The organism is Nocardiopsis alborubida (assembly GCF_012396365.1).
GTDB lineage: Bacteria > Actinomycetota > Actinomycetes > Streptosporangiales > Streptosporangiaceae > Nocardiopsis > Nocardiopsis alborubida.
Genome location: NZ_JAAXPG010000003.1, coordinates 172219 through 228616, shown reverse-complemented (window position 1 = coordinate 228616; position 56398 = coordinate 172219). Strand labels below are relative to the sequence as shown.

Below are 56398 nucleotides of genomic sequence, written 5' to 3'. Positions count from 1 at the left end.
GTGAACCCTGGCGGCCACGGCGCCGGGCGGGGCCGGTCCCCGCCCGGCACCCCCGCCGCACGGGGCGTGCGGGGTCCACGCACGTCCCACGGTCGCCCCGCACGACCCCGGGCGCCGGGTCGCGTTGGGCGGCGGGGCACGGAGCGACGTAGCGTGACCCCATGGACATCGATCTGCGTACACGCACGGCCCTGGTGACCGGCTCGACCCAGGGCATCGGCCTGGCCATCGCCACGGCGCTGGCGCGCGCCGGGGCGACGGTGGCGGTCAACGGGCGCGGCGAGGAGAAGGTCGCCCGCGCGGTGGAGGCGGTCACCGAGCGGGTGCCCGGGGCCGCGCTGGTGGCCGCGACCGCCGACGTGACCACCGAGGAGGGCGTCGACCGGCTCCGCGAGCTGCTCCCCCGGCTCGACGTGCTCGTCAACAACCTCGGGATCTTCGGGGCTCAGGACGCGCTCGACATCTCCGACGAGGAGTGGCGGCGCTACTTCGAGGTCAACGTGCTCTCCGCCGTGCGCCTGACCAGGGAGTTCCTGCCCGGGATGACGGAACGCGGGTGGGGCCGGGTGCTCAACATCGCCAGCGACTCGGCGGTGGTGATCCCGGCCGAGATGATCCACTACGGCATGTCCAAGACGGCGCTGCTCGCGGTCTCGCGGGGGTTCGCCAAGGAGGCCGCGGGCACGGGGGTGACCGTCAACTCGGTGATCGCCGGTCCCACCCACACCGGAGGCGTGGAGGACTTCGTCTACCAGCTCGTCGACCGGAACCTGCCGTGGGAGGAGGCGCAGCGGGAGTTCATGCGCCTGCACCGGCCGCAGTCGCTGCTGCAGCGGCTGATCGAACCCGAGGAGATCGCCAACATGGTCGCCTACCTGAGTTCGCCGCTGGCCTCGGCCACCACGGGGGCCGCCGTGCGGGTGGACGGCGGATACGTCGACTCCATCGTCCCCTGAGAACGCGCCCGGACGCCGGACGCCGGGCGCCCGACGTCCGGTGTCCGGCTCCGCTCTCAGCCGGTGGTGTCCACGGACCGGTGGAGCCGGTCGGCGAGCGCCGCGGTGCGGCGGGCGAACTCCGGCGAACCCTCGACCGTGAAGGGCAGGCCGGTGAGCGCGAGGACGACCGCGAGCCACTCGTGGGAGTCCACGCGGGCGGTGTAGCGCGCCCGGTCGGGGCCGACCGCCTCCAGGTCGCCGTCGATCCGGGAGATCCGCGCCGCCACCTCCCCGGCCGACGCGTCGAACAGGACCGACACCGTGTGCCGGGCCCGCCCCGCCCCGAAGCCCCGCTCCAGGTGCTCGGCCAGCGGTTCCCCGGGCAGTTCCCGGCGGGTGAAGGGCGCCCTCGTGGGGGTGACCCCGGTGATCCGGTCGAGTCGGAAGGTCCGCCAGTCGTCGCGCTCGCGGTCCCAGGCGAACAGGTACCAGCGCCGTCCGGACAGGACCAGCCGGTACGGGTCCACCTTGCGGCGCAGCTCGCGGCCGTCGCCGCCGCGGTGGAGCATCCGGACCCAGTGCCCGTCCGCGACGGCCTCGCCCAGGTCGGTGAGGACCCGTGTCCGCACGCCCGGCCACACCCGCTGCTCCGGTTCGACCGCCGAGGCCATGGCTTTCGCCCTGCGGGCCAGGCGCGAGGGCAGTACCCGGCCGAGCCGGGCCAGGGCCCGCTCCGCGCTCTCCTCCACCCCCTCCACCCCGCCGAGCCCGGCGGCGACGATCCGCAGGCCCAGGGCGGCGGCCACGACCTCGTCGTCCTCCAGGAGCAGGGGCGGCACCGCGCGGCCAGCGGCCAGCCGGTAGTGGCCTCCGGGGCCGCGGAGGCTCTCCACCGCGTAGCCCAGTCCGCGCAGCCGGTCGATGTCGCGGCGCAGCGACCGCGGGCTGACCTCCAGGGCAGCGGCCAGGTCCGCGCCGGGCCAGGACCTGCCGGTCTGGAGCAGGGAGAGCAGGCGCAGCATCCGCGCACTCGTGTCGGCCATACGGCCCATTCTCCGGCGGGTTGTGGCCGGATTCCGACCGCAATCCCCCGGTGCGGCGCGGTCGCCGATCTGGCCGGGCGTTCCGGCAGCCCGGAACACGGATTTGCGCACGGTCACGGGGGTGACAGAAAGGCACCGGTGGTGTGATCGTGGACACCGTCGGCGTTTTCGTGGGATCGCTCCCCGTCGCCTGGGGTGGAGACCTCGTGCGCTGACCAGCGGCTCCCGGGAAAGGGAGCAGCGCGGAAGTCGCGTTGCGCCCCTGTGCGATCACTCTGCGCGTCCATCTCTTACTGAGAGTTTACCCGGGCCGGGTAGACATAGACGGAATAGGCCCCCACGGACCTGAGATAAGGATGTGCGCGACGTGATGGACTGGTTGAGCAACATCTTCGGCGGAGCAGCCGAGGAAGCAGCCCAGGGAGTGTCCGACGCCGTGGGCGGAGTCGGCGAGGCCGTGGGCGGGGTCGGTGAGACCCTGGGCGGCGCCGGAGAGGCCGCGCAGGCCTACGGCGAGGAAGCCGTCGGCGGGTTCGCCGAAGGCGCCCAGGCCTACGGCGAGGAGGCCGTGGGCGGTTTCCAGGACAGCGCCACCGAGGCGGTCGGCGGCTTCCAGGACCAGGTGGACACCGTGAGCGGTATCGCGGAGGACCCGGGCGGTGCCGCCGCCGACCACTTCTTCGGCAACAACTGACCTACCACCCTCCCGGCCCCGGCCGGGAGGGCACGGCCCGCCCGGAGCACCCGTGCCCCGGGCGGGCCGTTCGTGCGCCGCTCCCGTCAGCCGGGGAACAGCCGGTCCAGGTGGTCGTCCAGTACGGCCAGCGCCCGTTCCCGCGTACCGTGCCCGAGCAGGACCTGCGCCCTGAGCCCGTCCACGAGCGCGAGGACCGCGGTCGCCGCCGTCTCGGGGTCGGTGCCCTCCACCGCCTCGCCGCTGGCGACTCCCCGGCGGACGACGTCCTCCAGGAGCGCCTGGACGCCCGCGTAACCCCGCAGCAGCGACTCGGCCAACCGCGGCTCGACCAGCGCCCGCGCCTGGAAGGCGACACTCACCCGCTGCGCCTCCAACTGCTCCGGGGCACCGCCGAGCAGCCCGGCCAGGACCGTGCGGACGACGGCGCGGGGCTCCGGGTGGCCGGGCAGCCCGGCGAGGGCCTCCCGTGCCCCGGCCGCGTCGCGCCCTCCCACGTACTCCAGCGCGAACAGCAGCATCTCGTCCTTGGTCCGGAAGTAGTGCTGCACGCGTCCCATCGAGATCCCGGCCTCGGCGGCGACGTCCCGCAGGCTGACCGCCTCAAGCCCCCGCGCGGAGACGAGTGAGCACACGGCCTCGGCGATCTCCCTGCGCCGCTGCCCGTGGTCGACCTGCCTGGGCATCGCTCTTCCCCGCCTCCCGTGACCACCGGATCCGACGCATCGCATTGCACCACACCCTCCGCGGTCAAGTTACAATACACTTGCATTGCAATGCGGACGCATTGCAAAAGGAGGGAGGCAGCACGGTGCGGCACCTGAGGTTTGTGTTCGGTGAGGGATGGATCTACGGGCTCGTCCTGACACTCGGCGCCCTGATGGTCGTGCAGGGCTACGGGACGGGACTGAGCGAGGTCTTCTGGGGTGTCTCCTGGGGACCGCTGGCCTGGGCCGGGGAGCGTGTCGCGCTGCCGGACGGGGCACCCTTCCTCCTCGGGGCGCTGGGCTTCGTCCTCGTGCTCGCGACCTGCTTCTCCCTCGCGCACGATCAGGTCCGGGACCGCGCTCGGGCGCGGCGCGGCCGGGCCGCCGAGAGCACGGCGAGCGCGGCCAGGGCGGCGACGCACGTCCAGGCGAAGGCGTCCCCGATCCGGGAGTAGACCGTGGTCACCCCCTCCCGGGGCACCATCGCGACCATGGTCTGCTGCCCGGTGGTGAAGTAGTCGGTCGTCGCCAGCACCCGCCCCTGGTGGTCGGTGGCGTTGGCACGGCCCCGGCTCGCCTGCCGGAACAGGGCCGAGCCGTTCTCCACCGCGCGGAACACCGCGTTGCGCGCGTGCATCTCCTTGATCCCCTCCCAGGTGTTGGCGCCGACCAGCAGGATGTCCGTGCCCCGCGCGCCCGCCTGGCGGACCAGTCCCGGGAAGTCGGCGTCGTAGCAGATGGCCACGGCCAGCCTCCCCGCCGGCGTGTCCGCGACGGGTACCGTGCCGGACCCCGGCTCGTAGGGCTCCAGAACGGGTACCGGCCTGCTCTTGTCGTAGGTCCACACGACCTCGCCGTCCGGAGCGACCATGAGCATCTGGTTGCGGATGTGGGGAGCCCGCCCGGTGTAGACCGACATGCCGGCGTTGACGTACACCCCGTGGCCCCGGGCCACCTCCCGGATGTCGGCCACCAGCAGGTCGCGGTCCTCCTCCAGGGTGAAGGCCGCCGACTCGGGCCACACCACGACCTCGGCACCCGCGGCCGCCTCCCTCGCGGTGCTGGCGAGGAGTTCGTCGTTGACGACGCCGAAGCGCTCACGCAGCACGGCCGGATCGGCGGCCCGCAGCGCCTCCAGCGAGTCATACTCCCGGAAGGTCGGCACCAGCTCCTCCCACGCGTCCTGCGAGGTGGTGACCCCCGCGACGCGCACGGTGTCGCCCGAGGGCGCCATGAAGACCAGGCGCGCGCCACCCGCGACCGCGACCAGCGCGACCGTCCCGGCGCAGGCCGCCGCCACCGCGCGGGCCGTGCCGTCGGTCAGGCCGCGCGCCCACAGCAGCGCCGCCGCCGAGCACGCCCAGGCCACCAGGAAGCTCACTCCGTACACACCGGTCACCGAGGCCACCTGGATCAACGGGAGGTTGTCGGCCTGGGTGGCACCGAGAACCCCGTGGATGGTCCCGAAAGGGGTCACCGAGGCCATCGTGAACTCCACGGCCACAGTGGTGAGCGGAAAGACCAGGCTGACCGGCCACGGACCGCGCTCCCCCAGTCGGCGGTGCAGGAGGCGGTCGGCGGCATAGGGGGCCGCGTCTGCCAGGGCCAGGGCCAGCGCGAGCAGGACCAGCGGCGGGGAGAGCAGGTCGGCCAGCCACAGCCAGACCAGCACGGCCGCCGTACTGGCGGCGAGGACACCCAGGAGGGCGGGCAGCGGTCGGCTGGCGCGTGCGAAGCGCAGCAGCAGGACCGGATAGACCCACGCGAGGAGCGCGATGTCCCAAGCGGCCTGCATCGCGAAGAGGGACAGGGCGGTACCGGCGAGGAGCCAGGCGTAGCGCGGGAGGGTCGGGGGTGCGGTCATGATTCAGCCTTCGTCTCGGGGAACGGGGGTCTGGGCCGGCCGGCACGACCACAACGCTAGGGAGCCGCGGCCCCGGCGCCCATGGGGAGTCCCGCCCGGTTCGGGACGCGGCTCCCCACCCAGGAATGCGGTGTTCCGCAGTACCCGCGCGCCCGGGGGGTGGCTAGTGTCGACGCGTACGCCGACCGCGGCCTCCCCCCGTTTTCCGAGAACACGGATTCCGAGGGCACGGGCCCGCGCGCGGACAGCCGGAGACGGGTGCCTCGCACGCATCAGCGGACGCGGGCACCAGGCACGGGACGAGCAGCCGGGCCTGGGAGCCCAGCGCGGGATACCGGAGGCGGCGGCGATCGGACAGGCAGAGAGGACGGATGTGACGACGCACGGGGACGCGCATCCGGCGGCGGCGGTGGCGCGCGCATGGGGACGGGCCGTGACGGGCGCCGCCGCCGGAGCGGTGACCGCGCTGGCCGAGGCCCTCTTCCTTGCAGCGGTCCTCGCGGCCGCCGTTCCCGCGCTGCCGCTCCTGCTCCGCCCCGCCTCGCGCGCGTCCCTGCGCCGGGCGCTGGACGGGGCCGCCCGGCCGCTGGTCTCCCTGGAGCGCGGTCGCCTGTCCGCCCTGTTCGGCGTCGACATCACCGTGCGCCCCGAAACGGCCCGACCGCTGGCCTACCTCGCGGTGCGCTGCCCGGTGGGGCTCTTCGGCGGGCTGGTGCTGGCCTTCTTCGCCGCCGGGCTCTACCTGGCGCTCTCACCGCTGGAGGTGCTCGACGGCAACGACCCGGCGATCGTGCCGATCGGCCTGGCCCTGATGTACCTGAGCGCTCAAGGAACCGTGGGCCTGGTGGGAACGGAACGCTGGCTCGCCCGGCGGTTCCTCGGCCCCAGCCGCCAGGACCTCATGGAGGAGCGGATCGGGGTGCTGGTCGCGACCCGTGCGGGAGTGGTCGCCGCCGTGGACGAGGAGCGCCGCCGGATCGAACGCGACCTGCACGACGGCGTCCAGCAGCGCCTGGTGCTGCTGGGGATGGCGCTGGGCAGGGCCCGCCGCGACCCGGGTTCGGAACGGGGTCGCGCACTGGTCGAGCAGGCCTACGAGGAGTCCCGCGACGCCCTGCGCGACCTGAAGGAGGTCGCCTGGCGGGTCTACCCGGCCGCGCTCGCCGGGTCGGGGCTGCGGGCCGCGCTGCACGACCTGGTCGGCCGGTCGAGTCTGCCGATCGACCTGGAGTACGGCCTGGAGGGCGCATGCCCGCCGACCGTGGAGACGGCGGCCTACTTCGTGGTCGCCGAGTCGGTGACCAACGCGGTCAAGCACGCGCGCGCCGAACGGGTCAGCGTGCTGGTCGGCGCGCGGGGCGAGGAGGGAGAGAGGTCCGTGGTGGTGCGGGTACGCGACGACGGGGTGGGAGGGGCCGACCCCTCGGGAACGGGGCTGGCCGGTCTGGCCAGCCGGGTCGAGGCGCTCGACGGCCGGCTGTCGGTGGACAGCCCCGCGGGCGGGCCGACGACGGTCAGGGCGGAGCTGCCGTGCGGGTGATGTTGGCCGAGGACTCGGCTCTGCTACGCGAGGGGCTGGTGAGGCTCCTGGAGGACGAGGGACACCAGGTGCTCGCCTCGGTCGGAGACGCCGACGGCCTGTTGGCGGCCGTCCGCGAGGAGGCGCCCGACGTGGCCGTGGTGGACGTGCGCATGCCGCCCACGCACACCGACGAGGGGTTGCGCGCCGCGCTGCGGATCCGCCGGGAGCAGCCCGGGGTCGGTGTGCTGGTGCTGTCCCAGTACGTGGAGAAGCGGTACGCCACCCGGTTGTTCGGCGAGAACACCACCGGTGTGGGCTACCTGCTCAAGGACCGGGTGGTGGAGGTCGACGAGTTCCTGGAAGCCCTGGTCAGGGTGGGGAGGGGAGGCGCGGCCTTCGACCCGGAGGTGGTGCGCCAGCTGCTCGCGGGCAGCAGCCGCAGGGATCCGCTGGGGCGCCTGACCGAGCGCGAGCGCGACGTCATGGCCCTGATGGCGCAGGGGCACATCAACTCGGCGATCGCGGCGCGGCTGTTCGTGTCGCAGAGCGCGGTGGAGAAGCACGCCAACGCCATCTTCGACAAGCTGGAGCTGGGCGATACCAAGGGGTACAGCCGTCGCGTGCTGGCGGTGCTGCGCTACATGCAGGCCTGAGCGCGGGCGGGGCCGGGCACGGGGGCGCCGCGCGGCGGTGAGCGGTGTCCGCCGCGCGGCCGTCGGCCGCGGGTCCGCCGGGGGTGGAGGTCCCGGCGGACCCTGTCCGGAGGAGGGGTCCGGACGGCCGGTCGGTTGGTCGTGGGGATCAGGTGAAGTTCACGTCACTGCACAGGTAGTAGACCTGGTCCATGTGGGAGGCCTGCCAGATCGTGAACACGATGTGGTGGCCGGACCTGCCCGAGGTGCTGACGTCGATGTAGCTGTCCAGCGCGGGCGCGTAGGGACCGGTCTCCTCGACCAGTTCGAGGTCGTCCCAGCCCAGGGCCTGGGTGGTCGGGTCGAAGCCCTGCTCGGTGACGTAGACGCGGAAGTAGTCCGCGCCGTGCTGGGCCTGGTCGTACAGGTGGAGGGTGAAGTCGTCTCCGACGTCGGTGGTCTTCCACTCGCCGACCGCGTCCATCGAGTCGTAGCGGCCGCCCTCGGTGTTGCCGCCGCTGCACAGGGTCCCGTCGGGGATCTGGCCCTGGTGGTCGCCGCCCACGTTGTCGCGGTACAGGCCGTTCCAGTTCCACATGGCGTTGGGGTTGTCCTGCCACGCCTGCCAGCACATGGGGTCTTCCTGCGCCATGTCCGGGTTGAGGTGGTCGCTGCCCCAGCGCTCCCAGCAGCCGTAGTTGCGGCTGGCGGGGTCCACGATCGAGCCGTGCGCGGAGGCGGGGGCGGCCATCGTGGTCAGGGCGACCAGGGGCACGGAGGCCAGGACGAGCGCGCGTGCGGCCCAGGTCCGGCGGGTGGTTCCGGTGGTCTCGGTGGTTTCAGCGGTTCGGGGGGTCATGCTTTCCATTGCGTTCTCCATCGTTCTCGGCTTGGTCAGCCGATCGACGGGAGCGCTCCCACAGCGCATGTTACCCCTCGGAGCCGAGTCGAAACAGAGCGCGGGGAAAATCCCTGGCGCGCCCTTCACGGCGGCGGCCACCGCCCCCGGCGCCCCCGGTCGCCCTTCAGGAGGAACACCCACGCGCACCACCGTCGCCCGCCGACCGGCCGCCCCGCTCCGGCACGGGAACCGCACCCCAGGTGACGCGGTTCCGGGGAGAGCGCGGACAGCGCCGAAAGCGGTGACGGCACCGGGCGCCGCCTCCCCGGCGCCACCGGGTCCACGACCCACTCCCGCCGAGGCGGGACGGACGGCCTCCGGCCCTCTCGTCCCCGCGCCGATCGGCGCTTTCGCCATGCCCTCCCGGGAGTCCTGCCGTGTCCCTGTTCCGTCGCGCCCGTGGCGCACGTCCTTCCCGCGCACCCCTCGGCCCCGACTTCGCCCGCCTGTGGGGCGCCTCGGCCCTGACCAACCTCGGCGACGGGGCCCTGGTCGCCGCGGGCCCGCTCCTGGTCGCCTCCCTCTCCCCCTCTCCGCTGGCGGTCTCCACCGCGGCGGCGCTCCAGATGCTGCCCCACCTGCTGTTCTCCCTGACCTCGGGCGCGCTCGTCGACCGCCTGCCGCGGCGCGCCGTGCTCGCCGCGGCCAACCTGGCCCGCGGCACGGTCCTGGCGCTGCTCACTGGCGTGGTCCTGTCCGACGGCACCGCCCTGTGGCCGGTCCACGCTGCGGTGTTCGTGCTGGGCGCGGGCGAGACGCTGGCCGACACCGCGTACGGCTCACTGCTGCCGTCGGTGGTCCACCGCGACGCGCTGGGCCGGGCCAACGCCCGGCTGGCGCTGACCTTCTCGCTCAACAACCAGCTGGCGGGCCCTCCCCTGGGCGCGCTGATGTTCGCGGCGCTGGCGGCGCTGCCGTTCGGGTTCGACGCGCTGGCCTACCTGGTGTCGGTGCTGCTCGTGCTGCGGATCCGGTCGGTGCGGCCGGACCCGCCCGAGCGGCCCGGACCGGCGGAGCCGCGGACGACGCTGCGCGCCGATGTCGCCCGGGGGCTGGCCTTCGTGTGGGGCGCGCCGGGCCTGCGCACACCGTGCGGCTGCATCCTGGTGATGAACCTGGCCGGGGTGGGCGCGTTCGCGGTCTGGGTGCTCTACGCCCGCGAGCACCTGGGGCTGTCCGAGACCGGATTCGGTCTGTTCGTCGCCGCGGGCGCGGTGGGCGGCGTCCTGGGGTCACAGGCGTACGGGTGGCTGGAGGCCCGTCTGGGGCGGGCGTTCCTGCTGCGGTGGGGCCTGGTGGTGGAGGCGGCGACCTACCTGCTCCTGACGCTGACCTCGAACGGCCTGGTGGCGGGCGCGGTCATGGTGCTCTTCGGGGTGCACACGGTGGTGTGGGGCACGGCCGCCACGACGGTGCGCCAGCGGCTCACCCCCGACCGGCTGCTGGGCCGGGTGGGAGGCGTGTACCGGCTGGCCGACCTGGGCGGAGCCGCCCTCGGCGCGGTGGTGGGCGGCCTCCTCGCCGAGTACGCGGGGCTGCTGGTCCCGTTCTGGGTCGCGGCCGCCGCGGTGGGTCTGCTCGCCGTGACCGCCTGGCGACCGCTGGTTATTACTGACCGGTTGTGAAGCAGGTCACTACCTGCGTATTTCCCTTCCGTGAACCGCGTACCAGAAATACTCCGGTCATATGGTGTTTACATATCACCATTGTCGGGCTACCGTTCAGGAAAGCGTTCCGGATCCGTAACCCTCAGCCACGGAAACCGGTGACGCCTTCGCACACACTGTTCACATCCATCCCCCTACACCCCCGCTCACCCCGACTGGGAGCGCTCCCACCCTTCCGGTCCCTTTTCGCTCAGCTTTACCCCGGATCTAAGGCACGCGAATGCCACGCTCACCTCCATAAACGCAGGGAATTCCCGCATCCCCCGTCTGCCGGGCACGAACTCCCCGACCCGGCACTCCCGAAGGCTCCTTCTGGCAACTCGCTTCCATAAGGAAAGAAGAGATGAGCACACCCCCCCGTGCCACGAACCTACGTTCGTGGACACGACGCGGCCTGGCCGCGACCTCCGCCCTGGTGCTCGGCAGCACCCTGGCGGTCGCCTCCTCCGTACCCGCCAGCGCCGCGGCCGGTTGCGAGGTCGACTACCAACTCAACGACTGGGGCTCCGGCTTCACCGCGAGCGTGGAGATCACCAACCTCGGCGACGCGGTCAACGGCTGGACCCTTGAATGGGACTTCGCCGGAAACCAGCAGATCACCAACTCCTGGAACGGCACCGTCTCCCAGAGCGGACAGAGCGTCTCGGTCACCAACGCCGCGCACAACGCCTCACTCTCCACCGACGGCACCGCCACCTTCGGCTTCCAGGGAAGCTACACCGGAAGCAACGCGGCACCCACGGCCTTCGAACTCAACGGTGTGGCCTGCGAGGGCCTGGTCGACCCCGGACCCGACCCGGACCCCGACCCGGACCCCGATCCCGATCCGGACCCGGAGCCCGGCACGGGCGAGCGGGTGGACAACCCCTACGTGGGCGCCGACGTCTACGTGAACCCGATCTGGTCGGCCAACGCCGCCGCCGAGCCCGGCGGTGACGCGGTCGCCGACGAGCCCACCGGGGTGTGGCTGGACCGCATCAGCGCCATCGAGGGCAACGACAGCCCCACCACCGGCAGCATGGGCCTGCGCGACCACCTGGACGAGGCCCTGGAGCAGGCCGCGGGTGAACCCCTGGTGTTCCAGGTGGTCATCTACAACCTGCCCGGCCGCGACTGCGCCGCGCTGGCCTCCAACGGCGAACTCGGCCCCGACGAGATCGACCGGTACAAGAACGAGTACATCGACCCCATCGCCGACATCCTCGCCGACTACGAGGACACCGAGCTGCGGATCGTGACCACGGTCGAGATCGACTCGCTGCCCAACCTGGTCACCAACGTCTCCCCCCGCGAGACCGCGACCGAGAACTGCGACGAGATGCTGGCCAACGGCAACTACGTCGAGGGTGTGGGCTACGCCCTGGCCACCCTGGGCGATGTCGACAACGTCTACAACTACGTGGACGCCGGACACCACGGCTGGATCGGCTGGGAGGACAACTTCACCGCCTCGGCGGCGCTGTTCTACGAGGCGGCCAACGCCGCCGGCGCCACCCCGGCCGACGTGCACGGGTTCATCGCCAACACCGCGAACTACTCGGCGCTGGTGGAGGACAACTTCGCCATCGGCGAGACCATCGCCGGTACGCCGGTGCGCCAGTCGGACTGGGTGGACTGGAACCAGTTCACCGACGAGCTGTCCTACGCCCAGGCGCTGCGTGAGGAGCTGGTGGGCCAGGGCTTCGACTCCGGCATCGGCATGCTCATCGACACCTCCCGTAACGGGTGGGGTGGCCCGGACCGCCCGGACGGGCCGGGGCCGTCCACGGACGTGAACGCCTACGTGGACGGGGGCCGCTACGACCGCCGCCTCCAGTCCGGGAACTGGTGCAACCAGTCCGGTGCGGGGCTGGGTGAGCGTCCCCAGACCGAGCCGGAGCCGGGTATCGACGCCTACGTGTGGATGAAGCCGCCGGGTGAGTCCGACGGGTCGAGCCGGTTCATCGACAACCCCGAGGGCAAGGGCTTCGACCGGATGTGCGACCCGACCTATGAGGGCAACCCGCGCAACAACTACAACATGAGCGGCGCGCTGCCCGACGCGCCGATCTCGGGGCACTGGTTCTCCGCGCAGTTCCAGGAGCTGCTGGCCAACGCCTACCCGCCCATCCAGTAACAACCACACCTCCCAGATCTCGGCTCCCTTCCGAGACGGGGCGCCCGTCCACCCCTGGGGGTGGGCGGGCGCCCGCCATGTGCGGGCCCTGGGATCATGGCCTGGGGCTCCGGAGAGCAGGGTCCCGGACACGATCATGGGGGGAAGCGCGTGGCGGCACCGCTGGAGACCGACACCGCCGTGGTCGGACTGGGTGCCATGGGGGCGCAGGCCCTGTGGCGCCTGGCCCGGCGCGGTGTGGACGCGATCGGGATCGAGCAGTTCACACCCGGACACGACCGGGGCTCCAGCCACGGCGAGTCCCGCATCATCCGCACCGCCTACATGGAGGGCGCCGCCTACGTGCCGTTCGTGCGGTCGGCCTGGCGCGCGTGGTCGGAACTGGAGGAGGCCTCCGGGACCCGGCTCGTGGTGCGCACCGGCGCCCTGATGCTCGGCGCGCCGGACAGCCCCGCCGTGACCGGGTCGATCGCCGCCGCCGAACACCACGGCCTCCCCCATCAGGTGCTCTCCCGCGACCAGGTCGCCGAGCGCTTCCCCCAGCACGTGCTGCGCCCGGGCGAGGTGGGCGTCTTCGAGGAGGACGCCGGCGTGGTCCTGCCCGAGGCCGCGATCACGGCGGCCGTGCGGCTCGCGCGGGAGGCGGGCGCGCGGGTGCTCACCGGCGCCCGGGCGACCCGCGTCGTCCCCGACCCGGACCGCCCCGGAGTGGTGGTCGGGGACACCGTGGTCCGGGCCCGCCGGGTGGTCGTCACCGCCGGGTCCTGGCTGCCGCGGCTGGTGCCCGAGGTGGCGGAGCTGGGCGGCGGCCTGCGGGTCGAGCGGCGGGTACTGGGCTGGTTCCGCACCACGCGTGACCCGTCCCCGCACGCGCACGGGCCGGTGTTCGCCCGGGACGGGGACGACTGCACGTGGTACGGGTTCCCCAGCATGGACGGCGGCCGGACCGTCAAGATCGGCGTGCACGCCGAGGCCCCGGGGAACAGGGGCGAGGGCGCCCAGTGGGGCGAGCCGGTCGACCCCGACGCGGGACCGCGGGAGCCCGACTCCGCCGACGCGCGGCGGCTCGGACGGCTGGCCGCGGGGCTGCGCGGGGTGGCCCCGCTCCCCGAGCGCATGGCGTCGTGCATGTACACGATGACCCCGGACGAGCACTTCGTCATCGGGCGGCGCCGCGAGCTGCCCGGTCTGGTGCTGGCGGGGGGATTCTCGGGACACGGCTACAAGTTCGCCTCCGCGGTCGGGGAGGCCCTGGCCGACCTCGCCCAGCACGGGCGCACGGACCTGGCCGTGGACCTGTTCGACCCGCACCGCTGGGACTGAACGGAGCGGTTCGCGGGCGGCCGCGGGCTTTCCGGGGCGAGGTGCGTCCGGCGCGCGAGGGCGTGCGATCATCGCTTCCACGCGCGGCGCGAGCGCGTCCTCCCCGCCCCCTCAGCCTCCCTCCGGAAGGACCGCCATGAACAGTCCCACCGTCCCGCGGACCGCGCTCGTCACGGGCGCGTCGTCGGGGATCGGCGCCGCCGTGGCCGCCGAGCTCGTCCGCCGCGGCTACCGCGTGTACGGGACCAGCCGCGACCCCGGTGCGGTGGCCGAGCCGGTGCCGGGCGTGGAGTACCTGGCACTGGACCTGGCCGACGCGGCGTCGGTCGAGGCGTGCGCGGCCGCGGCGGGTGATGTGGACGTACTGGTCAACAACGCCGGGGAGAGCCAGAGCGGGCCCTTCGAGGAGCTGCCGCCGGAGGTGGTGGAGCGGCTGTTCCGGATCAACGTGTTCGGCGCGGTGCGGCTCACCCAGCTGCTGCTGCCGGGGATGCGCGCCCGCGGGTACGGGCGCGTGGTGATGGTGGGCTCGATGCTGGCGAGCTTCCCCCTGGCCTACCGGTCCTCCTACGTGGCGTCCAAGGCCGCGCTCAAGGGGTTCGCGAACGCGCTGCGCCGCGAGGTGTCCCCGTACGGGGTGGGGGTGGCCACGGTCGAGCCGGGGTCGATCAACACAGGCATCAGCGAGCGGCGGACCCAGTACCTGCGGGAGGGGTCGCCGTTCGCGGCCGAGTACCGCACCATGCTCAGGGCCCTCAACGCCAACGAGGCGTCGGGGATCACGGCGGGGGCGGTGGCCCGGACGATCGTGCGCGCCGTCGAGGCAAACCCGCCCCGGCCGTTCTACGCGGTGGGCAGCAACGCACCGGTGGTCTTCGCGCTGCGGCGGCTGTTCCCGCGCTCGCTCATCCTGCGCATGGTCGCCCGCAGGCACGGGCTGTAGCCTCGGGCGCGCTCTGTGCCCCACGGCTCGGGCACACGCGGACCCGCCGCGCCGGAGAGGTTCCGGGGGCGCGTCCTCGGTCCCGGGTAGGTTGTCCCGACCGCAGAACACCGGTCGCCCCGGGCCCTTTCCGGGGCGGGCACAGCGACGGAGCCGCCGTGAGACAGCAGGTTCACTTCATCACTCTCGCCACAGCCGACCTGGACGCCGCCCGCGCGTTCTACCGGGACGGGCTCGGTTGGGAGCCGCTCGCGGACGTTCCCGGGGAGATCGTCTTCTTCCAGGTCGCGCCGGGACAGGTCCTGGGCCTGTTCGACGCCGGGAAGTTCGACCGCGACCTGGGGCGGCCGCCCGGCACGACCGGGGTGTCGGGGCTGACGCTGTCGCACAACGTCGACGGCCCCGAGGAGGTCGAGTGGACCGTGGAGACCATGGCACGGGCGGGCGCGAGGGTGCTCAAGGCCCCGCAGCGGGGTGAGTTCGGCGGGGTCTTCCACGCCCACGTGGAGGACCCCAACGGCGTGGTGTGGGAGATCGCGCACAACCCGGGCTGGCGCGTGGACGAGACCGGCCGGGTCGTGTTCGGCTGAGGCCCGGAGGTCCGTCGGGGACCGCAGCGCCCACCGGAGAGACGACGGGTCCCTCAGCGGCGTCGGGCGGCTGCGGCCCGGAGTTCCGGCCGGATCACGGTTCCAGGGGGCGCAGGCGGAGGTCGTGGCCCTCGGCGTCGGCCGCCGCGAAGCGCAGCAGCCGTGCGCCCTCCTCGGTGACCGCCTCCTCCTGGGCCGGGGTGAGCGGTGCGAACAGCCGCACGTCCAGTACGGCGGGGCCGCCGCGCCGGGACCGCTCGATCCGCCACAGCCCGTGCACGAAGCCGTCCACGGTCAGCGGCGGCTCGACCACGAGGTGGGGGCGCCGGTGGTCGTCGACGACGCGGGAGCGGTCGTCGTGGGACACGAGCACGTTGTCGAGCAGCGCGAGGAAGCGGACCGGCGCGGGCGTCTCGGGGTCCGGCCGGGGCGCGTCGGGCAGGTCGAACAGTTCGCGGCCGTCCTCGTCGCGCAGGACCCGCAGCCGCGGCCGCAGGCCCTCCACGACCGCGCGCATGCGGGTCATCCCGCTCCAGGCCTGGACGTCCTTGGCGGTGGCCGGGCCGAACGCGGCGAGGTAGCGCAGCACGAGGGTGTCCGGGGAGGGCTCGGCGGCCAGTGGCGCGCCCAGCCACTCCTCGGCGAGGGTGAAGGGTGTGGCGCCGCGCCGCCCCCACGTGCCGTCGGGCGGCGGGTGCAGCACGGGCAGGAGTCCCTGGACGGAACGGGCCAGGGCGACGGGGGCGCGTCCGGGCCAGCGCTCGGCCAGGGCCCGGCCCAGATCGGGGCGGGCGAGTCCGCCGCCGACGAGGAGCGCGCGTGCGGCGGAGGCCAGCTCGGCGGGGTCGACACCGGGCAGGTCCCGGCCGAAGGCGCCCTTCTGCCAGCGGGTCAGCATGGGGTGCAGGACCGGGCGCAGCCACAGGTAGTCGTCGGCGGTGACCAGGTGCTGGGTGCCCCGGAGGAGGGTGGCGCGCACGACGTCGCGGCTGTGCAGGAGCCCGGTCAGGTCGTCGATCCGAAAGCCCCGGACACGGGACCACAGTCCGACGTAGGGCGGTTCGGGGTCCTGCGCCTGGAGGCCGACGAGGCGGTGGACGACCTCGGCGGCGGTGTGGTCGCTGGTCCGGCCGAGGAGCAGCTGGCGGGACAGGGTCGCCCGGTTGAGGGCGCGGCGGTCGAGCGCGGTCATGGACACGACCCTAGGAGGGGTGGAGGTCGTCCGCCGTCCTCCACTCGTCCGCCGGGGACGGCCGCTTCCCGCGGTCCTGCCAACGGCCGGGGCGCGGACGCGCGGCTCGCCGGGGAGAGGGGCGCGTGCGGCGCAAGGGGCGGGGCGGCGCGGGTGGCGGCGGAGGTTGTCCTAGGTTGGGCGGAAGGACCGCAGACAACCGAGAGAGGTGCCGTGTGAGCAGCGTCGTCAAGTTCAACGTCCTGACCGTCCCCGAGGGCGCGGGGGCGACCCTGGAGGAGCGTTTCGCCAAGCGCGCCGGGCTCGTGGAGGACCAGCCCGGGTTCGAGGAGTTCCAGCTGCTGCGCCCGGTCGAGGGCACCGACAAGTACCTGGTGTACACCCGGTGGCGGTCCGAGGAGGACTTCCAGAACTGGGTGAGCGGCCAGGCCTTCCGCCGGGGGCACGCCCAGGCCGCCGCGGACGCCCAGAAGGAGGGCGCGCCGGCCGGGCACGGTCACGGGCACGGCGGCCCGGCCGCGACCGACAGCGAGATCTGGGGCTTCGAGGTCGTCCAGCGGGTCTCGGCCCAGTCCTGACCACCGGGGGGTGCCCGCGCCCCGCGGCCCGGAGGGGTCAGCGGGGTTTGCGGGCCTCGATGAGGAAGCGGGTCGTGGTGGCCGTGAACGACCCCTCGCGCTCGATGTGCTCGTGCATGTCCCGGAGCCGGTCCCGGTAGGCCTCCACGGTGAAGCCGGGCACCATCCAGATCACCTTGCGCAGGAAGTACACGACCGCGCCGACGTCGAAGAACTCCGTGCGCAGCCGCTCCATGCGCAGATCGACCACCTCCAGCCCGGCCGCCCTCGCCCCCTCGCGCGCCCGGTCCGGGTGGCGGGAGGCACGCGCCTCCTCGGGCCGCGGTCCCAGGAAGAACTCCACCACCTCGAAGACGCTCTCCGGGCCCACCTGCTGGGACAGGTAGGTTCCGCCCGGCGCCAGGACCCGGGCGATCTCCTCCCACCACACGGTCACCGGGTGGCGGGAGACCACCAGGTCGAAGGCCCCGTCCGCGAAGGGCAGCGGCGGCTCGTCCCCGTCGGCGACCACCGCCACCCCCAGGGGGTGGAGCAGCCGGGTGGCCTTGGCGATGTTGGGCGGCCAGGACTCCGTCGCCACGGTCAGGCGCGGGCGTTCGGGGATCCCCGCCAGCACCTCGCCGCCGCCGGTCTGGATGTCGAGCGCGGCGCTCGCGCGGGCCATGTGCCCGGCCATGGTGCGCTGGTAGCCCCAGGAGGGGCGCTGTTCCGTGGCCCGGCCCTCCAACCAGGAGAAGTCCCAGCCCTGCGTCGGCTCCGCGTCGGCCTCGGCGACGAGCTCGTCGAAATCGCGTCCCATGGCGGCATCCTCCCCCGGGCTCCGCGGCCGGGTCCAGCGGTTTTCCCTCCCCCGGGCGACGGCGCGGGTCCGGCGGCACGCGAGGATGGTGGACCATGAGAACCCTTGTCCGTCGTGTCGGCCTCGTGGCCCCCGCGCCCGCCGTGGCGGCCGGTCTGGTCGCCGTGCTGGTCGGGGTGACCAGTTCGGCGGCGATCGTGTTCACCGCCGCCGAGGCCGCGGGCGCCTCCTCCGGACAGATCGCCTCGTGGATGCTGGCCCTGGGTGTGGGCATGGCCGTGACCTGTGTGGGGCTGTCCCTGCGCCACCGGGCCCCGGTGGTGACCGCCTGGTCCACGCCCGGCGCCGCGCTGCTGGCGGTGGGGCTGGACGGGGTGACGATGGCCCAGGCGGTGGGGGCGTTCCTGTTCTCGGCCGCGCTGATCACCCTGAGCGGCGTCACCGGGTGGTTCGAGAGGGTCATGGACCGCGTGCCGGTGCCGCTCGCGGCGGGGCTGCTGGCCGGGGTGCTGCTCCAGTTCGGCATGGGGCTGTTCACGAGCATGGAGGACGACTTCGCGGTCGTGTTCGCCATGTTCGCGGCGTACCTGCTGTGCCGCCGGTGGCTGCCGCGCTACGCGGTCATCCTGTCCCTGGTCGCGGGCGGGGTCGCCGCTGCGCTGCGCGGGACCCTGGACCTGGGCGGAGTGTCCCCCTCGTTGGCCCGGCCGGTGTTCGTGGCGCCCGAGTTCTCCTGGCAGGTACTGGTGAGCGTGGGGCTGCCGCTGTTCGTGGTGACCATGGCCTCGCAGAACCTGCCGGGTGTGGCGGTGCTGCGGGGCGACGGCTACCGGGTGCCGATCTCGCCGGTGATCGGGTGGACCGGGGCGACCAACCTGGTGCTGGCGCCGTTCGGGTGCTTCGGGATGAACCTGGCCGCGATCACCGCGGCCATCTGTACGGGACCGCAGGCGCACCCCGACCGCGAGCGCCGCTACCTGGCCGGGGTGTGGGCGGGGGTCTTCTACCTGTGCGTGGGGGTCTTCGGGGCGACGGTGGCTTCGCTGCTGGCCGCGCTGCCGCCGCCGCTGATCCTGGGGATCGCCGGGCTGGGCCTGCTCGGGACGATCGGGGGCTCGCTGGCGTCCGCGCTGGGGGACGAGCGCTCCCGGGAGGCCGCGGTGGTGACCTTCCTGGCGACGGCGTCGGGGTTCACCCTGTTCGGTGTGGGCTCGGCCTTCTGGGGCCTGTTGGCGGGGGCGCTGACGCTGGCGGTGACCCGTTCCTGGCGCCGGTCCCGGCGGGCGGGTTCGGGCGGCGGCGCCGAGGAGGGCGCCGGAGACGCGCGGGAGACCGACGAGGCCGTGGAGGCTGCGGAGACCACCCGGGAGAACACCGGCGGGGCTCAGCAGGCGGCCGGAACACGGATGGCCGGCGGGGCGCACGAGACAGGCGAAGCTGTGGAGACCAAGGAGCACGGAAGGGTCACCGAGACGCGGGGGCCCGGCGATCCCGGCCCGGACAGCCGGGCGGCTCGCGGTTAAAAGGGGTTGCCCCGTCGATCGGAACACGGTTATAACAGTCGCGGCCCCGACCACAGCGGCCCCGGGGCCCCGACGACGAGAGGAGGCGGAGCCGTGTTCACCGCAACCACCGCGCTCGCGCCCTCCCGGGGCAGCCTCGACGGCTGAGTCCCCGGAGCGGCCGGGCGCACGCACCGAAGGTGTCGCCTTGACCGTGCATGACCTGACCATCCGTACGATCACCGGACCTGAGGAGCTCGACCTCTTCAACCGGATCCCCTACCCCCAGAACTTCGAGTTCGCCGAGGACCTCGCCCAGGGGCGCCGACGCCCCTCGTGGATGTGGGTCGCCCTGGACGGAGACCGCCTCCTGGCCCGCCTTTCCTGGTGGTGCCGGAGCAGTGACACCTCCCCCCTGCTGCTGGACGTCCTGGACGTGGACGACACGGCCGGGGACGTCGACCGCACGGGGATCCTCGAACACCTGCTGCGCACCGCCTCGGCGGCGACCCTGCCCGAAGGCGGGACCCCGCCCGAGTACCTGCGCTTCGTCCCCGCCGACTGGCGCGAGGACGCCGACAAGCGCCGCGCCGTGCAGGAACGCGTGGCCGCCGTCGAACGCACCGGCGGATCGCTCCTGGTGGAGCGGCTGCGTTTCGAGTGGACGCCCGACCTCCCTACGCCGGAACCGGGCGACCGCCTCCGGTTCCGACCGGTCCGGGACGAGGAGGAGATCCTCGGTCTGATGGTCCGGGCCCTGGAAGGGACCCTGGACGCCCACGACCGCGCCGACCTCGCGCACACCACGGCGGAGCAGGTGGCCGCCGACAGCTGGAACGAGGAGTTCGCCCGGTATACGACGCCGCGCTCCTGGTGGCGGATCGCGACGCTGCCGGACGGCGAGCCGGTCGGCTTCGTCCTGCCCGCGCGCAACGACTACCACCCGATCATCGGCTACATCGCGGTGCTGCCCGAGCACCGCGGCAACGGGTACATCGACGACATCCTCGCCGAGGGCACCCGCGTCCTGGCTCAGGAGGGTGTGGACCGCATCCGCGCCGCCACCGACCTGGGCAACGTCCCCATGGCACGGGCCTTCGAACGTGCGGGGTATCCCACGCTCAGCGGGGTCGTCAACATGACCTGGTAGGACCGCTCCCGGCCCCGCGGCCCGGAGCCGGACGGGCCCGGGGCGCGGGGCCCCACCGCGGCGCGCCGGTCAGGCCGTGGCGAGGATCCGTCCGGCCTCGGCGACCGCCGAGCTCAGGTCCTGGGGGTCGGCGGTCATACCGGCGATCACGAAGTCGATCTCCTCCAAACCGGCCGTGGACAGCAGTGCCTTGTCGTTGGTGACCCAGACCCCGCGTTCGGCCAGGACCGCGTGCGCGGCCTGCGCGGCGGCCTGGGACAGCAGACCCGCGGTCTGGGCGACCCGGCCGTACGGGGCGTGGTTGTGCCGGGCGTAGGACAGGGTGGCCGCGGCCCTGCCCCGCCAGAGGGGCGGTGCGCTCCTGCGCAGCGCCTCGGGGTAGTCGGGCCGGGGCAGGTCCCCTACGAGGACCCGGCCGATGGCGAGTTCGGCGACGACCAGGTAGGTGGGGATACCGGCCAGGTGGAACATGAGCGGTTCCACCCCGAAACGCCCCTGCCGCGCCTCGGCGAGCTGGTGCTCGACCACGTCCAGGTCGCGGTAGTGCACGTCCACCGCCCGGCCGCCGATCCGCAGCCACGCCCCGCCGTTGAAGACGCCGCCTCCCCAACCGCCGACCTCCGACACCTCCCCCTCCCAGCCGAGGTCCCGCAGAGTCTGCGGGTCGAAGTCGCCCCGGTAGTAGACCGCCAGGTCCCAGTCGCTGTCGGGGCGGTGGGTGCCCTGGGCCCGGGAGCCGCCGAGGGTGACCGCCTCGACGGCCGGAAGGGCGGCGAGCCGGTCGGCGGTGGCGGACAGGAAGGTCGCGTCGTCATGTGCGGAGGTGGACATGGTGACCATCATTGCGGACGGCGTGTCCGCCCGCGAAGAGGTTTGCCCCGCACCGGTGACCACCGGAGGCAGCGGCCACGCCGACCGTTCCCGGTCGCCCCGTCACCTTCGTGCCGGTACCCGGTGGAGGCCGCAGCCGCGCAGGCCCCGCCGAGCGTTCCCGAAACGCCCAACCGTCTCCGCACCGGCGCCCAGCAGAAATCCCCGCCGCGCAGGGTGTGCGCCACGCGTTTCGGGCCGCGCGGATCCCGTCGAGCGCTTGGGCGCACGGTCATCTCCGCGCCGGTTCGGCCTCCGGCTGCTCCGCCCGGACGGTTCTGTACGTCCCCCAACGCAGGAGGCGCTCGGCCGGGCCCCGGATCCCCGCGCGGTGCATGAGGTCGGCCAGGACCACGGTGGCCGACCAGACGGCGACACCGACCAGGACGGCGGCGGTTCCGGACAGCCGTGGCGCCAGGTCGAGGGCGTAGGGCGCGAACAGCACCATCCAGCCCACCGACTGCAACAGGTAGCAGGTCAAGGAGCGCTGGCCGGTGGCGACCAGGGCCCGCACGACGGGTCCCCGGCGGGTGCCGAGGCGGACCGCGACCAACGCGATGAGCGCGGCGTAGCCGAAGCCGCCCGCGTAGCCGGACAGAACGTGCAGCCAGCCCGCACCGGCCTTGAGCACGAACTCGGGAGCCCACAGCTGGGTGGCCACCAGGGCCTGCGGCAGCCCGCCGACCACGGCCACAGGGATGCCGATGAGAGCGACGCGGCGCAGCAGTCCGAGGTGGCGCTCGGGCTGTTCCATGACGCGGCGGCGGGCCGCCCAGACTCCGACGAGGAAGGGGAACACCGAACACGCCACGAGCATCGGGGTCATGACCGGCCAGGTGAACAGGCGTGTGACCATGTCGGCCAGCGGGTCCTGGGTGAGCACCCCGCCCGCCTCGGGGTCGGAGAGGGGGAGGCTGTTCATGACCGCGTAGAACAGTGAGCCCAGGGAGGCCCAGGCGAGGGCGTGGGCGAGCAGGCGCCGGTCGCCGGCGTGCAGCAGACCGGCGAACAGCAGGGCGATGAGCCCGTAGACCGCGACGATGTCGCTGAAGAAGAGCAGGAGCGTGTGCAGGAACCCGATCAGCACCATCCACCGGCCGCGTCGGCGCACCAGCGAGCGCACCCACGGCTCCGGACGCCCCTCGGCGGTGCGGCGCAGGTGGATCCAGGCCAGACCGTAGCCGAACAGCGCCGCGAACATGGGGTACCCGCGCGCCTCGGCGAACAGCATCAGCAGGGCGGTGGAGGCGGTGTCGAGGAGGCCGCCCGGCGCGGAGCCCTGTCCCGCGGTGGCCATCGCCCAGAGGATGTGCGCGTGCACGACGGCGATGACCAGCAGCATCACCCCGCGCGCCAGGTCGGGGGCCAGGGAGCGCCGGCCGAGTGCCACACCCCCGGGCGGGGGCGGCGGGGAGGGGGGAACAGACATACTGAACTCCGTTCACGCGGAAGGAACAGCATTGGATACGGACCCGTATCCAACTCCCTTCCTAAGATACGGCATCGTCGCTTAGTTGGGAAGAGCATGGTTGACCGGGAGCGGCCGCGGGCTGACGACGAGGCGCGGGAGGCCGCGCGGGACGCACGGGAGGAGGCGCCCCGGGCCACGCGCAGACGCGGGCGGGAACTGCTCGACGCCATCCACGAGGCGGTCATCCTGGAGGCCGCGGACGTCGGCGTCGCCCGCCTGTCCATGGAGGGGGTCGCCCGCCGCGCGGGCACGGCCAAGACCTCGCTGTACCGGCGCTGGCCCACGCCGGGGGACATCCTGCTGGACGCGATGTACCACACCTACCCGCAGGAGCAGCCCGCGCCGGGCGCCGACGACCTGCGCGGGGACCTCGTCGGGGCGCTCATGCTCCTGCGCGACACGATGAGCCGCTCCCTGGGGCAGGCGATGTTCTCCGTGGTAGCCGAGGCCAGGCACCACCCCGAGCTCTACGACCGGTTCGTGCGGGAGGTCTTCGACTCCCGCGGCGGGCGCTTCACCCGCACCGTCCTCCAGCACTACGCCGACCACGGCAGGATCGACCCCTCACGCGTCACCTCCGTCACCGTCGACATCGGTGAGGCCATGCTCATCAAGTACGCCATGGACCACCAGGGACCTCCCGGCCAGGAGTACGTGGAACGGATCGTGGACGAGGTGATCCTGCCCGCCCTCGGCCTGGACCCGCGCGACCCGTCCCCCGCCGCTCCGGAGGGGTCGGGTTCTCCCGCCTCCTCCGGCGGCTAGCGCACGCGGCGGCCTGGACGCCCCGCGGTCGGGCCGCGTCGCCGGAGGCGGTTCCGGGCCGGACCGGCCGGCACACGGCGCCGCGGAGCGCTGGGATCCGGGCGGGCAGAGGGGTCGGGGCGTGTTCGGCTGGTGCCGCACGCGCCGTAAAACGATGGGAATCCGGCGGGCGCCAAGGCTAGGGTGCGGGACATGCGCATCCCTCCGTCCGTGGAAGCCGCCCGCGTCGAGGAACTCGACGTGGGGCTGTCCGGAGCCCGTGTGGCCCGACTGTTCGACGCCCGGGACCGGCCCTTCGCGGTGCTCAAGTCCGCGGACGCCGACCGCGCCGACCTGGTGGACGAACTCCTGGGCCAGGAACGGCGCCTGCGCTGGCTGGCCGGGCGGGGGCTGCCGGTACCGCACGTACTGGGCTCCGGCTCCTGGGCGGGACTGCGCTGGCTGACCATGAGCCACCTGGACGGACGCGCCGCCCACGAGCCCTGGCCCGCCGGGGACCGGCCACGGGTGCTCGACCTGCTCGCCCGGGCCGCCCGCGCGCTGCACACCGCTCCGGCCGCGGGGTGTCCCTTCGACATGACGCTGCCCGCCCAGCTCGAACGGGCACGTGAGCGGGTCGCCTCCGGGCTGGTGGAACGCTCCTGGGCCGCCGCGGGCAAGGAGGGGCCGCCCGCCGACGAGGTGCTCTCCGAGCTGACCGGACTGGCGCGCGCCCTGGGTCCCGGCCGGACCGCGCTGGTCCACGGCGACTACTGCCTGCCCAACGTTCTGCTCGACACCGGCTCCGTACGCGGCGGGGCGGAGCGCGCGCACCGGTCCGCACGCGGGGACCGGGACCCCGCCCGCCCGGACGCCTCCCCGCCCGCCGGGGACGGCTGGGCCCTGGTGGACCTGGGCCGGGCCGGGCTGGGGGACCCGCACGCGGACCTGGCCGACATGGTGGGCAGCCTGCTCAGCCCGATGAACCCGCAGTTCGGGCCGCGGGACGTCGAACGCTTCCTGGACGCCTACGGGCGGGAGGACGTCGACCCCGAGCGGCTGCGGCTGTGCGCCGGGGTCAACTCATTCTTCTGGCCCGTGTGAGGGCCCCGGCCGGAGCGGCCGGGGCCCATGACGGCACCGCGCCCCTACCGGGGTCCGCCGTCACCGTTGCCGTGGCCGTGCTCCCCGCTGCGCTCCCCGGCTCGGGCCCCGGCCTCGCCCAGGCGCCTGTTCCGCTGCCGGATCCTGCGCGCCCTGGTGGCGAGGGGCGCCCTGCGTTCGCGTTGCAGACCCGACCCTTCCGCGAACTCGGCGTGCAGTGAGCGCACGAGCCCCACCATCATGAAGAAGCCGATCACGAAGAAGGGCAGCCCGAACACGATGATCGTCTGCTGCAGGGCGTCCAGGCCGCCCACACCGGAGGCGGTGAGCACGGTCGCGGCGACCACCCCCTCGGTGATCCCCCAGAACACCCGCTGCCGGGTGGGGTTGCCGCTCTTGCCGGAGCAGAGCATGTCCACCACGAGGGAGGCCGAGTCCGAGGAGGTGGTGAAGAAGATGATGACGATGAGGATGGCCACCACCGACACGAACATGGTCAGCGGGAAGTGCTCCAGGAAGGCGAAGAGGGAGCCCGGGATGTCCTCCTGCGTGACCACCTCGTCCACCAGTCCGCCGCCCTGGTCGCGCTCGATGTTGAAGGACGACAGCCCGAACACGCTGAACCACACGACGCTGAACGCGGTGGGCGCGGCCAGCACGCCGAGGATGAACTCCCGGATGGTGCGGCCCCTGGAGATACGGGCGATGAAGATGCCGACGAACGGCGACCAGGTGATGGTCCACGCCCAGTAGAAGACGGTCCAGGAGCCCTGCCACCCGGTGTTGGCGAAGGTGTCGTTCCAGAACGACAGCGGGACCAGCATCTCCAGGTAGACGCCCGTGGTCTCGATGATCCCCTTGGCCAGGAACAGCGTCGACCCCGTCAGGAAGACGAAGACCAGCAGCGCCACGGCCATGTAGATGTTGATCGTGGACAGCCACTTGATGCCGACGTCGAGACCGGTGGCCACGGAGATCACGGCGATGGTCGTGACGATCGCGATGAGGATCAGCTGGCTGACACGGCTCTCCTCCAGGCCGAACAGGGTGTTGAGGCCGCTGTTGATCTGGAGCGTGCCCAGGCCGATGGTGACGGCGACGCCGAACAGCGTGCCCAGGACCGCGATGATGTCGATGGTCCGCCCGATGGGGCCGCTGATCCGGTCCCCGAGGAAGGGGTGGAAGATCGAACTGACCCGGAAGGGCAGGCCCTTGCGGTACACGAAGTAGGCGAAGGCGAGCCCGGGCAGGCAGAAGATCGTCCAGGTGTGCAGGCCGAAGTGGTAGAGCGTGAAGCCCATCGCCTCCTCGGCCGCCTCGATGGTCTGCGGATCGACGCCCGAACGCGGCGGCTCGGCGTAGTGGCTGATGGGCTCGGCCACGCCCCAGAACATCAGGATGCTGCCGATACCGGCGGCGAACAGCATGGCGAACCAGACGGAGTTGCTGTAGTCGGGTGTGCTCTCCGGCGGTCCCAGGCGCACACGCCCGAACCTGCTGAACGCGATCCAGATCAGGAAGATGAGGAAGCTGGTCACACCGAGGATGTAGAGCCATCCGAGGTTGGTGAGTATCCAGCCGGAGGTGGCTCCGAAGACGGCGTCCACCGTGTCGGTGAAGAAGATCGCGCACACCACGAAAACGATGGTCAACGCGGCGGACACGAAGAAGATCGCCGGGTTCGTCTCGAGCCCCAGCTTTTGCGCCAGCTTTTCGAACATGCCGATTGCTTTCTGGTGTTTCGGGGACGTTCGTCGAGGGACAAGGGCCCGTCAGCCCGCACCGACCTCGGGCAAGGATACGTCCTTGGGGCGGGGTTCCCTGTTTATCCTTCCTTTTGAGGAGAGTCGGGAACGTCCTTACCCGCCACCATTAGCAGCACACCGAAAACTCGCTGTTTAAATATGCCAAAATCCACATAGGGCATGTTCTTGCAGGGTTGTGTACACTACGCACCCTTTCGCGCGGGTACGTCCCGCCTCGTCACCGTTCCCCGGAACCGCGGGGAGGAGGACCGGGAGTCCGCCCGGAAAGGACGGACGGCGCACGCGGCCACGCGTCGCACCGTGCTCCGCCGACCCCCGCGCGGGGGTCGGGGCGCTGGGGCGAGGAGGGCGGGCCCTCCCGACGGGCTCCGTCCCCGCGCGGCGGGGGAGCTCCGGCAGAGGTCAGGCGTCGAGTTCGTCCAGCAGTTCGCGCACCCGCTCCGGCTGCTCGTACAGCGACAGGTGCCCCGCGCCCTCGATGGTGTGGACGTCGGCGTCCAGGAACCGGCGGGCCGGTCCGTGCAGGCGCGCGGGCGAGAAGAAGGGGTCGTGCGATCCGGTCGCGACGGCGACCGGGGTGCCGGACCAGGCGCGGAAGTGCTCCGCCGGCAACGGGCTGGGAGTGGACCCCGCGCGGCAGTACCGGGCCACCAGGGTCAGCCACTCGGCCTCGGCCCGGTGCTTCTCGCACTCGGTGGCGGGGCCGCTGAGGAACTCCACCAGGCGTCCGCTGGTCTGCTCGTTGGGGTGGATCATCCACGGCAGGGTGGCGCGCATCGACTCGGAGCTGACCCCGGCCGCGGTCAGTCCGGCCGGGTTGAGCAGCAGGATCCCGGCGACCAGCGGGGAGGGCGTGGAGGCGAGCGCGATGGCGGCGCCGCGCGAGTGCCCCAGCACGAGGACGGGCCGGTCGGTGATCTGGGGCAGGAGCTCGTCGAGCCACGCGCCGTAGGTCTCGACCCTGGCTCCGCCGACCCTCTGGCTACAGCTCAGGCCCGGCTGTCCGGGCAGGTCGACCAGCAGTACCGGCCGGTCCGCGGACAGCGCCCGGGCCGCGGGCACCGTGGCGGCCGCGTTGAAGTTGGTGCCCGAGAGCACCAGCACCGGGGTTCCGGGGCCGCCCGCGGAGCGGAAGGCCTGCGTACTGCCCAGACGGGTCTCCACGGGCGGGAGGGGTCCGAGTTCGGGCCACTGGCTCAGGGCTTTGTGGCACCACGCGTGCACGGAGCGCTCGGCGTTGTCGGAGCGGTAGACGCGTGCGGTGCGGTGCGGGACGACGGTCATGATCTGCTTCGCCTAAGAGGAGACTGGACGCCGTCCTTGCTTGTCGGCGCGCCAAGAGAGGACTGTACGCCTCCGTTCGGCACCACGCCACTCGGGGGCGCCGGGAGTGTCCGAACAGACACGCGAAAGAGATCCGTGCCCGACACGAGGTGTCCTCTGTTGAGTTCTTCGCCCTGGTGTGAGGGTGTTCGTCCGCCTGTTCCCGGCACCGCCAGGCCCCGGTCCTCCGCCCCCGCGGGGTGTTCCCGGGCCGGCGTCCGGCCCGGGAACACGGCGGTCAGCCGACCGTGGCGGGGTCCGAGCCGATCCGGCCGCCCCGGTCGAGCGCCGAGACCCGGTCCATGTCCTCGGCGGACAGCTCGAAGCCGAACACGTCGAAGTTCTCCCGGATCCGGGACGGGGTCACGGACTTGGGGATCACGACGTTGCCCAGCTGGAGGTGCCAGCGCAGCACGATCTGCGCCGCGGACCTGCCGTGCTTCTCGCCGAGGGCGGCCAGCTCCGGGTCCTCCAGCAGCCCCTTGCCCTGGCCCAGCGGGCTCCAGGCCTCGGTGAGGAGGCCGTGGCGGGCGTTGACGGCCCGCATGGCCTCCTGCGAGAAGTGGGGGTGCAGCTCGATCTGGTTGAGGACCGGGACGACCTCGGTCTCCGCGACCAGGCGGTCCAGGGTCTGCTCGGTGAAGTTGGACACGCCGATGGACCTGGCGCGGCCCTCGGAGTGGATGCGCTCCAGCGCCTTCCAGGACTCGACGTAGGCGTCCTGCCTGGGGCAGGGCCAGTGGATCAGGTACAGGTCGACGTAGTCCAGGCCGAGGCGGTCCAGGCTGGCGTCGAAGGCCTTGAGCGCGCTGTCGTAGCCCTGCTCGTCGTTCCACAGCTTGGTGGTGACGAACAGCTCCTCGCGGGCGAGGCCCGACTCGGCCAGGGCCCGGCCCGTGCCCCGCTCGTTGTCGTAGATCCTGGCCGTGTCGATGCTGCGGTACCCGGTCTCCAGGGCGGTCGCGACGGCGGCCTGGGCCTCGTCGTCGGGGACCTGCCAGACGCCGAACCCGAGTTGGGGCATGGTGAGGCCGTTGTTCAGCGTGACGTGCTGCATGAGCGCCCTTCCGTCGTGGCGGACTCGTCGGTGTTCGTGGGGGTGCTCCCCCATGGTGACGACCTGGAGTGCACTCCAGGCAAGTGGTTCAGGGTGTGAGGTGGACCAGCATCTTGCCGGTGTTGGCGCCCCGCATCATGCCGAGGAAGGCCCGCACGGCGTTGTCGATGCCGTCGACGACGGTCTGCTCGCTGCGCAGCCTGCCGTCGACGATCCACTCGGAGGCGCGCTCGGCGTACTCCTTCATCAGGTGGCCGTGGTCTCCGGCGATGAACCCGCGCAGGGTGAGGCGCTTGCCGACGGCCAGGAAGAGGTTGTCGGGACCGGGCGCGGGCTCGGTGGCGTTGTACTGGGAGATCGCGCCGCACAGGGCGATCCGGCCGTGGTTGCGCATCGCGGCGATGGCGGCCCTCAGGTGGTCGCCGCCGACGTTGTCGAAGTAGACGTCGATCCCCTCGGGAGCGGCCTCGGCGAGCTGCTCCTCCAGACGGCCCTCGCGGTAGTCGATGGCGGCGTCGAAGCCGAAGTCCTCCAGGAGGCGGCGCTTCTTCTCCGGGCCGCCCGCGGACCCGACCACCCGGGAGGCGCCCAGCTGGCGGGCGATCTGGCCGGCGGCGGATCCGACCGCTCCCGCGGCTCCGGAGACGAACACCACGTCGCCCTCGCGCACCGGGGCGACCTCGGTCAGGCCCGCGTAGGCGGTGAGGCCGACCATGCCCAGTACGCCGAGGTAGGCCTCGACGGGCGCCAGCGAGGCGTCCACCGCGCGCACGGACTCCGCGGGCAGCAGCGCGTACTCGCGCCATCCGGCCGCGTGCAGGACGGTCGTGCCCACGGGGACGTCGTCGCTGCCCGAGGCGGTGACCACGCCCACCGCGCCCCCGTCCATCGGCTCACCGAGCCGGAACGGGGGGACGTAGGACTTGACGTCGTTCATGCGGCCCCGCATGTACGGGTCCACGGACATCCAGTCGTTGCGTACCAGGACCTGCCCGGGACCGGGGTCGGCGACGGTGGTCTCCACGAGGGAGAAGTCGGTGGGCTCGGGCTCGCCGACGGGACGGGCCACCAAGTGGACCTCCCTGCTGGTGACGGACATGACGCGACCTCCGTGACTTCGCTGGGTGTTGACGCGGTGACCCGCGGACCGAACAGACACTAGTCCGAGCAGCTATTCACCCACCAATAAAATCGGCGAAGTGAGCTATAGGAATGTCAATGGTTCGGGCACGGCGGCCGACCCGCGGTCCGGCGGACCGCTCGATCTCCAGCAGTTGAGGACCTTCCTGGCGGTGCACCGGTCGGGGTCCTTCACCGCCGCCGCGCAGCTGCTGCGGCTGTCGCAGCCCACGGTCACCACCCAGATCCGTTCCCTGGAACGACGGCTCGGACACCCCCTCTTCGAGCGGCTGCCCCGCGGGGTGGCCCCGACAGCCGAGGCCAACGACCTGGTCGCGCGCGTGGCCGAGCCCCTGGACGCGCTGGAGGTGGTGGCCGGGCGCGACGGGGGCGGCGCGTCCGCGTCGCCCGCGCCGCTGCGCGTGGCGGGTCCCGCCGAGGCGCTGCACGCGCTGGTGCTGCCCGCGCTCGCGCCCCTGGTGGAGGACGGTGTACGGCTGCGCGTGCGCACCGGTCCGGCTGAGGAACTGCTGGAGGAGCTGCGCCGGGACAGGCACGATCTGGTGGTGTCCGCGGTCCGCCCGCGCGGGCGGACCCTGGTCGCCGAACCCCTCGTGGACGAGGAGTCCGTGCTGGTGGCGTCGCCGTCCTGGGCGGACCGGATCGGCCGCGACCGGCTTCGCCGCCAGGGCGCCTCCGCGCTGTGCGCGGTCCCGCTGGTGGCCTACGACGACGAACTGCCGGGCCTGCGCCGCTACTGGCGGCACGTGTTCGGGGTGCGGCTGACGTGTGCCCCCGCGGTCACCGTGCCCGACCTGCGCGGGGTGATGTCGGCCGTCACCGCGGGGGCGGGGGTGACGGTGCTGCCCCGCCACCTGTGCCGGGAGGCGCTGGCCGGGGGGCGTCTGGTGGCGCTGCTGGACCCGGAGGAGCCGCCGGTCACCACGCTGTACCTGGTGCGGCGTCCGGGGGTCGCGGACAACCCGCGTCTGGAGGAGGTGTACCGGCACCTGGTGTCGGCCGCCCGCGCCTGCTGAGGGGGGAGGACTGCGATGGAACGGATGCGGGTGCAGGGAAGCGGCACGGAACCGGCGGACGGCGGGGCCTCCATGGCCCGGCGCCGCTCCTCCGCGGTCACCGTCGTGGTCGCGCTGGCCGCCGCGGGGCTCGCGGTGTTCGCCCTGCTGCGGGTCCTCGGCCTGGAACGGGGGTGGCCCCTGGTGCCCGCCCTGGCCTTCACCCCCTACGTGCTGGCCGCCGCACCGCTGGCGGCGGCGGTGGCCGGACTGCTGCGGCGCTGGATGTCCATGGCGGTCCTGACCGCGGTGACGCTGGCGCTGGCCGCCGTGGTCGTGCCCCGCGCGGTACCGTTCGGCGTGACCTCGGCGGGCGGTCCGGCCGTGCGGGTCATGACCCTGAACATGCTCGGCGGCGGCGCCGACGTGGCGGAGGTGGTGTCGCTGGTGCGCGACCGGGAGGTGGACGTGCTCACCCTCCAGGAGGTCACCCCCGACCTGGTGCGCGAGCTGTCCGCCGCCGGACTGGACGGCCTCCTGCCGCACGCGGTCGACCGCTCCGACCCCAGGGGCGCGCACGGAAGCACCATCCACTCGGCCTTCCCCCTCACCGACACCGGCGGCGGGGAGGCGGGCCACGACGCCTTCGCGATGCCGACCGCCGTCGTGAGGCTGCCCGAGGACGGCGACGGGGACGGGGAGAAGGACGTCCTGGAGGTGACGTCGGTGCACGTCCCGCCCCCGCTGACCCCCGCGCACACCGGCTCCTGGCACGGGGAGCTGGAGGGCCTGGCCGAGGCGGGCGACCCGGACAGGATGCGGGTCCTGGCCGGGGACTTCAACGCCACGCTCGACCACGCGGCGATGCGCGAGGTCCTGGACGCCGGGTACCTGAGTTCGGCAGCGGTCCTGGGCGAGGGGCTGGAGCCCACCTGGCCGGTGGGGCGCGCCGTCCCGGGCGTCGCCATCGACCACGTCCTGGTGCACCCCCGGATGGGCGTCGACCGCCTGGAGGTCGTGGAGGTGACCGGCACCGACCACAGGGCGGTGTTCGTGGAGGTGTCCCTGCCCTCGCCCCGGTAGGCGTTCCGGAGAGGAGGGCGCGGGGGTGCCTGACCCGTCCTTGGCCCTCACACCGGTGGCACGGTCTACCGTCGTTCCATGAGCGAGCTGACCGAACCGATCACGGGAACCCCCCTCCAGGTGGTCCTGCCCGACGAGTCCGCGGAGATGTCCCCGGGAACCCTCGTCGAACTGGGCGTTCGCGCCGAGGAGCTGGGCGTGGACGCGGTGTGGCTGCCGGACCACCTGCTGCCGCCCGCCCCGTACGGCCGGACGTTCGGCGGCGTGTACGAGCCTCTGGTGACCCTGGCCCACCTGGCGGCCCGGACCCGGCGGATCCGGCTGGGCACGTCGGTGCTGGTGGCGCCGATGCGCGACCCGTTCGTCCTGGCGAAGCAGGTGGCGACCCTGGACGCCCTGTCCGGGGGGCGCTTCGTCCTGGGTGTGGGAACCGGCTGGTCGCGCGAGGAGTTCGAGGCCGTGGGGTCGGACTTCGCCACGCGGGGCGCCCGGACGGACGAGGCGCTGCGGCTGCTGCGGCACCTGTTCGAGGGCGAGGGGCCGTTCGAGGGACGATTCCACTCCTATGAGCGCGGGGTGTTCGCGCCCCGTCCGACGCGCCGTGTGCCCGTGATGGTGGGCGGCACGTCCGACCGGGCGCTGCGGCGGGCCGCCGAGTGGGCCGACGCGTGGCAGGGCGTGGGGCTGGACGCGGCGGGGTTCGTGGAGGCCCGGAACCGGCTGCGGGAACTGACTCCGCGGCCGGTGCGCGCGAGCACGCGGATCGCCTGGCCCGGGGGTGAGGAGGAGTTCGAACGCGCCGTCGGGCTGTTCCGGGAGCTGACCGCCGCCGGGGCGGACGCGGTGGCGGTGTGGTTCGGCGGCGCGGAGGGCTTCGGTGACCGGATGGAGCGGTTCGCGGCGGCGCTGCGCTGACCGGTGGCATCGCGCTGACCGGTGGCGCTGAACCGGCCGGCGGGGCCGGTCCGGCTCCGGACCGGTGGCGCGCTCCTACTTCTGCGCGCCGAAGAGCCCCCGGCCGCCGTACTTCTTGTGGATGGCCTGCTTGGACACGCCGAGCACCTCGGCGATCTCGGCCCAGGTGGAGCCCCGGTTGCGGGCGCGGCGGACGAGGACGGCCTCGACCCGTTCCATCTCCCTGCGCAGCCGGACGGTGGCGTCCAGACCCACCAGCGGGTCGTCGGCTCCGGTGGTGCGGGCGAGCGCGGTCAGCTGTTCGGCGTCCATGGGTCAACTGTAATTGACATGCCGGTGGTGTCACACCCGCTGCCGGGCACGTGTCCGGCAGGGGTGCCGTCGCCGACCCGGCGATCTCGGATGGCACTCTGGAGTGCCCGACGAGGACCGGACGAGGGAGTGACGTGGGCGGCTACGACGAGGCGACCGTGCTGTTCGACCTGGACGGCGTGCTGGTGGACTCCACCGCGAGCATCCGCGCGGGACTGACCGCGTGGGCCGTGGAACGCGGTCTGGACGTCGGCGCGGTGCTCGAAGACCACCACGGGCGGACCGACGTGGACCTGGTCCGCCTCTTCGCCCCGCACCTGGACCCGCTGACCGAGGCGTCCCGGATCGAGGCCCACGAGGCCGCGGCCGGGGACGGCGTCCGGGTCGTGCCCGGCGCGCGCGAACTCCTGGCCGGACTCGACGCGCACGGGCGCCCCTGGGCGATCGTCACGTCCGGGAGCGACCGGATCGCGCGTTCGCGGATCGCGACGGCCGGGCTGCCCCTCCCCCGCGTACTGGTGACCGCCGACCAGGTGGTCGAGGGCAAGCCCCACCCGGCCCCGTACCTGCTGGGCGCCGAGCGCATGGGGGTCGCGCCCGGGCGGTGCGTGGTGGTGGAGGACTCCGTGAGCGGCGTCCGCTCCGGACTGGACGCGGGCATGCCCGTGGTGGCCGTGGCCTCCACGACCGGACCCGACGACCTCGACCACGCGACCACCGTGGTGGCGGACCTCGAAGCCGTGGCCGCGCTGCTGCTCCCGTAGTCCCTGTCCCTGCTTCCGCCCCGGGTCGGGGGCCGTACCGCCCGCGACACGAGGGGGCGCTCCGGGCGGTCGGACCACCGCTCCTTCGGAACCGCTCGGAACCAGGACCCGTCGACCGCGCCCGGCGCCGCCGGAGCGCCTGAGAACGTACGGAGCACCCTTGAACGACGGCGTCACCATCGACCGGGCCCGCGCCGAGGACGTGGCGGCGATCGTCGCCATGCTCGCCGACGACGCGCTGGGCGCCCTGCGGGAGGATCCCGGGGACCCGATCCCCTACCTGGCGGCCTTCCGGGTGATCGACGCCGACCCGCACCAGTTCCTGGCGGTGGCCCGCCGCGACGGCCGGGTGGTGGGAACCCTCCAGCTGACGTTCCTCCCGGGCCTGTCCCACCGGGGCGCCACCCGCGCCCAGGTGGAGGCGGTGCGGGTGCACTCGGGTGAGCGCGGCGGCGGTCTGGGCACCGACCTGCTGGCCTGGGCCGAGGAGGAGGCCCGCCGCCGGGGAGCCGCCATGCTCCAGCTGACCTCGGACGCCTCACGCGGGGACGCACACCGCTTCTACGAGCGGCTGGGGTACACCGCCTCCCACGTCGGTTTCAAGAAGCGGCTCGACTGACCGGACGCGGAACGGCGAACCGGGAACCGAGGGACCCGGAACCGAGGCGCACGGGATCAGCGGGCGCGAAGCGGAGCGGCCGCGCGCCGGACCCCGCGGCCGGGCGGGCACCGGCGCGCGGCTACGGCGTCCGGCGGGCCAGGTGGAGCCGCGTGACGTAGGGGACGCGCACGTTCCCGTCGGGGAAGTGCGCGGCGACGAGCGCCGTGAGGGCCTCCCGGGTGCGCTCCTCGCCGATGTTGCGGACCACGGCGGCCATCCTGCTGGAGGACAGCGCGCTTCCGACGAAGCCCGCCGCGTCGAGTTCGCGCGTCCAGGCGGCGGTGGACTCGGTGGCGTCGACGAGGCCGTCCTGGGCCTCCGCCTCAGCGGCGGTGTCGTAGGCGCGGTAGTCGCGCCGGTAGTCGTCGCCGTACTCCTCCATCAGGCTCTCGTGGGCGTCGACGAACGCGCTGGCGGTCCAGTCGCGGTCGTTGTTGAGGACGGCGACGGTGCCGCCCGGCAGGAGCAGGCGCGCGGCCTCGGCGTAGAAGGCGGGCCGGTCGAACCAGTGGACGGCCTGCGCGGCCAGCACCAGGGAGGCCGACGCGTCGGGGAAGGGAACCCTCTCGGCGCGGCCGTCCACGTACTCGACCCCGTCGGGCTCCTCGGCGGCGGTGGCGCGCATGGAGTGCCCCGGCTCGACGCCGACCACACGGGGGCCCGGGCCGAAGACGTGGCGCAGGGCGCGGGTGGATATGCCCGTTCCCGCGCCGACGTCGAGCAGGAGCCGGGGTTCGGGCCAGGAACTCCGCGCACCGGCGAGGACGTGGGCGCGCAGTCGGTCGAGCAGGGGCCGGGGGTATCCCGGCCGGAAACGGCGGTAGTCCTCGCTGAGCTGATCGAACGCCTGGGTCCTGTCGTTCATCGCGTCCCCTTCTCCCGTGCCCTGGTCTCCGGGCCCCGGGAACACGAACCTAACCGAAGGGGGCTCGGGGCGGCGTCAGGCCTCGTGCGGTACGCGTTCCGCCCTCATCGCCCGGTAGGCGGACGGGCTCGCGCCCGTGTGGTTCTTGAAGGCGGAGCTGAACGCGAACGCGCTCCCGTAGCCCACCCGGGCGGCCACGGCCTCCAGGCCCAGCCCCGGGCGCGCGGTGAGCAGGTCGCAGGCCACCGTCAGCCGCCAGGTGCGCAGGTAGGTCATCGGCGGGGTGCCCACGGCCCGCTGGAAGCGCGCGGCCAGAGTGGCGCGGGAGACCGCGCACTCCCCCGCCAGGGCCTCCAGGGTCCAGGGCTCGGCGACGCGCTCGTGGACCAGCTCCAGCGCCCGCGCGACGACGGGGTCGCTGCGGGCGGTGAGCCAGTTGGGCGCGCTGTCGGGGTTGTCCTCCAGCCAGGCGCGCACCGCCATCACCAGCAGGCAGTCCAGGAGCCGGTCGTTGAGGCTGGTCTGGGCGACGTGGCCGGTGGTGATCTCGCGGGCGAGCAGCTCCACCAGCGCGGGGTCGACCCGGCCCTCGGGGAGCACCGCCAGCGACGGCAGCGCGGCCAGGGCGAGGCGGCCGACCTCGCTGTCGTCCAGGTAGGCGCCCACGACCATGGTGTCGGTGCCGTCGGGGTCGTTTCCCCAGGTGCCGACGCCGTGGCTCATGGACACGTGGACCTCCGCGCCGTCGCGGGCCACGCACCGCCCACCCGGCAGGGCGGTGACCGTGGGTTCCCAGCCGGGGCTGTCGGCGATCACGTAGGGCTCCGGGCCCCGCACGAGCACCAGGTCGCCGGGACCGGCCTCGACCTCCTTCCCGCACGCCGCCACCCAGGCGTGTCCGGAGGTGACCACGACCAGGGTGAGGGCGGCCTCGTCGCGGATGTCGATGCCCCAGGGCGGGCTCATGACGGTGCGCAGGGTGAAGGCGCCGCGCGCGCGTGGCCCGTCCAGGAGGTGCACGAGGGGGTCCATGGCCTCACCCTAGTGACGCGCACGGGAGGGCCGCCTCCCGCCGGACACGCGGATCCCCTCTGGGGCGGTGCCGACCGCTCTCCCGGACAGGTCCGCTCCGGAGCCGTTCGGGCGGGCCCGCTCCGCAGCCGCACGAACCGACCCCGCTCCGCAGCCCCGGGCCGTTCCGGGCCGCAGGGCGGGGAAGGAGGGGGCCGGAGCGGGAGCAGGGGCAGGGGCGAAGTCCGGGAACGACGAAAACCACGCCGGATTCAGACGAACGCTTATGCACACCAGCTTTCTGACTATGTTCCGTCCGAGCCCGAGTTGATGGACTGGGGACATGACCACAGAACACGTCCTCGTCACCGGCGGCACCGGCATGACCGGCCGCCGCGTCACCCGCCTGCTGCGCGAGCGCGGCACCGACGTCCGGGTCGGCTCACGCTCCGGCGAACCCCGCTTCGACTGGCACGAACCCGCCACCTGGGACGCCGTCCTGGAGGGGGCCACCTCCGTCTACCTGTGCTACCACCCCGACCTGGCCTTTCCCGGAGCCAGCGAGACCGTCGCCGCCTTCGCCTCCCGCGCCGCCCGGAACGGCGTACGGCGCGCGGTGCTGCTGTCCGGCCGCGGCGAGGAGGGGGCCGAGCGCGCGGAGCACGCCGTGCGCGCGGTGTTCCCCGGCCTGACCGTGCTGCGCTGCTCGGTCTTCGCGCAGGACTTCTCCGAGAGCTTCCTGCTCGGGCCGGTCCTGGAGGGCACCGTGGCCCTGCCCGTGCCGGACGTGTCCGAGCCCTTCGTCGACCTCGACGACGTCGCCGAGATCGCGGCCCGGGCGCTGACGGAGGACGGGCACGGCGGTGAGCTGTACGAGCTGACCGGCCCCCGGTCCCTGACGTTCACCGAGGCCACCCGCCTGATCGGTGAGGCCGCCGGGTATCCCGTCGCCTGCCGCTGTGTCCCACCGCAGGACTTCGTCGCCGGGGCGGTCGCCGCGGGGCTGCCCGCGGAGGTGGCCCACGGTCTGACCGAGCTGTTCGGCGAGATCCTGGACGGCCGCAACGCCGAACCCGCCGACGGGGTGGAGAAGGCGCTGGGCCGCCCGGCCGCGGACTTCACCGGGTACGTCCGCCGGGCTGGGGCCTCCGGGGTCTGGAGGCGCTGAGCGCGGGGACGCTGCATGCGGGGCGCCCAGCGTGGAGCCGCCGGGCGAGCGGGGTGTCGGCCCGGGGCCGCCCCGCGGGGAGCGTCCGCCGGGGCCGTCCACAAGGGCCGTCCGGCAGGACCGGTCCGCGGGAGGTGCCGGGCAGGGGTTGCCCACAGGGGCGGACCCGCTCCGGCGCCTCCCGCGCGCGTCGCGGTCGACTGGAGAACGGGGGTCTCCCCCGCCCCTCCGAGGCCCGCTCCCGTTGTGAGCCCGCCACCGGAACGGTTGCCCTCCGTTACCACCGACCGAACCGCGAACCGGAGTCAACGCAGGTCAGGGCATTCCGCATTCGCAGACGACCCGACCACTCCCACCACACCCCTCACGGGGAGCCACCGAAGCGCGTGAACACCCGCACAGACAAACACCCTCAGTGAACAGAAATCCGGGACCACACCACCGAAAGTGATCAAATGTCAGGTAAACCTTAAGTTTCCCCCTCGTGGGTTGGCCGTTACGCGCCTCTGGCGTGAAGGTTCCTGTGAGCCGCTACACACAGGACCTGGAGGAGAAGGCCATGCCGAGTCCCGGACGCGCCGCCGCCCCCGGGCAGAGTGCCGACAAGGCACCGCCCCGGCGCAGGAAGCCCATCTACCGTCACCTGTACTTCTGGGTGCTCGTCGGTATCGCGCTCGGCATCGCCGTCGGTCTGCTCTTCCCTGCCTGGGCCGCGGACATGCGCTGGCTGGCCGACCTGTTCATCAAGCTCGTCAAGGTGGTCATCGCCCCGACCATCTTCTGCACCGTCGTCGTGGGCATCGCCGGCCTGGGCAACCTGGCCAAGGCCGGCGGGCTGGCCCTGCGCACCCTGGTGTACTTCACCGCGCTGACCGTGGTCGCCCTGGCCATCGGCCTGGTCACCGTCAACATCATGCGCCCGGGTGTGGGCCTGAACGTGTCCTTCGACGAGGCCGACGCCGCGGACACCATCGCCGAGGCCGAGGCGGGCGGAACCGGTTTCTCCGGCTTCATCCTCCACATGATCCCCGACTCGTTCTTCTCCGCCTTCGTGGAGGGCGAGCTGATCCAGGTCCTGGTCCTGGCCATCCTGGTCGCCTGCGCCCTGACCATGCTCGGCAGGCGCGGCGAGCCCGCGGTCCGCGCCCTGGACACGATGTCGCACATCATGTTCGGCGTCATCAGGATCGTCATGTACGCGGCGCCCGTCGGCGCCTTCGGCGGCATGGCCTTCACCATCGGCGAGTACGGCGGCCAGGTGCTGAGCAGCCTCGCCTACTTCATGCTCAGCTTCTACGTCACCTGCGTGCTGTTCGTCGTCGTCGTCCTGGGCGTCGTCAGCCGCCTGGCCGGGTTCAGCCTGTTCCGCATGGTGCGCCTGATCCGCGACGAGCTCCTCATCGTGCTGGGCACCTCCTCCAGCGAGTCGGTGCTGCCGCGCATGATGACCAAGCTGGAGGCCGCGGGCGCCAAGAAGTCCGTGGTGGGCCTGACCATCCCGACCGGGTACTCCTTCAACCTGGACGGCACCGCGATCTACATGACCATGGGCGCCATCTTCATCGCCCAGGCCACCGGCTCGGACATCTCCGTCTGGACCCAGGTCGGGCTCCTGCTGTTCATGCTGCTCTCCAGCAAGGGCGCGGCGGGCGTCAGCGGCGCCGGTCTGGTGACCCTGGCCGCCTCGCTGGCCGCGTTCGGCGACGTGATCCCGCTGGCGGGCATCGCGCTCATCGTCGGCATCGACCGCTTCATGTCCGAGGGCCGCGCCCTGACCAACCTCATCGGCAACGCGGTGGGCACCCTGGTCATCGCCCGCTGGACCGGCGGCCTGGACCGCGAGCGCCTCGCCCACACGCTGAGGAACCCGGACAGCATCGACATGGACGCCCTCATGAGCTACGACAAGCCCGCCGGGGGTTCCGACGGGGGCGGGTCCTCGGACCCCTCCGGCACGGCCGGGGACGCCGACGCGAACGCCGAGGCCGTCAGGACGGCCGACGCCTCCGGTGACGAAGGCGGGGACCGGCGCACCCCCGTGGGCGCACCGCGCGGCTGACCACGCACCGCGGCGCCAGACCGCGGTCAACGGCTCGCCTCGGTCGGCGGACGGTCCACTCCGCCGTCCGCGGCACGAGCCCCCGGGTCGACCGCGGCTCCAGACCGCGGGCCGGACACTCCCAGCCCGTCCCCCGGCCCGCGCCCGGTGTCCGTACGCTCCCGTCCCTCGTACGGGCACCGGCTCCCACCGCCCCGGACGGACCGCCAGGTCCGCCCGGGGCGGCCCGCGTCCGGGTTCAGCAGTCCGCGAGCCGCCGGGAGAGGGCTCCGCGGCGGCGCTGGAGTTCGTCGGTACGGGAGCCGAGCGCGGCGAGCTCCGCGCGGATGGTGGTGACCAGGTCCGGGCACAGGTCCGTGCCGATCGGCCCGTCCGCCTCGCCGCGGGCGCAGGGCGGCGCGAAGGCGGGTCAGCGAAGGCAGGCGCGGTCCGGATCACCCCGTCCGGGCCACCCGCCGCAGGTAGCGCACCCAGTTCGCCGCGACGCCGCCGACCAGGGCCGGGCACGCCGCGAGGAGGAACGAGGACAGGATCCACTCCCGGGAGCCGTCCGGGCCGTAGACGCGGTTGGAGGCCCCGGCGTCCACGGCCGGGATCCGCGCTCCCTCCTGGCAGGTGTCGCGCCCGGCCGCGTGCAGGTAGACCCCGCGCGGCTCCCCTCCCCCGTCACCGGTGAAGGTGCCGTTGCAGGTGCACGACTCGTGCCCGGGGTGCTGGACGCAGGTGATGCTCGACACGGTGAACACGCCCGGTGCGCCCTCGCCGCGCGCCGCGCGCAGCCCCTGCTCCAGCCCGGCGAACCCCACGTAGGCCGCCAGGGCGGCGAGGACCACCAGCACGGCGGAGAACCCTGGTGACGGGCGCCCGGCCCCGCGGGCCGTACCGGAGCCGGCTCCCGCACGGGCGCCCGCGGGGTGCTCGGCGCCGTCCCGGACACCGCTGTCCCCCGTCTCGCTCACGCCCCCTCCCGCCCGTCGGCACGGGCCCCTCCGGGCCCCTCGTCCGCGAGGCGGGACACCTCCGTGCCGCGCGGCACCCCGAAGGCCAGCATCGCGGCGGCACCGCACAGGGCGGCGGCCATCAGCCACACCGGCCCGTAGCTTCCGCCCACGTCACGGACGAAACCGCCGAAGACCGCCATGGCCCCCGCCCCGACCTGGTGGACGGCGTTGACCCACCCGAAGACGATGGCCCCGTCGGCGCCGAAGAGCCGTCGGCACAGCAGGATGGTCGGGGGCACCGTCGCGACGTCGAGCAGGCCGAACACCACGACGAAGGCCACCATCGCCGCCCCGGTGTCCGGACCGAACAGCGCGGGCAGCGCGGCCAGGAGCACGCCCCGCCCCGCGTAGTAGGCGACCAGGAGCAGGCGCGGGTCCACCCGGTCGGTGAGCCATCCGGACAGGATCGTCCCCACCAGGGAGAAGACACCGATCGTCGACACCAGCGCAGCTGCGGCCGTGACGGCCATCCCGTGGTCCTGGGCGGCGGGCACGAAATGGGTCCACATGATGCCGTTGGTGGTCGCGCCGCACACCGCGAACGTTCCGCCCAGGAGCCAGAACCGGCGGCTGCGCACCGAGGAGAACAGGACCTCCACGGTCCGGCGCGCCGCGCCCCGGTCCGCCCGGGGCCTGTCCACGAAGACCGCGGAACCGTAGGGGCGCTGCCCCAGGTCGGCGGGGTGGTCGCGGAGCACCAGGGCGATGAGGACGATCATCACGCCCGCCGTCAGCGCCAGGGTCACGACGGCCGGACGCCATCCCTGGTTGTCGACGATCCATGCCAGTGCGGGCAGGAACACCAGCTGGCCGAAGGCACTGGCCCCGGTCAGGGCGCCGATGACCAGCCCACGGCGTTCGACGAACCAGTTGTCGGCCACGGTGGCGGCGAACGTCATCGCCAGTGACCCGGTGCCCGCGCCGATGAGCAGCCCCCAGTAGAGGGTCAGCTGCCAGGCGGTGGTCATGACAAGGGTCAGTCCGGCCCCCGTCACGACGGCCCCCAGGGCCGCCAGGGCGGTGCGGCGGACACCGAACCGGTCCATCAGCGCCGCGGCGAACGGGGCGGTCAGGCCGTAGACGAGCATGTTGACCGAGGCCGCCGTACCGATCGCCCCGCGGGACCACCCGTACTCGGTGTGCAGGGGTTCGGTCAGGATTCCGGGCATCGCGGCGAAGGCCGCCGCGGCCACGATGGTCAGGCACGCGACGATGGCGACCGGCCACGCGCGGTGGAACCGGGTGCGTGCGGGTTTGTGCGCGGAAGCGGTGTTCTCGGCCATGGCCCCAGCCTCCTTCGCGGTCCCCCTCCCCGACAGTGTCCTGAAAGCCAACATGCGCAAGAATCGGGCCATGAGGATTTTCTCGCGGTCCGGCCGCCACCGCGTGGCCGTCCTCGTCCGGCACGGCCTGCTGCCCATCGAGTCGGGCATCGTCCACCGCCTGTTCGGCCAGGCCCGGGGCGCGGACGGGGAGCCGCTCTACGAGGTCGTCACCTGCACGCTGGAACCGGGGGAGGTCAGCACCGACACCGACTTCACGATCAACGTGGCCCACGGCCCGGAGGCCCTCGACGAGGCCGACACGGTGGTCCTGCCCGCCGCCGACGAGGACTACGGCGAACGCCCGCACGCCCCCCTCGCACCGGCTCTGGCCGCGGCCGTCGCGCGCATCCCGCCGACCACGCGCGTGGCCTCGATCTGCACCGGCGCGTTCGTGCTCGCCGCGGCGGGGCTCCTGGACGGGTGCCGCGTGACCACCCACTGGAAGTCCGCGGGCTACTTCCGCGCCATGTACCCCGGCATCGACCTGGACCCGGACGTGCTGTACACCGACAACGGGCGCGTGCTGACCGCCGCCGGGGTCGCCTCGGGCATCGACCTGGGCCTGCACATGATCCGCGCCGACCACGGCGCCGCCGTGGCCAACGAGGTGGCGCGCAGCACCGTCGTCCCGCCCCACCGCGACGGCGGCCAGGCCCAGTACATCCGCCGTCCCGTGCCCGCGCCGGAGCGTGCCGCGACGGGTCGGGCGCGCGCCTGGGCCCTGGAGCACCTCCACCTCCAGCCGAGCCTGCGGGAGATGGCCCTCCAGGAGGCCGTGAGCGTGCGTACCCTCACCCGGCGGTTCCGCGAGGAGGTGGGGCTCTCACCCGGCCAGTGGGTCGCCCGGCAGCGTCTGGACCGGGCCCGGCAACTGCTGGAGGAGTCGGACCTGCCGGTGGACGTGGTCGCGCACGAGGCGGGTTTCGGCACGGCGGCGTCACTGCGCCAGCACATGCACGCCGAGCTGGGAGTGTCCCCCAGCGCCTACCGGCGCACCTTCCGCGGCACACCGGACGCGGCCTGAACCTGCCCGGGGTCCGGGGGCCCCGGCCGGCGCCTCGGGCGGCGGGCTCCCCGACGGGGACGGCCCCGCCGGGGTGGTCGGTGCGGTGCGCGTCCGGAGCGGTTCCGGCCAGCACCGGGGCGCGGGACGGAGCGCGGGGAGAGCGGGCCACGGGCGCGGGACCGCCCGTGGCGGCGCGGTCCGCGGCGTGAGGGGGCCCGGAACGGGTAACGGGGAACCGTGGGTCTTCGCCCACGCCCACCCCCACCCCCCCGGGAGGCCCCGTGAAGCTCTACGCCGAGTACCCCGTGCGCGCGTTCCTCCAGTTCGCCTCCGACCTGCTCGCCGCCGTCTGGGCGTACGCGTGGGTCAGCGCGGCGCTGTCGCTGCGCGAGACCCTCATGGCCCTCAACCGCCCCGGCGAACTCATGGTGAGCACGGGCGAGGGCTTCAGTGAGCACATGGAAGCCGCGGCCGAACAGGCCCGGCGGGTGCCCCTGGCCGGGGAGGCCCTGGCCACACCGTTCACCGACATGAGCGAGACCGGTGGGTCCCTCACCGCAGCCGGGGTCTCCTTCCAGGAGACGGTGGCCTCGCTCGCGACGGCCCTGCCGCTGCTGACCGCCGTGCTTCCGCTGCTGCTGCTCGCCTCCACCTGGTTGCCCATGCGCGCCCGGTGGGTGCGCCGCGCCAGCGCCGCCAAGCGGCTGCGCGGGCTCGCGCCCGAGGCGCGGTCCCGGCTGCTGGCCCTGCGCGCCCTGACCTCGGCTTCCCCGTCCCGGCTGGCCGGTACGCACGAGGACCCGGCGGGCGCCTGGCACTCCGGCGACCGGGGAACCGTGGAGGCGCTGGCCGCGTTGGAGCTGCACCGCCTGGGCCTGCGCCGGGTCTGAGGCCCCGCCCGGACCCGTGCCGAAGCGCGCGTCCCGGGGCGCGGTCCGGAGTGGCCCGATCCGGCCGCTCCGGACCGCGCGAACGTCGGTGTCGCTTCCTAGGCTGGGAGGCCACGCCCCCGACCCCCCGGAGACCGCATGCACCTGTCAGCGCTGTTGGACTTCGACACCGTCCCCCGGGACACCGACGACGCCGTGTCCGCCCTGGTCGACATCACCGCCCCCGAACGCGAGGAGGACACCGAGCGGCCGCCCGCCACCCTCCAGGTCGTGCTGGACCGCAGCGGGTCCATGGGCGGAGGGCGCCTGGACGGCGCGGTGCGCGCCCTGCTCTCGCTGGTGGAGCGGCTCGCCCCCTCCGACAACTTCGGGCTCGTGTCCTTCAACAGCCAGGCCCGCGTCGAGGTGCCCTGCGGACCGCTGGAGGACAAGGCGCGGGTGCGCCGCCTGATCTCCGGGCTGCACGCATCGGGTGGCACCGACCTGTCCAGCGGGCTGATGCGCGGCGTACAGGAGGCCCGCCGCGCCGGAGCCGACCGGGGCGCCACCCTGCTGCTGATCTCCGACGGACACGCCAACCAGGGCGTCACCGACCACGACCTGCTCCGGCAGGTGGCGGCCGACGCCTACTCCCACGGGGTGACCACCACGACCCTGGGGTACGGCCTGGGCTACGACGAGGCACTGCTCGGCGCGGTGGCCGACGGCGGCGCGGGCAGCGCCCTGTTCGCCGAGGACCCCGACACCGCGGGCGGCCTCATCTCCCAGGAGGCCGAGTACCTGCTGGCCAAGACCGCGCAGGCCGTGTCGCTGCGGGTTCCGCCCGGCCCGCTCCTGCGCGCCGTGTCCGTGGTGGGCGAGATGCCCTCCCACCAGCTCGCGGACGGGTCGGTGGTGGTCGAACTGGGCGACTTCCACTCCGGGGAGCGGCGCCGCCTGCTGCTGCGCCTGGAGGTCTCCGGGTTGTCCGCGCCGGGCGCCGTCACCACGCTGGAGGTCACCTACGCCGACCCGGTCACGCTGGCCAGCCGCACCGTGTCCCTGCCCGTCGAACTCGGCGTGGTCGCGGAGGACGCGGCCGAAGAGCGGGTGCCCCGGCCGGAGGTGCGCGCCGAGGAGGTCCTGCAGCGGGCGCAGACCGCCAAGAGGAAGGCCAGCGAGGCCATGCGACGGGGCGACCGCTCCGGCGCCGCGGGCCTGCTGGAGGACGCGCGGACGGACCTGGCCGACCACATGCCGCCGGTGGCGCCCGCCGGTGCCGCCCCGTACGGGGCGCGGGCGGCGGCTCCGCCCCCGGAGGTGCGCGCGCAGATGGAGGAGCTGCGGCATATGGCGGGGATGGCCCGGACCGGCGACGCCTCCCGGGTCTCCAAGTCGCTGTACGCGAGCCAGTCGGGTTACTCGCGCAAGAGCGGACGTCAGCGGCCGGGAGCCGCGCAGGACGGCCGACACCGGGCCGACGGGGCCGGGAACCGGACCGGGGAGGACGGGGACCGGTCCGGAGACGGTGGACGCGCGGACCGGGACGGGGACCGCGATTCCGGTCAGGGCTCCGGTCGCGGTGGCCGCGGGCGCCTCATCCGGGGTCAGCAGACCGACGGCGGACGCCCCGCCCCCGACCGGGACGCGCCCCCGCGGGAGTCCTGAGGCGGCTCCGGGCGGAGCGCCCTGACCAGGATGTTGTGCGCGGCGGCGGCCGCGACCGGGGCGGCGCCCGACAGGCGGACGCCCCGGGGAGGCACTGCCTCTCCGGGGCGTACGGGTGCCGTCGCGCGGGGCGTCGGCCGCGACGCGGCTAGCGCTCGGCGTCGGCCAGCGCGGTGCGCACCGCGCCCGGGAGCTTCTGCTCCAGGAAGCGGGCCATGTCCTCCTCCTGGTGGAGGATGGCGGTCAGCTTGAGGGCGATCTGCTCCTCGCCGAGCGCGCGGGCGCCCTCGATCAGCGCCCGGTAGGAGGCGATCTCGAAGTGCTCGGCGGCGTAGTCGGAGAGGGCGTTCTTGACCATGGTGTCGCCCGCGGGCCTGTTCGCGATGCCCTGCACGGAACCCATCATCCCGGCCAGGGCGCTCTTGACCTTGGACACGCTGCCGCCCAGGGACTCGATACATCCCCTGACCGTCTCGGCCTGCTCGCGCGTCTCCTCGATGTGCCGCGTGATGCGGGCGTGGACCTCGGGGTCCTTCTCCGCGTCCTTGGCGTGGCTCTCCAGCGTCTCCTCGAGGGACTTCTCCATCGAGTAGGCGTCGTTGAGCCAGGCAATCAGCTGCTCGCGGCTGTTCACAGCGTTTCCCTTCGTTCGTCGTGGTCGCTCGGCCCTGGGCCCGCGACTACCCCCGGGGATTCGGCGACAAACGTCAGGGCACCTGGTACGAGGAGTCGCGCACGTCGGTGATGGCCATGTGTCCGGGGGCGTGCCCGATGGCGAACTCCGGGGCGGAGGCGGTCACCGCCGCCTGCGGGGTGACACCGCACGCCCAGAAGACCGGGACCTCGCCGGGGCGCACCTCCACCGCGTCGCCGTAGTCGGGCCGGTCCAGGTCCTCGATGCCCAGCGCGGCGGGGTCGCCCACGTGCACCGGGGCTCCGTGGACCGCCGGGTAGCGCGAGGTGATGCGCACCGCGTCGGCCACCCTGTCGGCGGGGATCGGCCGCATGGAGACCACGAGCGGACCGCTGAACCGGCCCGCGGGGCGGCACGGCCGGTTGGTGGCGTACATGGCCACGTTGCTGCCCGCCTCGATGTGGCGGACCGGCACACCGGCCTCCAGCAGGGGCGTCTCGAAGGTGAAGCTGCACCCGATGAGGAAGGCCACCAGGTCGTCGCGCCACAGGTCGGTGACGTCGGTGCGCTCCTCGACCATCCTCCCGTCGCGGTAGACCCGGTAGGCGGGCAGGTCCGTGCGCAGGTCGCCGTCGAGGACGGAGGCGCTCACCTGGCCCGGCTCGGTGACGTCCAGGACCGGGCAGGACTTGGGGTTGCGCTGGGCGAACAGCAGGAAGTCGAAGGCCGCCTCGCGGGGCAGCGCGATGAGGTTGGCCTGCGCGTAGCCCGCGCTGTAGCCGGAGGTCGGAACGCGCAGGCCGTCGCGGAACAGCGCTCGGGCCTGGGACGGGGAGAGGTCGGCCGGAGAGGTCATCGGTTCTGCCTTTCGTTCCGGGTGGGGCGGACCGGCGGTGTTCCCGCGGCTGCCGAGAGGGTGAAGCGCAGGCGGGTCCCGGGGCGCGCCTGGGCGGCCCTGGGCAGGTCCGCCGAACACACGACGGCCACCACCGGGTAGCCGCCGGTCACGGGGTGGTCGGCCAGGAACAGCACGGGCTCTCCTCCCGGCGGCACCTGGAGCGACCCCGCGACCATGCCCTCGCTGGGCAGTTCGCCGGAGCGGGCGCGTTCCAGGACGGGGCCGGACAGGCGGGCGCCGACCCTGTCGCTGCGCGGGGTGACCTCGTACGCGGACGACAGCAGTGTCCGGACGGCCTCGTCGGTGAACCAGTCCTCGCGCGGGCCGAGGACCACCCGCAGGACCTCCTCGGAACCGCCGACGGGCGGAGCGGGGGCGTGGTCCACGTTCGGGAGGTCCGCGGGCGCGGGACCGACCGGGAGCAGCGCCCCGGACACGGGCGGCTCGGGTCCCAGGCCGGCCAGGACGTCGGTGCTGCGCGAGCCCAGGACCGGCGGGACGTCCACCCCGCCGCGGACGCCCAGGTAGGAGCGGAGTCCGCGGTCGGGCACGCCCATGGCCAACTCCGCCCCGTCGGGCAGGTGCAGCACCGTGTTGACGGCGGCGCCCCGCCCGTCCACCCGCAGCGGGGCCTCGGCCCCGGTGACGGCGACGGTCACCGGCCCGCGGGCCCGCACGCGCAGCCCGCCCAGGGTGACCTCCAGGACGGCGGATCCCGGGGGGTTGGCGAGCAGGCGGTTGGCCAGGGCGTAGGAGTCGGCGTCGGCCGCGCCGGAGCGGCCCACGCCCAGGTCGGCGTGGCCGAAGCGGCCCGCGTCCTGGACCGTGGTCATGGGTCCGGTGGCCACGACCTCCAGGGCCGAACGCCCCCTCCCGGAGGCCGGAGCGTGCGCCGCGCTCCCCTTCCCCGGCTCCGACGCCGTTCCCCGACCCGCCACCGCGCTCCTTCCCCGTTCCCGTTCCGGCTCCCGTTCCCGGGCCGGCCCCGTCCGGGCCCGTCCGGCACGCGTACTCATGAGGCCTCCGCGTCGGTGAAGCGCACGCGCACACCCGGCCGCAGCAGGCCGGGCGGTTGTCGGTCCAGGTCCCAGATCGGGGCCTCGGTACGGCCCAGCAGCTGCCACCCCCCGGGAGAGCTGCGCGGGTACACCCCCGCGAACTCCCCCGCCAGGGCCACCGAACCGGCGGGCACGCGGGTGCGCGCCTCACCGCGCCGGGGCACGTGCAGGCGCGGGTCGTCGCCGACCATGTAGCCGAACCCGGGCGCGAAGCCGCAGAACGCGACCGTCCAGGTGGCGTTGGTGTGCGCCTCGACCACCCCGCGCCGGGTCAGGCCGGTCAGCTCGGCGACGTCGTCGAGGTCCTCGCCGTCGTAGAACACCGGGATGGTGACGGTGTCGCCGGAGCCCGGCCCGGCCCCGGGGGTCAGCGGCAGCCCGCTGACCGCGGCGGCGACCCCGTCGGGATCGGTGCCGGGTTCGATCCGCAGCAGCAGCGTGCGGGCGGCCGGGACGACGTCGGTGACCCCGGGGACCGGCCGCGCCCGGAGCGCGGCGCGCAGCGCGATCACCTCGGCGAGGTCGGCGACCTCCACGAGGACACCGGTGTCCGCGCACGTCAGGACACGCACGGCGCCTCCTCGGCGGGGACGGGGAGTCCCCTCCTCCCGGCAGGGATCACGCGGCCTCCCCGGTGAACGGCGCGAGGGTGACGCCCTCGGCGCGCAGCCGGTCGGCCACGGCCCGGGCGATGTCCACCGCGCCGGGGCTGTCGCCGTGCACGCACAGGGAGTCGGCCTCGATGACGATCGGGGTGCCGTCGACGGCCTCGACCGGCTCGCCGCGGGCGATGCGCAGGCAGCGCTCGGCGATGGCGGCCGGGTCGTGCAGGACGGCGCCGGGCTCGCGGCGCGAGACCAGCGTGCCCTCCGGGGTGTAGGCGCGGTCGGCGAAGGCCTCGCGGTGGGTGGGCAGCCCGGCCTCCTCGGCCAGGCGCAGGAACCGCGATCCGGGCAGGCCCAGCACGGGCATGGCGGGGTCGAACTCGCGCACCGCGGCGACGACCGCGGCGGCCTGCCTCTCGTGGTGCACGATCGTGTTGTAGAGGGCGCCGTGCGGCTTGACGTAGCGGACGCGGTCCCCGGCCAGGCGGGTGAACGCCGACAGCGCGCCCATCTGGTAGACCACCTCGTCGGTCAGCTCGGCGGGCGGCACGTCGAGGAAGCGGCGGCCGAACCCGGCCAGGTCGCGGTAGCCCACGTGCGCGCCGACGGCCACTCCGCCGACCGCGGCGTCGAGCGTGGTGCGTCGCAGCACGGACGGGTCACCGGCGTGGAAGCCGCAGGCGACGTTGGCACTGGTGACGATGGACAGCAGGGCCTTGTCGTCACCGAGCTCCCAGCGGCCGAAGCTCTCGCCGAGGTCGGAGTTGAGGTCGATGCGCAACGTCGGTGCTCCTCGTTCTCTCGTGTTGCCCCTTGCGGGGATACCTACCCCGCCCGGGTGGCGGTCCGGGCGGGGCGGGGACGGGGGACGGCGGAAGGGCGCGCGTCCGGCGGGCTACTGCCAGAGGGCGGCGATGCCGCCCAGGGAGCCGATGGCCATGTACGCGGTGAGCGCCCAGGCGGCGACGCCGATGACGATCAGCCAGCGCGGGTAGCGGTACCCGCCCAGGAGGTCGCCGGAGCGGCGGGCCGCGACCCACAGCAGGATGCCGAGGCCGACCGGCAGGATCACGCCGTTGAGGGCCCCGGCCAGGATCAGCAGCGTGTTCGGGGCCTGCCCGGACAGCAGCAGGATCGCCAGCGAGAGGCCGATGAAGACGGTGACCAGGAGGCCTCGGCGCTTCTCCAGCCACGGGTGGAAGGTCGTGACGAAGGAGATCGAGGTGTAGGAGGCGCCGATGACGGAGCTGACCGCCGCGGCCCACAGGATCACGCCGAACAGGCGCGCGCCGGTCTCGCCCGCGGCCTGGCGGAAGGCCTCGGCGGAGGGGTTGGCGGACGCCAGGATGTCGGCGCCGCCCGCGACGACGCCGAGGATGGCCAGGAACAGGACCACGCGCATGACGCCGGTGACGATGATGCCGGTCACGGAGGTCTGCGTGATGGCGCGGACGTTCTCGCGCCCGCCCTGGCCGGTCTCGACGAGGCGGTGCACGCCCGCGTAGGTGATGTAGCCGCCGACGGTGCCGCCGATGATGGTGACGGTGGCCAGGAAGACGTCCGCGCCGAACCGCTCGGGCAGGACGGCCTGGCGCAGGGCCTCGCCGACCGGGGGCTGGGACACGAAGGCCACGTAGACGGTCAGCACGATCATGGCCAGGCCCAGCACGACCAGGATGCGGTCCAGGGCCACGCCCAGCTTCTTGACGCCCAGGATGACCACGGCCAGCACCGCGGACAGGACGGCGCCGAGCTGGGTGTCGAACCCGGTCATGGCGTTCAGGCCCAGGCCGGTGCCCGCCAGGTTGCCGACGTTGAAGACGAGGCCGCCGAAGACGATGAGCGCGGCCAGCAGGTAGCCCGCGCCGGGAACGACCTTGTTGGCCAGGTCCTGTGCGCGGATGTTGGCGACGCCGATGACCCGCCAGATGTTCAGCTGGACCGCGATGTCGACCAGGATCGAGATGAGGATCGCGACCGCGAAGGTCGCGCCCAACTCGGCGGTGAACGTCGTGGTCTGGGTGATGAAGCCGGGGCCGATGGCACTGGTGGCCATGAGGAACATCGCACCGAGCAGGCTGCTGCTGATCGCGATCCGCCCGACACGGGGGCGCACCTTCGGGGGTGCGGGGGGTGTGTCACCCATGGGTCGCTCCAAGGGGTCCGATGTGGGTCGGTGACGCGATAACCGACCGCGCCATCGTTGGATTGTTGAACGATACTTCAATCCAACGAGACGGGTAAAGAGGCGGTATGCAAAAAACCCAGGTCACCTGTGTTGCAGGAGTGTTTCCTCGCCCCACCCTGCTCGGAGGGCCGCTGAAGGAACCTCTGGAAGGGGTGCCGAGGACGCGTGGGCGGGGGCCGCGTGGGGGCCGCGCCGCGGCGCACTGATCCGATGAACCGACTTCTACCGGCTCCCCGCTCCCCCGGGAGTGCTCCGCGTCGGTGACAATGAAGTAACAGACGCCAGCCCCCTTAAGGAGCAACTGTGACGGCCACGGACGCCCGCACCGACCGGCCCAGCGGCCGCACGCGCCTCCTCCCTCCGCTGCCGACGCAGGCCGAGCGGGTCGCGGAGCTGCTCCGCGAGTCCCTCATCGACGGCGTGTACCCGCCGGGACAGCGCATGTCGGAGGAACGGCTGTGCGAGGAACTCGGGGTCTCCCGCAACACCCTGCGCGAGGCGTTCCGGCTGCTGGTGCGTGAGCGGCTGCTGGTGCACCAGATGCACCGGGGCGTGTTCGTCGGCCTGCCGACCAGCGAGGACGTCCGCGACCTGTTCAAAGCGCGCCGGTCCCTGGAGCTTCCCGCGCTACGGGGCGCGGTGGACTCGGACGAGGAGGCGGTGCGGCTGGTCGGGGCGGCCGTGGACGAGGGCGAGGCCGCACGCGGACGCGAGGACTGGTGGCGGATGGGGACGGCGAACATGCGCTTCCACCAGGCCGTGGCCGGGCTGGCCGGGAGCGCGCGGGTGAACGAGTTCATGAGCCAGGTGCTGGCCGAGACCCGGCTGGTGTTCCACGTGATGGACGCTCCCCGCGAGTTCCACGTTCCGTACCTGGACTGGAACCGGAGGATCCACACCCTGTTGGCCTCGGGGGACGCGGACGGGGCGGCGGACGAGCTGACGACCTACCTGGAGACCTCCGAGAACCAGCTGGTCACCGCGTTCACCGCCATGGAACGGCAGCGGGGCTGACGCGCTGGCCGGAGAGGTCCACCGCCCCGCTCCCCGTACCGTGGCCCGCTTCCCCGCCGTGGTCTTGTGCCTGTAGCGGGGTTCGAGCGCCGGCATCGGCCATCAGTACAAGACCATCGCGGTTCAGGACCCCGTGAGGACCACGGAACGCCCGGTTCCGTGGTCCCCGCGCACGCTGTCGTGGGTGTTCGAATGGAGGTCGCCGAATCCACGCGGACACCCGTGCCGTTCTTCCGGTTACCGCCCTGGCGAGGATCCCGAACCGGCACGGATGCCACAGGCCGGGCGCCTTCGTCGGAGCGCGTGGAGCCGCGCGACACGCAGAACCCCGGCGCGGCGGACCCTCTCCCTCCCCGCAGCCGGATGGACCGCCCTCCTGACCAGCGCGACCACCGCGCGGACGCCGCCAGAGGGGGGGCGAAAGGCCCTCACCGGGGGACCGGCCTACCTTGAATCCATGACGAAATACGCGTGGATGTACCGTCTCGGCTTCACTCCCTGGGAGCGCTACGGCGCAGCGGGCGGGGCGGCGCAGCTCGGCGCTCTGATCGACCGCGAGACGCGGTCACGTCCGAGCGGTCCCGGGCGGGCGCTGGACATCGGTTGCGGGCGCGGGCAGTTCACCCCCGAGCTGGCCCGGCGCGGATGGGAGGCGGTGGGCGTCGACATCGTGCCGGAGGCGGTCGAGGCCGCCCGCCGCAAGGGCCCGGCGGAGGTCACCTACGTCGTCGGCGACGTGACCGACCTCGAATCCTCCGGCCTGGGCGCCTTCGACCTCTTCGTCGACATCGGCTGCTTCCAGGGTCTGGACACGGGCCAGCGGGCCGCGGAGGGACGGGGGGTGACCGCCCTCGCCGCGCCGGGGGCCACCCTGCTGATGCTCGCCTTCGGCCCGTCGCGGTACCAGCGGTTCGTCGAGGGCGTCGCGCGGGCGGAGATCGAGGCCGCGTTCCCGGGATGGGAACTCCTCACCGCCGAGGACGCGGAGACCAGCGGCCTGGGGTGGCCCATGAACCAGACCTCCCCGCAGTGGTACCGGTTCCGCCGTACCGCCGGATGAGCCGTACCGCCGGATGACACGAGCCCCGGCGACCGGGTCCCCGACCCGACCTGCGCGGGGTCCTCGTCACCCGCGGTTCCGGTGGGGGAAACCCCGATGGCGCAGATCCCGGAATGCCATGATGGAAACCTCATGGAACTGAACGGACGCCCCGTCAGCACCGGGGAACTCGCGGGCCTCGCCCTGTACGGCTACGGCCACTTCACCACCATGCTCGTCACCGACCTGCGCGTCCGCGGACTCGACCTGCACATGGAGCGCCTGAGCCGCGACTGCCGCACCCTCTTCGGCGTCGAACTCGACATCCCCCGGGTCCGCGAACTCGCACGGCGCTCCGCACGTGCCCACCCCTCCCCCTCGGTGGTCCGCGTCACCGTCTTCGACCCCCACATGGACCTGGGCCGGCCCTCCGCCCGCCAACTCCCCCAGATCCTCGTCAGCACCCGCCCCGCACCGGCGGGCACCTCCCCTCCCCCGGTCCGCCTGGGCACCCGCCTCTTCACCCGCGACACTCCACAGGTCAAGAGCACGGGCCTGTTCGGAGCGATCCGCCAGCGCCGCGCCGCCCAGCTGGACGGCTACGACGACGCCCTGTTCACGGGCGTGGACGGCCGCGTCTCGGAGGGCCCCACCTGGAACATCGGCTTCCTGGACGGCGGCGGCCTGGTCTGGCCGCAGGCGCCCTGCCTGCCGGGGGTGACCACGGCGCTCATCAGCCAGGCCGCCGAGAACCTCGGCATACCGGTGACCACCCGGCCGATCGCCTCGGCGGCGAGCACCCGCACGGCGGGCGCGTTCACCACCAACGCCACCACCGGCGTGCGGCAGGTGGCCGCCATCGACGGCGTCCACCTGCCGCAGGCGGCACTGGTGCGCAAGTTCTCCGCCGCCTACGCGGACCTGCCGGGCGACCCCCTGTAGGGCGTCTCCAGCGGGCGCACGCTCCGCCGCGCGGCGGTCGGCGCCCACCGGGCACGCGCCCGTCCGCGCGCGGCTCCGCCGCCGGGCGCTACGCGCGCCGGGCGGGTTCGCGCTCCTCCGCGCGCTTCGGGGCCCGGCCCGCACGCCCGGGCCACCACACGCGCGACCCTACGTCCAGGGACAACGCTGGCACCAGCACCGTCCGCACGAGCAGCGCGTCCACCAGCACGCCGAACGCCACCAGGAACGCCAGCTGGAGCAGGAACAGCAGTGGGATCACGGCCAGCGCCGCGAAGGTCACCGCCAGCACCACCCCGGCGGAGGTGATCACCCCGCCGGTGACGGTCAGCGCGCGCAGCACGCCCTCGCGGTGGCCGTGCAGCAGCGTCTCCTCACGCGCGCGGGACATGAGGAAGATGCTGTAGTCGATCCCCAGCGCCACCAGGAACACGAACGCGAACAGCGGCACCACCGGGTCCGCGCCGGGCAGGCCGAGCACGTGCTCGAACAGCAGCGTTCCCACTCCCAGCGCGGCGGCGAAGGACAGCACGTTCACGGCCATCAGCAGCAGCGGCGCCACCAGGGAGCGCAGCAGCGGGATGAGCACGAGGAAGACCACCACGAGCACCAGCGGCACCACGACCGTGAAGTCGCGCTGGGCGGTGTCCAGGGTGTCCAGGTCGGTGGCGCTCACCCCGCCGACCATGGCGTCGGCGCCCTCGACGGCGTCCAGTCCGGCACGCAGGTCGCGCACCGCGTCCACCGCCTCGGCCGACTCGGGACCGACGGTGAGGACGACCTCGACCAGCACCCGGCCGTCCTCCACCAGGGGCGGCAGGTCGGCGCCGGGCGGGCCGGGCTCGGTCACCGGCGCGGCCCCGTCCACCACCGGCAGGCGTTCGGCGGCCCGGACGACCTCGTCCAGGTGGTCGGCGTCGGCGACCACCAGGGCGGGGGCCGCGCTGGCGTCGGAGCCGAATCCCCGGTCGAGGGCCTCCTGGGCGTCGACCGCCTCCACCTCGGTGCGGAAGACCTCGGCCTGGCCGGTGCCCCCGGCGTCGAACTGGGGCGCGAACACGGCCGCGGCGGCCAGGACGGCGGTGGTGGCGATCCAGTACAGGCGCGGCCTGCGCGAGACGGCGGTCGCCAGACGGCCCCAGAACCGGTGGCTGTCCACGACCTCGTCCAGGGTCCCGTCCGTCCGGCCGCCGCTGTGCGGGGCCACCGGCCAGAAGGCGGCGCGTCCGCACAGGGCGAGCACGGCGGGCAGGAAGGTCATCGCCGAGAGCAGGGCCGCGACGACACCGACGGCCACCACGGGACCGAGGCTGCGGGTGGAGGCCAGGTCGGCGGCGAGCAGGCAGAGCAGGCCGAGGATGACGGTTCCGCCGGAGGCCAGGACCGGTCCGGTCACGCCGCGCACGGCGGCCGTGACCGCCTCGGGCACGCGCTCGCGGACGACCAGTTCCTCGCGGTAGCGGGCCACGAGCAGCAGCGCGTAGTCGGTGCAGGCGCCCACGACCAGGATGAAGAGGATGCCCTGGCTCTGCCCGTTGAGGCTGACCAGGCCGGTGTCGGCGGCCAGGTAGACCAGCGCGCCGGACAGGCCGAGGGCGAGCAGGCAGGCGAGGACGACCAGCACCGGCAGCAGCGGTGAGCGGTAGACGGCCACGAGGATGACCAGCACGGCGGTGACGGCCACGATCAGCAGCGTGGAGTCGATACCGCCGAAGGCCGCGACGAGGTCGGCCGCGAAACCGGCGGGACCGGTGACCTGGGCCCGGAGACCCGCCACGGGGTCGTCGGCCAGCACCGCGCGCAGGTCCTCGACCGCGTCGCCGGTGTCGGCGGCCGAGTCGAGCGGCACCACGAACTGGGCGACGGAGGGGTCCTCGGTCCCGGGGAAGGGGCCGACGACGCTCCCGGAGACCCAGGGCTCCCCGCCCACGCGCTCGGCGACCGCGGCGATGTCGGCGAGTTCGCCCTCTCCGAGCGCATCGTTGCTCCCAGCGTCCCCGCCGTCCCCGGAGTCCTCACGCGAGTACACGACGATCGCCGGGACCGCCTCCTCGCGGTCGAACCCCTCGGCGATCTCGCCGACCTCGGTGGACTCGGCGCCCACCGGCAGGAACGCGCCGGGGTCGTTGGTCTGCACCTCGCCGAGCCTGCCCAGGAACATGCCCAGGGGCCCGGCGCCCACCAACCACACCAGGGCGACGAGCAGGGCCGCTCCGATCCACCAGCGCGACCGCCTGGCAGGTGGTCTGCCGTTGTCCTTGTCCACGTTCGGGATCCCTCTCACACCGACAGCTTGCTCGAAATTCAAGCATCTTGTTTTTCGAGTTACTTTCGGGCATGACCCTACCCCAGTCCGCTTCCGCCATGCGTCGGCCCCCGGCGGGCGGCGCCGCGCCCCCGTCACCGCACGCCGGGGGTGTGGACGGACGCTCCTGCGACCGGACGCGCTTCCGGTCAGGGCACCCCTTCGCCGGGGCCGGGGCCGGCCGCCGGGCACCCGGACCCGCTCACCGACGCCGTGCGGGCCCCGGCCCCCGGCTGGCTCTCCCCGCGCCCCCGCGCAGCGCGTGGTGCCACGCCTGGTCCAGGCTGGTCAGCGACATGGCCGCGACCGGCGTGCTCAGGCCCATCGCCAGTTCGCGGGACAGGCGCGAGCCCCCGTCC

The 56398-nt window shown here is 73.6% G+C and carries 52 protein-coding genes (1 of these 52 cut by a window edge); 27 read left to right on the top strand and 25 right to left on the bottom strand.

Annotated elements, in window-relative coordinates:
- The first annotated feature begins 161 nt into the window (after positions 1 to 161).
- A complete protein-coding gene (locus HGB44_RS04765; protein WP_061082085.1) occupies positions 162 to 956 on the top strand; it encodes an SDR family NAD(P)-dependent oxidoreductase in 795 nt (264 codons plus the stop codon).
- Between the two features lie 56 nt (positions 957 to 1012).
- Here HGB44_RS04765 and HGB44_RS04760 read toward each other — a convergent pair whose 3' ends face one another.
- Entirely contained in the window at positions 1013 to 1981 is a 969-nt protein-coding gene (locus HGB44_RS04760) for a helix-turn-helix transcriptional regulator (protein WP_061082084.1), read from the bottom strand.
- Between the two features lie 370 nt (positions 1982 to 2351).
- Here HGB44_RS04760 and HGB44_RS04755 point away from each other — a divergent pair, with 370 nt between their 5' ends.
- Positions 2352 to 2675 (top strand): hypothetical protein, encoded by a 324-nt coding sequence (locus HGB44_RS04755; RefSeq protein ID WP_210751195.1) that lies wholly within the window; start codon positions 2352 to 2354, stop codon positions 2673 to 2675.
- Between the two features lie 86 nt (positions 2676 to 2761).
- On the opposite strand, the gene HGB44_RS04750 is transcribed toward HGB44_RS04755, so the two are convergent.
- Positions 2762 to 3361, bottom strand: a complete 600-nt coding sequence (locus HGB44_RS04750; protein WP_168443948.1) for a TetR/AcrR family transcriptional regulator — start codon at positions 3359 to 3361, stop codon at positions 2762 to 2764.
- Between the two features lie 364 nt (positions 3362 to 3725).
- Positions 3726 to 5246: an apolipoprotein N-acyltransferase gene (locus HGB44_RS04745; protein WP_061082082.1), complete on the bottom strand. Its 1521-nt coding sequence runs from the start codon at positions 5244 to 5246 to the stop codon at positions 3726 to 3728.
- Between the two features lie 373 nt (positions 5247 to 5619).
- Between HGB44_RS04745 and HGB44_RS04740 the strand changes: the two genes are divergently transcribed.
- The gene (locus HGB44_RS04740) at positions 5620 to 6786 is read left to right on the top strand and encodes a sensor histidine kinase (protein WP_082768498.1); all 1167 of its coding nucleotides are present in this window, start codon (positions 5620 to 5622) and stop codon (positions 6784 to 6786) included.
- Positions 6777 to 7421, top strand: a complete 645-nt coding sequence (locus HGB44_RS04735; RefSeq protein WP_061082081.1) for a response regulator transcription factor — start codon at positions 6777 to 6779, stop codon at positions 7419 to 7421. Before HGB44_RS04740 ends, HGB44_RS04735 begins: the two co-directional genes overlap by 10 nt.
- A 148-nt stretch (positions 7422 to 7569) precedes the next feature.
- On the opposite strand, the gene HGB44_RS04730 is transcribed toward HGB44_RS04735, so the two are convergent.
- Positions 7570 to 8259 carry a lytic polysaccharide monooxygenase auxiliary activity family 9 protein gene (locus tag HGB44_RS04730; RefSeq protein ID WP_019611224.1) on the bottom strand — a complete coding sequence of 230 codons (690 nt, stop codon included), beginning with the start codon at positions 8257 to 8259 and terminating at the stop codon, positions 7570 to 7572.
- A 419-nt stretch (positions 8260 to 8678) separates the two neighbouring features.
- Between HGB44_RS04730 and HGB44_RS04725 the strand changes: the two genes are divergently transcribed.
- From HGB44_RS04725 to HGB44_RS04705, 5 genes are all read left to right on the top strand, one after another.
- Positions 8679 to 9926, top strand: a complete 1248-nt coding sequence (locus tag HGB44_RS04725) for an MFS transporter (RefSeq protein ID WP_210751153.1) — start codon at positions 8679 to 8681, stop codon at positions 9924 to 9926.
- 385 nt (positions 9927 to 10311) lie between these two features.
- Positions 10312 to 12084, top strand: a complete 1773-nt coding sequence (locus HGB44_RS04720; protein WP_061082080.1) for a glycoside hydrolase family 6 protein — start codon at positions 10312 to 10314, stop codon at positions 12082 to 12084.
- Between the two features lie 150 nt (positions 12085 to 12234).
- Positions 12235 to 13407, top strand: coding sequence for an N-methyl-L-tryptophan oxidase (solA, locus tag HGB44_RS04715; RefSeq protein ID WP_061082079.1), 1173 nt, complete (start codon positions 12235 to 12237; stop codon positions 13405 to 13407).
- 136 nt (positions 13408 to 13543) lie between these two features.
- Positions 13544 to 14350, top strand: a complete 807-nt coding sequence (locus HGB44_RS04710) for an SDR family oxidoreductase (RefSeq protein WP_061082078.1) — start codon at positions 13544 to 13546, stop codon at positions 14348 to 14350.
- A 158-nt stretch (positions 14351 to 14508) separates the two neighbouring features.
- Positions 14509 to 14940 carry a VOC family protein gene (locus HGB44_RS04705; RefSeq protein WP_061082077.1) on the top strand — a complete coding sequence of 144 codons (432 nt, stop codon included), beginning with the start codon at positions 14509 to 14511 and terminating at the stop codon, positions 14938 to 14940.
- Positions 14941 to 15034: 94 nt separating this feature from the next.
- Here HGB44_RS04705 and HGB44_RS04700 read toward each other — a convergent pair whose 3' ends face one another.
- Positions 15035 to 16132, bottom strand: a complete 1098-nt coding sequence (locus HGB44_RS04700; protein ID WP_061082094.1) for a winged helix DNA-binding domain-containing protein — start codon at positions 16130 to 16132, stop codon at positions 15035 to 15037.
- Positions 16133 to 16347: 215 nt separating this feature from the next.
- Between HGB44_RS04700 and HGB44_RS04695 the strand changes: the two genes are divergently transcribed.
- Positions 16348 to 16710 (top strand): antibiotic biosynthesis monooxygenase family protein, encoded by a 363-nt coding sequence (locus tag HGB44_RS04695; protein ID WP_061082076.1) that lies wholly within the window; start codon positions 16348 to 16350, stop codon positions 16708 to 16710.
- A gap of 37 nt (positions 16711 to 16747) precedes the next feature.
- Here HGB44_RS04695 and HGB44_RS04690 read toward each other — a convergent pair whose 3' ends face one another.
- Entirely contained in the window at positions 16748 to 17509 is a 762-nt protein-coding gene (locus HGB44_RS04690; protein WP_061082075.1) for a class I SAM-dependent methyltransferase, read from the bottom strand.
- A 95-nt stretch (positions 17510 to 17604) separates the two neighbouring features.
- On the opposite strand from HGB44_RS04690, the gene HGB44_RS04685 reads away from it, so the two are divergent.
- Entirely contained in the window at positions 17605 to 19032 is a 1428-nt protein-coding gene (locus tag HGB44_RS04685; RefSeq protein ID WP_061082074.1) for a benzoate/H(+) symporter BenE family transporter, read from the top strand.
- A 187-nt stretch (positions 19033 to 19219) separates the two neighbouring features.
- Positions 19220 to 20161: a GNAT family N-acetyltransferase gene (locus tag HGB44_RS04680; protein ID WP_061082073.1), complete on the top strand. Its 942-nt coding sequence runs from the start codon at positions 19220 to 19222 to the stop codon at positions 20159 to 20161.
- A 69-nt stretch (positions 20162 to 20230) separates the two neighbouring features.
- On the opposite strand, the gene HGB44_RS04675 is transcribed toward HGB44_RS04680, so the two are convergent.
- Positions 20231 to 21004, bottom strand: a complete 774-nt coding sequence (locus tag HGB44_RS04675; protein ID WP_061082072.1) for a nucleotidyltransferase domain-containing protein — start codon at positions 21002 to 21004, stop codon at positions 20231 to 20233.
- A 259-nt stretch (positions 21005 to 21263) separates the two neighbouring features.
- On the bottom strand, positions 21264 to 22460 hold the full coding sequence (locus HGB44_RS04670) for a DUF418 domain-containing protein (protein ID WP_061082071.1): 1197 nt from the start codon (positions 22458 to 22460) through the stop codon (positions 21264 to 21266).
- A 96-nt stretch (positions 22461 to 22556) separates the two neighbouring features.
- On the opposite strand from HGB44_RS04670, the gene HGB44_RS04665 reads away from it, so the two are divergent.
- Entirely contained in the window at positions 22557 to 23267 is a 711-nt protein-coding gene (locus tag HGB44_RS04665; RefSeq protein ID WP_061082070.1) for a TetR/AcrR family transcriptional regulator, read from the top strand.
- A gap of 192 nt (positions 23268 to 23459) precedes the next feature.
- Positions 23460 to 24350: an aminoglycoside 3'-phosphotransferase gene (locus HGB44_RS04660; RefSeq protein ID WP_061082069.1), complete on the top strand. Its 891-nt coding sequence runs from the start codon at positions 23460 to 23462 to the stop codon at positions 24348 to 24350.
- Positions 24351 to 24394: 44 nt separating this feature from the next.
- Here HGB44_RS04660 and HGB44_RS04655 read toward each other — a convergent pair whose 3' ends face one another.
- From HGB44_RS04655 to HGB44_RS04640, 4 genes are all read right to left on the bottom strand, one after another.
- The gene (locus tag HGB44_RS04655) at positions 24395 to 26071 is read right to left on the bottom strand and encodes a BCCT family transporter (RefSeq protein WP_061082068.1); all 1677 of its coding nucleotides are present in this window, start codon (positions 26069 to 26071) and stop codon (positions 24395 to 24397) included.
- A gap of 447 nt (positions 26072 to 26518) precedes the next feature.
- Complete coding sequence (locus HGB44_RS04650) at positions 26519 to 27400, bottom strand: alpha/beta fold hydrolase (protein WP_061082067.1); 882 nt, start codon at positions 27398 to 27400, stop codon at positions 26519 to 26521.
- Between the two features lie 277 nt (positions 27401 to 27677).
- Positions 27678 to 28496, bottom strand: a complete 819-nt coding sequence (locus HGB44_RS04645; RefSeq protein WP_061082066.1) for an aldo/keto reductase — start codon at positions 28494 to 28496, stop codon at positions 27678 to 27680.
- Between the two features lie 88 nt (positions 28497 to 28584).
- The gene (locus HGB44_RS04640) at positions 28585 to 29595 is read right to left on the bottom strand and encodes an NADP-dependent oxidoreductase (protein WP_061082065.1); all 1011 of its coding nucleotides are present in this window, start codon (positions 29593 to 29595) and stop codon (positions 28585 to 28587) included.
- A gap of 100 nt (positions 29596 to 29695) precedes the next feature.
- Here HGB44_RS04640 and HGB44_RS04635 point away from each other — a divergent pair, with 100 nt between their 5' ends.
- The 3 genes from HGB44_RS04635 to HGB44_RS04625 all read left to right on the top strand — a co-directional run bounded on the left by HGB44_RS04635 (position 29696) and on the right by HGB44_RS04625 (position 32629).
- Positions 29696 to 30652, top strand: a complete 957-nt coding sequence (locus HGB44_RS04635; protein WP_269458481.1) for a LysR family transcriptional regulator — start codon at positions 29696 to 29698, stop codon at positions 30650 to 30652.
- Positions 30653 to 30667: 15 nt separating this feature from the next.
- Positions 30668 to 31714, top strand: a complete 1047-nt coding sequence (locus HGB44_RS04630; RefSeq protein ID WP_061082063.1) for an endonuclease/exonuclease/phosphatase family protein — start codon at positions 30668 to 30670, stop codon at positions 31712 to 31714.
- 78 nt (positions 31715 to 31792) lie between these two features.
- The gene (locus tag HGB44_RS04625; protein ID WP_061082062.1) at positions 31793 to 32629 is read left to right on the top strand and encodes a TIGR03619 family F420-dependent LLM class oxidoreductase; all 837 of its coding nucleotides are present in this window, start codon (positions 31793 to 31795) and stop codon (positions 32627 to 32629) included.
- A gap of 75 nt (positions 32630 to 32704) precedes the next feature.
- Here HGB44_RS04625 and HGB44_RS04620 read toward each other — a convergent pair whose 3' ends face one another.
- On the bottom strand, positions 32705 to 32941 hold the full coding sequence (locus HGB44_RS04620; RefSeq protein WP_061082061.1) for a hypothetical protein: 237 nt from the start codon (positions 32939 to 32941) through the stop codon (positions 32705 to 32707).
- A 134-nt stretch (positions 32942 to 33075) separates the two neighbouring features.
- Between HGB44_RS04620 and HGB44_RS04615 the strand changes: the two genes are divergently transcribed.
- Positions 33076 to 33705: an HAD-IA family hydrolase gene (locus tag HGB44_RS04615; RefSeq protein ID WP_168443947.1), complete on the top strand. Its 630-nt coding sequence runs from the start codon at positions 33076 to 33078 to the stop codon at positions 33703 to 33705.
- 160 nt (positions 33706 to 33865) lie between these two features.
- Positions 33866 to 34324: a GNAT family N-acetyltransferase gene (locus HGB44_RS04610; RefSeq protein ID WP_061079828.1), complete on the top strand. Its 459-nt coding sequence runs from the start codon at positions 33866 to 33868 to the stop codon at positions 34322 to 34324.
- 121 nt (positions 34325 to 34445) lie between these two features.
- Here HGB44_RS04610 and HGB44_RS04605 read toward each other — a convergent pair whose 3' ends face one another.
- Positions 34446 to 35231, bottom strand: coding sequence for a class I SAM-dependent methyltransferase (locus tag HGB44_RS04605; protein ID WP_061079829.1), 786 nt, complete (start codon positions 35229 to 35231; stop codon positions 34446 to 34448).
- 75 nt (positions 35232 to 35306) lie between these two features.
- Positions 35307 to 36263 carry an AraC family transcriptional regulator gene (locus HGB44_RS04600; protein ID WP_061079830.1) on the bottom strand — a complete coding sequence of 319 codons (957 nt, stop codon included), beginning with the start codon at positions 36261 to 36263 and terminating at the stop codon, positions 35307 to 35309.
- Positions 36264 to 36585: 322 nt separating this feature from the next.
- Here HGB44_RS04600 and HGB44_RS04595 point away from each other — a divergent pair, with 322 nt between their 5' ends.
- Together HGB44_RS04595 and dctA are read left to right on the top strand one after the other, a co-directional pair.
- The gene (locus tag HGB44_RS04595) at positions 36586 to 37410 is read left to right on the top strand and encodes an SDR family oxidoreductase (RefSeq protein ID WP_061079831.1); all 825 of its coding nucleotides are present in this window, start codon (positions 36586 to 36588) and stop codon (positions 37408 to 37410) included.
- 523 nt (positions 37411 to 37933) lie between these two features.
- A complete protein-coding gene (dctA, locus tag HGB44_RS04590) occupies positions 37934 to 39469 on the top strand; it encodes a C4-dicarboxylate transporter DctA (RefSeq protein WP_231972371.1) in 1536 nt (511 codons plus the stop codon).
- Between the two features lie 434 nt (positions 39470 to 39903).
- Here dctA and HGB44_RS04585 read toward each other — a convergent pair whose 3' ends face one another.
- Positions 39904 to 40428, bottom strand: coding sequence for a hypothetical protein (locus tag HGB44_RS04585; RefSeq protein WP_061079832.1), 525 nt, complete (start codon positions 40426 to 40428; stop codon positions 39904 to 39906).
- Positions 40425 to 41753, bottom strand: coding sequence for an MFS transporter (locus HGB44_RS04580; protein ID WP_061079833.1), 1329 nt, complete (start codon positions 41751 to 41753; stop codon positions 40425 to 40427). Before HGB44_RS04580 ends, HGB44_RS04585 begins: the two co-directional genes overlap by 4 nt.
- A 70-nt stretch (positions 41754 to 41823) precedes the next feature.
- On the opposite strand from HGB44_RS04580, the gene HGB44_RS04575 reads away from it, so the two are divergent.
- From HGB44_RS04575 to HGB44_RS04565, 3 genes are all read left to right on the top strand, one after another.
- Complete coding sequence (locus tag HGB44_RS04575; protein ID WP_061079834.1) at positions 41824 to 42819, top strand: GlxA family transcriptional regulator; 996 nt, start codon at positions 41824 to 41826, stop codon at positions 42817 to 42819.
- A gap of 263 nt (positions 42820 to 43082) precedes the next feature.
- Positions 43083 to 43691 carry a hypothetical protein gene (locus HGB44_RS04570; protein WP_061079835.1) on the top strand — a complete coding sequence of 203 codons (609 nt, stop codon included), beginning with the start codon at positions 43083 to 43085 and terminating at the stop codon, positions 43689 to 43691.
- A 138-nt stretch (positions 43692 to 43829) separates the two neighbouring features.
- Complete coding sequence (locus HGB44_RS04565; RefSeq protein WP_061079836.1) at positions 43830 to 45338, top strand: VWA domain-containing protein; 1509 nt, start codon at positions 43830 to 43832, stop codon at positions 45336 to 45338.
- 148 nt (positions 45339 to 45486) lie between these two features.
- Here HGB44_RS04565 and HGB44_RS04560 read toward each other — a convergent pair whose 3' ends face one another.
- The 6 genes from HGB44_RS04560 to HGB44_RS04535 form a co-directional block, all read right to left on the bottom strand.
- Positions 45487 to 45972 (bottom strand): ferritin-like domain-containing protein, encoded by a 486-nt coding sequence (locus tag HGB44_RS04560; RefSeq protein ID WP_061079837.1) that lies wholly within the window; start codon positions 45970 to 45972, stop codon positions 45487 to 45489.
- Between the two features lie 73 nt (positions 45973 to 46045).
- Entirely contained in the window at positions 46046 to 46828 is a 783-nt protein-coding gene (locus tag HGB44_RS04555; protein ID WP_061079838.1) for a putative hydro-lyase, read from the bottom strand.
- Positions 46825 to 47808 (bottom strand): 5-oxoprolinase subunit C family protein, encoded by a 984-nt coding sequence (locus HGB44_RS04550; RefSeq protein ID WP_061079839.1) that lies wholly within the window; start codon positions 47806 to 47808, stop codon positions 46825 to 46827. Before HGB44_RS04550 ends, HGB44_RS04555 begins: the two co-directional genes overlap by 4 nt.
- Positions 47809 to 47882: 74 nt before the next feature.
- On the bottom strand, positions 47883 to 48500 hold the full coding sequence (locus tag HGB44_RS04545; RefSeq protein ID WP_061079840.1) for a 5-oxoprolinase subunit B family protein: 618 nt from the start codon (positions 48498 to 48500) through the stop codon (positions 47883 to 47885).
- 46 nt (positions 48501 to 48546) lie between these two features.
- Positions 48547 to 49314 (bottom strand): LamB/YcsF family protein, encoded by a 768-nt coding sequence (locus HGB44_RS04540; RefSeq protein ID WP_061079841.1) that lies wholly within the window; start codon positions 49312 to 49314, stop codon positions 48547 to 48549.
- Positions 49315 to 49428: 114 nt separating this feature from the next.
- Complete coding sequence (locus HGB44_RS04535) at positions 49429 to 50679, bottom strand: NRAMP family divalent metal transporter (RefSeq protein WP_061079842.1); 1251 nt, start codon at positions 50677 to 50679, stop codon at positions 49429 to 49431.
- 345 nt (positions 50680 to 51024) lie between these two features.
- Between HGB44_RS04535 and HGB44_RS04530 the strand changes: the two genes are divergently transcribed.
- From HGB44_RS04530 to HGB44_RS04520, 3 genes are all read left to right on the top strand, one after another.
- Positions 51025 to 51735, top strand: a complete 711-nt coding sequence (locus HGB44_RS04530; RefSeq protein WP_082768286.1) for a GntR family transcriptional regulator — start codon at positions 51025 to 51027, stop codon at positions 51733 to 51735.
- Between the two features lie 457 nt (positions 51736 to 52192).
- On the top strand, positions 52193 to 52795 hold the full coding sequence (locus HGB44_RS04525; RefSeq protein ID WP_231972372.1) for a class I SAM-dependent methyltransferase: 603 nt from the start codon (positions 52193 to 52195) through the stop codon (positions 52793 to 52795).
- Between the two features lie 132 nt (positions 52796 to 52927).
- Positions 52928 to 53716, top strand: coding sequence for an aminotransferase class IV family protein (locus tag HGB44_RS04520; protein WP_061079844.1), 789 nt, complete (start codon positions 52928 to 52930; stop codon positions 53714 to 53716).
- Between the two features lie 88 nt (positions 53717 to 53804).
- Here the strand turns inward: HGB44_RS04520 and HGB44_RS04515 are convergent, their stop codons facing one another.
- Positions 53805 to 56000 (bottom strand): MMPL family transporter, encoded by a 2196-nt coding sequence (locus HGB44_RS04515; protein WP_061079845.1) that lies wholly within the window; start codon positions 55998 to 56000, stop codon positions 53805 to 53807.
- Positions 56001 to 56241: 241 nt separating this feature from the next.
- Positions 56242 to 56398: the 3' end of a lycopene cyclase family protein gene (locus tag HGB44_RS04510; RefSeq protein ID WP_061079846.1), read on the bottom strand. 1067 nt of this gene lie beyond the right edge of the window; 157 of the gene's 1224 nt are visible here — the last part of the coding sequence; the start codon falls outside the window, past its right edge; the stop codon is at positions 56242 to 56244.

What these genes read in the sequence shown, in the direction of transcription:
- HGB44_RS04765 (WP_061082085.1), top strand. Translation starts at nt 162, where the DNA reads ATGGACATCGATCTGCGTACACGCACGGCCCTGGTGACCGGCTCGACC.
- HGB44_RS04760 (WP_061082084.1), bottom strand. Translation starts at nt 1,981, where the DNA reads ATGGCCGACACGAGTGCGCGGATGCTGCGCCTGCTCTCCCTGCTCCAG.
- HGB44_RS04755 (WP_210751195.1), top strand. Translation starts at nt 2,352, where the DNA reads ATGGACTGGTTGAGCAACATCTTCGGCGGAGCAGCCGAGGAAGCAGCC.
- HGB44_RS04750 (WP_168443948.1), bottom strand. Translation starts at nt 3,361, where the DNA reads ATGCCCAGGCAGGTCGACCACGGGCAGCGGCGCAGGGAGATCGCCGAG.
- HGB44_RS04745 (WP_061082082.1), bottom strand. Translation starts at nt 5,246, where the DNA reads ATGACCGCACCCCCGACCCTCCCGCGCTACGCCTGGCTCCTCGCCGGT.
- HGB44_RS04730 (WP_019611224.1), bottom strand. Translation starts at nt 8,259, where the DNA reads ATGACCCCCCGAACCGCTGAAACCACCGAGACCACCGGAACCACCCGC.
- HGB44_RS04720 (WP_061082080.1), top strand. Translation starts at nt 10,312, where the DNA reads ATGAGCACACCCCCCCGTGCCACGAACCTACGTTCGTGGACACGACGC.
- HGB44_RS04710 (WP_061082078.1), top strand. Translation starts at nt 13,544, where the DNA reads ATGAACAGTCCCACCGTCCCGCGGACCGCGCTCGTCACGGGCGCGTCG.
- HGB44_RS04700 (WP_061082094.1), bottom strand. Translation starts at nt 16,132, where the DNA reads ATGACCGCGCTCGACCGCCGCGCCCTCAACCGGGCGACCCTGTCCCGC.
- HGB44_RS04690 (WP_061082075.1), bottom strand. Translation starts at nt 17,509, where the DNA reads ATGGGACGCGATTTCGACGAGCTCGTCGCCGAGGCCGACGCGGAGCCG.
- HGB44_RS04685 (WP_061082074.1), top strand. Translation starts at nt 17,605, where the DNA reads ATGAGAACCCTTGTCCGTCGTGTCGGCCTCGTGGCCCCCGCGCCCGCC.
- HGB44_RS04675 (WP_061082072.1), bottom strand. Translation starts at nt 21,004, where the DNA reads ATGATGGTCACCATGTCCACCTCCGCACATGACGACGCGACCTTCCTG.
- HGB44_RS04670 (WP_061082071.1), bottom strand. Translation starts at nt 22,460, where the DNA reads ATGTCTGTTCCCCCCTCCCCGCCGCCCCCGCCCGGGGGTGTGGCACTC.
- HGB44_RS04665 (WP_061082070.1), top strand. Translation starts at nt 22,557, where the DNA reads ATGGTTGACCGGGAGCGGCCGCGGGCTGACGACGAGGCGCGGGAGGCC.
- HGB44_RS04660 (WP_061082069.1), top strand. Translation starts at nt 23,460, where the DNA reads ATGCGCATCCCTCCGTCCGTGGAAGCCGCCCGCGTCGAGGAACTCGAC.
- HGB44_RS04655 (WP_061082068.1), bottom strand. Translation starts at nt 26,071, where the DNA reads ATGTTCGAAAAGCTGGCGCAAAAGCTGGGGCTCGAGACGAACCCGGCG.
- HGB44_RS04650 (WP_061082067.1), bottom strand. Translation starts at nt 27,400, where the DNA reads ATGACCGTCGTCCCGCACCGCACCGCACGCGTCTACCGCTCCGACAAC.
- HGB44_RS04645 (WP_061082066.1), bottom strand. Translation starts at nt 28,496, where the DNA reads ATGCAGCACGTCACGCTGAACAACGGCCTCACCATGCCCCAACTCGGG.
- HGB44_RS04640 (WP_061082065.1), bottom strand. Translation starts at nt 29,595, where the DNA reads ATGTCCGTCACCAGCAGGGAGGTCCACTTGGTGGCCCGTCCCGTCGGC.
- HGB44_RS04630 (WP_061082063.1), top strand. Translation starts at nt 30,668, where the DNA reads ATGGAACGGATGCGGGTGCAGGGAAGCGGCACGGAACCGGCGGACGGC.
- HGB44_RS04625 (WP_061082062.1), top strand. Translation starts at nt 31,793, where the DNA reads ATGAGCGAGCTGACCGAACCGATCACGGGAACCCCCCTCCAGGTGGTC.
- HGB44_RS04620 (WP_061082061.1), bottom strand. Translation starts at nt 32,941, where the DNA reads ATGGACGCCGAACAGCTGACCGCGCTCGCCCGCACCACCGGAGCCGAC.
- HGB44_RS04605 (WP_061079829.1), bottom strand. Translation starts at nt 35,231, where the DNA reads ATGAACGACAGGACCCAGGCGTTCGATCAGCTCAGCGAGGACTACCGC.
- HGB44_RS04600 (WP_061079830.1), bottom strand. Translation starts at nt 36,263, where the DNA reads ATGGACCCCCTCGTGCACCTCCTGGACGGGCCACGCGCGCGCGGCGCC.
- HGB44_RS04595 (WP_061079831.1), top strand. Translation starts at nt 36,586, where the DNA reads ATGACCACAGAACACGTCCTCGTCACCGGCGGCACCGGCATGACCGGC.
- HGB44_RS04580 (WP_061079833.1), bottom strand. Translation starts at nt 41,753, where the DNA reads ATGGCCGAGAACACCGCTTCCGCGCACAAACCCGCACGCACCCGGTTC.
- HGB44_RS04575 (WP_061079834.1), top strand. Translation starts at nt 41,824, where the DNA reads ATGAGGATTTTCTCGCGGTCCGGCCGCCACCGCGTGGCCGTCCTCGTC.
- HGB44_RS04565 (WP_061079836.1), top strand. Translation starts at nt 43,830, where the DNA reads ATGCACCTGTCAGCGCTGTTGGACTTCGACACCGTCCCCCGGGACACC.
- HGB44_RS04555 (WP_061079838.1), bottom strand. Translation starts at nt 46,828, where the DNA reads ATGACCTCTCCGGCCGACCTCTCCCCGTCCCAGGCCCGAGCGCTGTTC.
- HGB44_RS04535 (WP_061079842.1), bottom strand. Translation starts at nt 50,679, where the DNA reads ATGGGTGACACACCCCCCGCACCCCCGAAGGTGCGCCCCCGTGTCGGG.
- HGB44_RS04525 (WP_231972372.1), top strand. Translation starts at nt 52,193, where the DNA reads ATGACGAAATACGCGTGGATGTACCGTCTCGGCTTCACTCCCTGGGAG.
- HGB44_RS04520 (WP_061079844.1), top strand. Translation starts at nt 52,928, where the DNA reads ATGGAACTGAACGGACGCCCCGTCAGCACCGGGGAACTCGCGGGCCTC.